This window comes from Pantoea sp. X-Soil-ISGK-421 (assembly GCF_059730785.1).
The window spans coordinates 3,560,315-3,615,205 of record NZ_AP035979.1 but is presented as its reverse complement, the minus strand read 5'-3'; the positions used below and the strand labels follow the sequence as shown (position 1 = coordinate 3,615,205).

60 protein-coding genes and 1 other RNA gene (2 of these 61 only partly in view) are annotated in these 54,891 nt (G+C 55.0%); 33 read left to right on the top strand and 28 right to left on the bottom strand.

Features of this window, described 5'->3' with window-relative positions; genetic code table 11:
- On the top strand, positions 1-424 hold the 3' portion of the coding sequence (yjfP, locus tag AC6I8K_RS16640; RefSeq protein WP_497827102.1) for an esterase. It extends 326 nt beyond the left edge of the window; the window shows 424 of its 750 coding nt (coding positions 327-750); its start codon lies off the left edge, out of view; the stop codon is at positions 422-424.
- 48 nt (positions 425-472) lie between these two features.
- Here yjfP and AC6I8K_RS16635 read toward each other — a convergent pair whose 3' ends face one another.
- A complete protein-coding gene (locus AC6I8K_RS16635) occupies positions 473-682 on the bottom strand; it encodes a hypothetical protein (RefSeq protein ID WP_064738387.1) in 210 nt (69 codons plus the stop codon).
- 386 nt (positions 683-1,068) lie between these two features.
- Here AC6I8K_RS16635 and rpsF point away from each other — a divergent pair, with 386 nt between their 5' ends.
- Genes rpsF through rplI form a run of 4 tightly spaced genes read left to right on the top strand, consistent with a single transcriptional unit; the run spans position 1,069 to position 2,509 of the window.
- The gene (gene rpsF, locus AC6I8K_RS16630; protein WP_007892026.1) at positions 1,069-1,464 is read left to right on the top strand and encodes a 30S ribosomal protein S6; all 396 of its coding nucleotides are present in this window, start codon (positions 1,069-1,071) and stop codon (positions 1,462-1,464) included.
- Between the two features lie 6 nt (positions 1,465-1,470).
- The gene (gene priB, locus AC6I8K_RS16625) at positions 1,471-1,788 is read left to right on the top strand and encodes a primosomal replication protein N (protein WP_007892027.1); all 318 of its coding nucleotides are present in this window, start codon (positions 1,471-1,473) and stop codon (positions 1,786-1,788) included.
- Positions 1,789-1,792: 4 nt separating this feature from the next.
- Positions 1,793-2,020 (top strand): 30S ribosomal protein S18, encoded by a 228-nt coding sequence (rpsR, locus tag AC6I8K_RS16620; protein ID WP_002210155.1) that lies wholly within the window; start codon positions 1,793-1,795, stop codon positions 2,018-2,020.
- 39 nt (positions 2,021-2,059) lie between these two features.
- Positions 2,060-2,509: a 50S ribosomal protein L9 gene (gene rplI / locus AC6I8K_RS16615; RefSeq protein ID WP_008103594.1), complete on the top strand. Its 450-nt coding sequence runs from the start codon at positions 2,060-2,062 to the stop codon at positions 2,507-2,509.
- 56 nt (positions 2,510-2,565) lie between these two features.
- Here rplI and AC6I8K_RS16610 read toward each other — a convergent pair whose 3' ends face one another.
- On the bottom strand, positions 2,566-3,228 hold the full coding sequence (locus tag AC6I8K_RS16610) for a LysM-like peptidoglycan-binding domain-containing protein (protein WP_497827101.1): 663 nt from the start codon (positions 3,226-3,228) through the stop codon (positions 2,566-2,568).
- Positions 3,229-3,444: 216 nt separating this feature from the next.
- Between AC6I8K_RS16610 and bamJ the strand changes: the two genes are divergently transcribed.
- Positions 3,445-4,065 carry a BamJ family beta-barrel-assembly machinery protein gene (gene bamJ, locus AC6I8K_RS16605; protein ID WP_064738388.1) on the top strand — a complete coding sequence of 207 codons (621 nt, stop codon included), beginning with the start codon at positions 3,445-3,447 and terminating at the stop codon, positions 4,063-4,065.
- A gap of 33 nt (positions 4,066-4,098) precedes the next feature.
- On the opposite strand, the gene AC6I8K_RS16600 is transcribed toward bamJ, so the two are convergent.
- On the bottom strand, positions 4,099-6,045 hold the full coding sequence (locus tag AC6I8K_RS16600; RefSeq protein WP_497827100.1) for a bifunctional 2',3'-cyclic-nucleotide 2'-phosphodiesterase/3'-nucleotidase: 1,947 nt from the start codon (positions 6,043-6,045) through the stop codon (positions 4,099-4,101).
- Between the two features lie 293 nt (positions 6,046-6,338).
- On the opposite strand from AC6I8K_RS16600, the gene cysQ reads away from it, so the two are divergent.
- Complete coding sequence (cysQ, locus tag AC6I8K_RS16595; RefSeq protein ID WP_483816301.1) at positions 6,339-7,085, top strand: 3'(2'),5'-bisphosphate nucleotidase CysQ; 747 nt, start codon at positions 6,339-6,341, stop codon at positions 7,083-7,085.
- An 83-nt stretch (positions 7,086-7,168) separates the two neighbouring features.
- Here cysQ and AC6I8K_RS16590 read toward each other — a convergent pair whose 3' ends face one another.
- Complete coding sequence (locus tag AC6I8K_RS16590; protein WP_483816300.1) at positions 7,169-7,732, bottom strand: YtfJ family protein; 564 nt, start codon at positions 7,730-7,732, stop codon at positions 7,169-7,171.
- 313 nt (positions 7,733-8,045) lie between these two features.
- Between AC6I8K_RS16590 and AC6I8K_RS16585 the strand changes: the two genes are divergently transcribed.
- The gene (locus AC6I8K_RS16585) at positions 8,046-8,252 is read left to right on the top strand and encodes a DUF1107 domain-containing protein (protein ID WP_007892150.1); all 207 of its coding nucleotides are present in this window, start codon (positions 8,046-8,048) and stop codon (positions 8,250-8,252) included.
- A gap of 84 nt (positions 8,253-8,336) precedes the next feature.
- On the opposite strand, the gene paeA is transcribed toward AC6I8K_RS16585, so the two are convergent.
- Positions 8,337-9,668, bottom strand: coding sequence for a polyamine export protein PaeA (gene paeA / locus AC6I8K_RS16580; RefSeq protein ID WP_064738392.1), 1,332 nt, complete (start codon positions 9,666-9,668; stop codon positions 8,337-8,339).
- A 453-nt stretch (positions 9,669-10,121) separates the two neighbouring features.
- Here paeA and tamA point away from each other — a divergent pair, with 453 nt between their 5' ends.
- Genes tamA through AC6I8K_RS16565 form a run of 3 tightly spaced genes read left to right on the top strand, consistent with a single transcriptional unit; the run spans position 10,122 to position 15,978 of the window.
- Positions 10,122-11,861 (top strand): autotransporter assembly complex protein TamA, encoded by a 1,740-nt coding sequence (gene tamA / locus AC6I8K_RS16575; RefSeq protein WP_497827099.1) that lies wholly within the window; start codon positions 10,122-10,124, stop codon positions 11,859-11,861.
- The gene (tamB, locus tag AC6I8K_RS16570; RefSeq protein WP_497827098.1) at positions 11,858-15,628 is read left to right on the top strand and encodes an autotransporter assembly complex protein TamB; all 3,771 of its coding nucleotides are present in this window, start codon (positions 11,858-11,860) and stop codon (positions 15,626-15,628) included. The genes tamA and tamB overlap by 4 nt, the downstream gene beginning before the upstream one ends.
- 2 nt (positions 15,629-15,630) lie before the next feature.
- Positions 15,631-15,978 carry a gamma-glutamylcyclotransferase family protein gene (locus AC6I8K_RS16565; RefSeq protein ID WP_064738396.1) on the top strand — a complete coding sequence of 116 codons (348 nt, stop codon included), beginning with the start codon at positions 15,631-15,633 and terminating at the stop codon, positions 15,976-15,978.
- Positions 15,979-16,034: 56 nt separating this feature from the next.
- Here the strand turns inward: AC6I8K_RS16565 and ppa are convergent, their stop codons facing one another.
- The 3 genes from ppa to AC6I8K_RS16550 all read right to left on the bottom strand — a co-directional run bounded on the left by ppa (position 16,035) and on the right by AC6I8K_RS16550 (position 17,602).
- Complete coding sequence (ppa, locus tag AC6I8K_RS16560) at positions 16,035-16,565, bottom strand: inorganic diphosphatase (protein ID WP_007892166.1); 531 nt, start codon at positions 16,563-16,565, stop codon at positions 16,035-16,037.
- A 100-nt stretch (positions 16,566-16,665) separates the two neighbouring features.
- Positions 16,666-17,115: a DUF441 domain-containing protein gene (locus AC6I8K_RS16555; protein WP_064738397.1), complete on the bottom strand. Its 450-nt coding sequence runs from the start codon at positions 17,113-17,115 to the stop codon at positions 16,666-16,668.
- Positions 17,116-17,185: 70 nt separating this feature from the next.
- Positions 17,186-17,602: a lysozyme inhibitor LprI family protein gene (locus AC6I8K_RS16550; protein ID WP_064738398.1), complete on the bottom strand. Its 417-nt coding sequence runs from the start codon at positions 17,600-17,602 to the stop codon at positions 17,186-17,188.
- Between the two features lie 168 nt (positions 17,603-17,770).
- Between AC6I8K_RS16550 and AC6I8K_RS16545 the strand changes: the two genes are divergently transcribed.
- Positions 17,771-19,333 carry a methyl-accepting chemotaxis protein gene (locus tag AC6I8K_RS16545; RefSeq protein WP_497827097.1) on the top strand — a complete coding sequence of 521 codons (1,563 nt, stop codon included), beginning with the start codon at positions 17,771-17,773 and terminating at the stop codon, positions 19,331-19,333.
- A gap of 103 nt (positions 19,334-19,436) precedes the next feature.
- On the opposite strand, the gene AC6I8K_RS16540 is transcribed toward AC6I8K_RS16545, so the two are convergent.
- A complete protein-coding gene (locus AC6I8K_RS16540; RefSeq protein WP_483816296.1) occupies positions 19,437-19,709 on the bottom strand; it encodes a helix-turn-helix domain-containing protein in 273 nt (90 codons plus the stop codon).
- A 91-nt stretch (positions 19,710-19,800) separates the two neighbouring features.
- On the opposite strand from AC6I8K_RS16540, the gene AC6I8K_RS16535 reads away from it, so the two are divergent.
- Positions 19,801-20,079, top strand: a complete 279-nt coding sequence (locus tag AC6I8K_RS16535; protein WP_497827096.1) for a helix-turn-helix domain-containing protein — start codon at positions 19,801-19,803, stop codon at positions 20,077-20,079.
- A gap of 27 nt (positions 20,080-20,106) precedes the next feature.
- On the opposite strand, the gene fbp is transcribed toward AC6I8K_RS16535, so the two are convergent.
- Positions 20,107-21,114, bottom strand: coding sequence for a class 1 fructose-bisphosphatase (fbp, locus tag AC6I8K_RS16530; RefSeq protein WP_064738401.1), 1,008 nt, complete (start codon positions 21,112-21,114; stop codon positions 20,107-20,109).
- A gap of 166 nt (positions 21,115-21,280) precedes the next feature.
- On the opposite strand from fbp, the gene mpl reads away from it, so the two are divergent.
- Positions 21,281-22,636 (top strand): UDP-N-acetylmuramate:L-alanyl-gamma-D-glutamyl-meso-diaminopimelate ligase, encoded by a 1,356-nt coding sequence (mpl, locus tag AC6I8K_RS16525; RefSeq protein WP_064738402.1) that lies wholly within the window; start codon positions 21,281-21,283, stop codon positions 22,634-22,636.
- Between the two features lie 86 nt (positions 22,637-22,722).
- On the opposite strand, the gene yjgA is transcribed toward mpl, so the two are convergent.
- The gene (gene yjgA / locus AC6I8K_RS16520) at positions 22,723-23,265 is read right to left on the bottom strand and encodes a ribosome biogenesis factor YjgA (protein ID WP_064738403.1); all 543 of its coding nucleotides are present in this window, start codon (positions 23,263-23,265) and stop codon (positions 22,723-22,725) included.
- Positions 23,266-23,380: 115 nt separating this feature from the next.
- Between yjgA and pmbA the strand changes: the two genes are divergently transcribed.
- The 11 genes from pmbA to AC6I8K_RS16465 all read left to right on the top strand — a co-directional run bounded on the left by pmbA (position 23,381) and on the right by AC6I8K_RS16465 (position 32,965).
- On the top strand, positions 23,381-24,721 hold the full coding sequence (gene pmbA / locus AC6I8K_RS16515) for a metalloprotease PmbA (RefSeq protein ID WP_497827095.1): 1,341 nt from the start codon (positions 23,381-23,383) through the stop codon (positions 24,719-24,721).
- A gap of 72 nt (positions 24,722-24,793) precedes the next feature.
- A complete protein-coding gene (cybC, locus tag AC6I8K_RS16510; protein ID WP_483816294.1) occupies positions 24,794-25,183 on the top strand; it encodes a cytochrome b562 in 390 nt (129 codons plus the stop codon).
- A gap of 253 nt (positions 25,184-25,436) precedes the next feature.
- The gene (locus AC6I8K_RS16505) at positions 25,437-25,775 is read left to right on the top strand and encodes a glycine dehydrogenase (protein WP_064738406.1); all 339 of its coding nucleotides are present in this window, start codon (positions 25,437-25,439) and stop codon (positions 25,773-25,775) included.
- A gap of 17 nt (positions 25,776-25,792) precedes the next feature.
- Complete coding sequence (locus AC6I8K_RS16500; RefSeq protein ID WP_008103553.1) at positions 25,793-26,149, top strand: SFCGS family glycine-rich protein; 357 nt, start codon at positions 25,793-25,795, stop codon at positions 26,147-26,149.
- A 2-nt stretch (positions 26,150-26,151) separates the two neighbouring features.
- Positions 26,152-26,451 (top strand): DUF4312 family protein, encoded by a 300-nt coding sequence (locus tag AC6I8K_RS16495; RefSeq protein WP_483816292.1) that lies wholly within the window; start codon positions 26,152-26,154, stop codon positions 26,449-26,451.
- Positions 26,452-26,504: 53 nt separating this feature from the next.
- Positions 26,505-27,281 (top strand): DUF4311 domain-containing protein, encoded by a 777-nt coding sequence (locus AC6I8K_RS16490; protein ID WP_007892190.1) that lies wholly within the window; start codon positions 26,505-26,507, stop codon positions 27,279-27,281.
- A 12-nt stretch (positions 27,282-27,293) separates the two neighbouring features.
- Positions 27,294-27,941: a DUF4310 family protein gene (locus AC6I8K_RS16485; protein WP_064738408.1), complete on the top strand. Its 648-nt coding sequence runs from the start codon at positions 27,294-27,296 to the stop codon at positions 27,939-27,941.
- Positions 27,942-28,057: 116 nt separating this feature from the next.
- On the top strand, positions 28,058-29,191 hold the full coding sequence (locus AC6I8K_RS16480) for an amidohydrolase/deacetylase family metallohydrolase (RefSeq protein WP_497827094.1): 1,134 nt from the start codon (positions 28,058-28,060) through the stop codon (positions 29,189-29,191).
- On the top strand, positions 29,175-30,296 hold the full coding sequence (locus tag AC6I8K_RS16475; protein WP_497827093.1) for a DgaE family pyridoxal phosphate-dependent ammonia lyase: 1,122 nt from the start codon (positions 29,175-29,177) through the stop codon (positions 30,294-30,296). The genes AC6I8K_RS16480 and AC6I8K_RS16475 overlap by 17 nt, the downstream gene beginning before the upstream one ends.
- The gene (gene dagF / locus AC6I8K_RS16470) at positions 30,293-31,030 is read left to right on the top strand and encodes a 2-dehydro-3-deoxy-phosphogluconate aldolase (RefSeq protein ID WP_497827092.1); all 738 of its coding nucleotides are present in this window, start codon (positions 30,293-30,295) and stop codon (positions 31,028-31,030) included. Before AC6I8K_RS16475 ends, dagF begins: the two co-directional genes overlap by 4 nt.
- Positions 31,031-31,054: 24 nt before the next feature.
- The gene (locus AC6I8K_RS16465) at positions 31,055-32,965 is read left to right on the top strand and encodes a BglG family transcription antiterminator (RefSeq protein ID WP_064738412.1); all 1,911 of its coding nucleotides are present in this window, start codon (positions 31,055-31,057) and stop codon (positions 32,963-32,965) included.
- 93 nt (positions 32,966-33,058) lie between these two features.
- Here the strand turns inward: AC6I8K_RS16465 and AC6I8K_RS16460 are convergent, their stop codons facing one another.
- Positions 33,059-33,958: a LysR family transcriptional regulator gene (locus AC6I8K_RS16460; protein WP_064738413.1), complete on the bottom strand. Its 900-nt coding sequence runs from the start codon at positions 33,956-33,958 to the stop codon at positions 33,059-33,061.
- Between the two features lie 129 nt (positions 33,959-34,087).
- Here AC6I8K_RS16460 and AC6I8K_RS16455 point away from each other — a divergent pair, with 129 nt between their 5' ends.
- On the top strand, positions 34,088-34,789 hold the full coding sequence (locus AC6I8K_RS16455; protein WP_497827091.1) for a pirin family protein: 702 nt from the start codon (positions 34,088-34,090) through the stop codon (positions 34,787-34,789).
- 90 nt (positions 34,790-34,879) lie between these two features.
- Here AC6I8K_RS16455 and dolP read toward each other — a convergent pair whose 3' ends face one another.
- From dolP to AC6I8K_RS16435, 4 genes are read right to left on the bottom strand one after another with little or no spacing between them, the layout of a single operon-like run.
- On the bottom strand, positions 34,880-35,452 hold the full coding sequence (dolP, locus tag AC6I8K_RS16450; protein ID WP_064738415.1) for a division/outer membrane stress-associated lipid-binding lipoprotein: 573 nt from the start codon (positions 35,450-35,452) through the stop codon (positions 34,880-34,882).
- A 14-nt stretch (positions 35,453-35,466) separates the two neighbouring features.
- Complete coding sequence (gene diaA / locus AC6I8K_RS16445) at positions 35,467-36,054, bottom strand: DnaA initiator-associating protein DiaA (RefSeq protein ID WP_007890352.1); 588 nt, start codon at positions 36,052-36,054, stop codon at positions 35,467-35,469.
- A 14-nt stretch (positions 36,055-36,068) separates the two neighbouring features.
- A complete protein-coding gene (locus AC6I8K_RS16440) occupies positions 36,069-36,464 on the bottom strand; it encodes a YraN family protein (RefSeq protein ID WP_064738416.1) in 396 nt (131 codons plus the stop codon).
- Complete coding sequence (locus tag AC6I8K_RS16435; protein WP_497827090.1) at positions 36,422-38,443, bottom strand: penicillin-binding protein activator; 2,022 nt, start codon at positions 38,441-38,443, stop codon at positions 36,422-36,424. Before AC6I8K_RS16435 ends, AC6I8K_RS16440 begins: the two co-directional genes overlap by 43 nt.
- A 62-nt stretch (positions 38,444-38,505) precedes the next feature.
- On the opposite strand from AC6I8K_RS16435, the gene rsmI reads away from it, so the two are divergent.
- The 4 genes from rsmI to mdtI all read left to right on the top strand — a co-directional run bounded on the left by rsmI (position 38,506) and on the right by mdtI (position 40,845).
- Positions 38,506-39,369 (top strand): 16S rRNA (cytidine(1402)-2'-O)-methyltransferase, encoded by an 864-nt coding sequence (gene rsmI, locus AC6I8K_RS16430; protein WP_064738418.1) that lies wholly within the window; start codon positions 38,506-38,508, stop codon positions 39,367-39,369.
- A 33-nt stretch (positions 39,370-39,402) separates the two neighbouring features.
- An RNA gene (rnpB, locus tag AC6I8K_RS16425) (RNase P RNA component class A) lies at positions 39,403-39,781 on the top strand.
- 397 nt (positions 39,782-40,178) lie between these two features.
- A complete protein-coding gene (gene mdtJ / locus AC6I8K_RS16420; protein WP_064738419.1) occupies positions 40,179-40,529 on the top strand; it encodes a multidrug/spermidine efflux SMR transporter subunit MdtJ in 351 nt (116 codons plus the stop codon).
- Complete coding sequence (gene mdtI, locus AC6I8K_RS16415) at positions 40,516-40,845, top strand: multidrug/spermidine efflux SMR transporter subunit MdtI (protein ID WP_483816288.1); 330 nt, start codon at positions 40,516-40,518, stop codon at positions 40,843-40,845. The genes mdtJ and mdtI overlap by 14 nt, the downstream gene beginning before the upstream one ends.
- A 39-nt stretch (positions 40,846-40,884) precedes the next feature.
- Here the strand turns inward: mdtI and AC6I8K_RS16410 are convergent, their stop codons facing one another.
- The 10 genes from AC6I8K_RS16410 to AC6I8K_RS16365 all read right to left on the bottom strand — a co-directional run bounded on the left by AC6I8K_RS16410 (position 40,885) and on the right by AC6I8K_RS16365 (position 47,666).
- Positions 40,885-41,859, bottom strand: coding sequence for a glutathione S-transferase family protein (locus tag AC6I8K_RS16410; protein ID WP_483816287.1), 975 nt, complete (start codon positions 41,857-41,859; stop codon positions 40,885-40,887).
- 80 nt (positions 41,860-41,939) lie between these two features.
- Positions 41,940-42,350, bottom strand: a complete 411-nt coding sequence (locus AC6I8K_RS16405; RefSeq protein WP_064738422.1) for a DoxX family protein — start codon at positions 42,348-42,350, stop codon at positions 41,940-41,942.
- A gap of 206 nt (positions 42,351-42,556) precedes the next feature.
- Positions 42,557-42,841: a YqjK-like family protein gene (locus tag AC6I8K_RS16400; protein WP_064738423.1), complete on the bottom strand. Its 285-nt coding sequence runs from the start codon at positions 42,839-42,841 to the stop codon at positions 42,557-42,559.
- Positions 42,838-43,236, bottom strand: coding sequence for a phage holin family protein (locus AC6I8K_RS16395; RefSeq protein WP_497827261.1), 399 nt, complete (start codon positions 43,234-43,236; stop codon positions 42,838-42,840). Before AC6I8K_RS16395 ends, AC6I8K_RS16400 begins: the two co-directional genes overlap by 4 nt.
- Before the next feature lie 2 nt (positions 43,237-43,238).
- On the bottom strand, positions 43,239-43,544 hold the full coding sequence (locus AC6I8K_RS16390) for an ElaB/YgaM/YqjD family protein (protein WP_007890363.1): 306 nt from the start codon (positions 43,542-43,544) through the stop codon (positions 43,239-43,241).
- Between the two features lie 35 nt (positions 43,545-43,579).
- Positions 43,580-43,951: a DUF1090 domain-containing protein gene (locus AC6I8K_RS16385; RefSeq protein ID WP_497827089.1), complete on the bottom strand. Its 372-nt coding sequence runs from the start codon at positions 43,949-43,951 to the stop codon at positions 43,580-43,582.
- Between the two features lie 174 nt (positions 43,952-44,125).
- On the bottom strand, positions 44,126-44,494 hold the full coding sequence (gene mzrA, locus AC6I8K_RS16380) for an EnvZ/OmpR regulon moderator MzrA (RefSeq protein ID WP_483816286.1): 369 nt from the start codon (positions 44,492-44,494) through the stop codon (positions 44,126-44,128).
- Entirely contained in the window at positions 44,491-45,168 is a 678-nt protein-coding gene (locus tag AC6I8K_RS16375; RefSeq protein WP_064738427.1) for a DedA family protein, read from the bottom strand. The genes mzrA and AC6I8K_RS16375 overlap by 4 nt, the downstream gene beginning before the upstream one ends.
- A 334-nt stretch (positions 45,169-45,502) precedes the next feature.
- Positions 45,503-46,276, bottom strand: coding sequence for a transcriptional regulator ExuR (exuR, locus tag AC6I8K_RS16370; RefSeq protein WP_483816285.1), 774 nt, complete (start codon positions 46,274-46,276; stop codon positions 45,503-45,505).
- An 88-nt stretch (positions 46,277-46,364) separates the two neighbouring features.
- Positions 46,365-47,666 carry an MFS transporter gene (locus AC6I8K_RS16365; RefSeq protein WP_064738429.1) on the bottom strand — a complete coding sequence of 434 codons (1,302 nt, stop codon included), beginning with the start codon at positions 47,664-47,666 and terminating at the stop codon, positions 46,365-46,367.
- A 372-nt stretch (positions 47,667-48,038) separates the two neighbouring features.
- Here AC6I8K_RS16365 and uxaC point away from each other — a divergent pair, with 372 nt between their 5' ends.
- From uxaC to AC6I8K_RS16350, 3 genes are read left to right on the top strand one after another with little or no spacing between them, the layout of a single operon-like run.
- On the top strand, positions 48,039-49,454 hold the full coding sequence (uxaC, locus tag AC6I8K_RS16360) for a glucuronate isomerase (protein WP_064738430.1): 1,416 nt from the start codon (positions 48,039-48,041) through the stop codon (positions 49,452-49,454).
- Between the two features lie 2 nt (positions 49,455-49,456).
- Positions 49,457-50,905: a tagaturonate reductase gene (locus AC6I8K_RS16355; protein ID WP_497827260.1), complete on the top strand. Its 1,449-nt coding sequence runs from the start codon at positions 49,457-49,459 to the stop codon at positions 50,903-50,905.
- Positions 50,906-50,909: 4 nt separating this feature from the next.
- Entirely contained in the window at positions 50,910-52,400 is a 1,491-nt protein-coding gene (locus AC6I8K_RS16350) for a UxaA family hydrolase (RefSeq protein WP_497827088.1), read from the top strand.
- Positions 52,401-52,472: 72 nt separating this feature from the next.
- Here the strand turns inward: AC6I8K_RS16350 and sstT are convergent, their stop codons facing one another.
- Together sstT and AC6I8K_RS16340 are read right to left on the bottom strand one after the other, a co-directional pair.
- Positions 52,473-53,714 carry a serine/threonine transporter SstT gene (gene sstT / locus AC6I8K_RS16345; RefSeq protein ID WP_497827087.1) on the bottom strand — a complete coding sequence of 414 codons (1,242 nt, stop codon included), beginning with the start codon at positions 53,712-53,714 and terminating at the stop codon, positions 52,473-52,475.
- A gap of 230 nt (positions 53,715-53,944) precedes the next feature.
- Positions 53,945-54,891, bottom strand: the 3' portion of a protein-coding gene (locus AC6I8K_RS16340; protein WP_497827086.1) for a TerC family protein. 25 nt of this gene lie beyond the right edge of the window; the window shows 947 of its 972 coding nt (coding positions 26-972); the start codon falls outside the window, past its right edge; it ends in the stop codon at positions 53,945-53,947.

Sequence of the window (54,891 nt, the reverse complement as noted above, 5' to 3'; positions counted from 1 at the left end):
TGCCGTGGCGGGAGCCTCGATGGGCGGCATGACCGCACTGGGCGCGATGGCGCGCTATCCGCAGATCCATAGCGTGGCGTGCTTAATGGGTTCCGGCTATTTTATGCAACTGAGTCATACGCTTTTTCCGCCGCTGGTGGCGCGTACGCCAGAACAGAAAGCGGCTTTTGCCGCACGTTTAGCGCCGCTGGCACCGTACGATCCCAGTGAACAACTGAAGAAGCTGGCGAATCGGCCTTTGCTGCTATGGCACGGCGAAGCGGATGAAGTGGTACCGTTTGCCGAAACGGTACGGCTGGAGAAAGCCTTACGCGAAGCTGGATTAGATCAGCAGATGACTTCGCTTTCTGAGACGAATATCGGCCATAAAATCACGCCTTCGGCGCTAACCGCGTTGGTCAGTTTCTTTAAACATCACTTATAAACAACGCGGGTTGGCGTGATTGGCGCCAGCCCGTTTCGGTAGGCCGTTTTAAAGTTGTGATGACAACCGTTCGGCGGCGCTGGTATTGGCACTGACTGGGTTACTGCTGGCAGGCGCATCCAGCCGATTGACGTAGACATAGCCTGATGCCGCGTTGCTGCTGTGACTTCTCATCTGCTGCGCGAAGTCAGCGGTGCTGGCAAGAGCGGGTGTAGACAGGAAGAGACCCAGTAAAGTGGCGAAAATGATCGTTTTCATTATCGACTCCTCACTCCAGGGATTGCACTCTCAGACGTTTCGAAAAGGGTAAATCGTGGCGTCTGTAAATAGTGTAGTTCTTAACCAGTTTGCCGCCAGATCGTCCCGTTGAACGCCTTCTTCAGCGATTTTGACAAAGTGTCATCTAACTCCCTGAAGCACCTCACTTAGCACAAAAAGCCGCATCAGCTGGCACGATAGTCGCCATTTGATGAATTGTGCGCTTGAGTTTCCGCAAGGACGCCAGTATGATTACGCGTCAATTTTTCAGCTGCATTCAGAGGTGTGTTTCATTTTTTAAATGATTCACAACCTATAACGTTCCTTGCTTCCGTGGGCCGCAGCTGACCCTGACAGGAGGCTGAATAATCCGTAAGGAGCTATCGATGCGTCATTACGAAATCGTATTTATGGTCCACCCTGACCAGAGCGAACAGGTTCCAGGTATGATCGAGCGTTACACTGGTGCTATCACCGGTGCACAGGGCACGATTCACCGTCTGGAAGACTGGGGCCGCCGTCAGCTGGCTTACCCAATCAACAAACTGCACAAAGCTCACTATGTTCTGCTGAACGTAGAAGCGCCGCAGGAAGTGATTGACGAGCTGGAAACTAACTTCCGCTTCAACGACGCCGTTATCCGCAGCATGGTTATGCGCGTTAAGCACGCGGTAACTGAAGCATCTCCGATGGTTAAAGCCAAAGACGAGCGTCGTGATCGCCGCGAAGACTTTGCTAACGAATCGGCTGATGACTCAGATGCTGGGGATTCTGAAGAGTAATCCGACATGACGGCAAATCGACTGCGCCTGTCTGGCACTGTGTGCAAGACGCCGGTTCGAAAAGTCAGTCCGTCAGGGATTCCTCATTGCCAGTTCGTGCTTGAGCATCGTTCTGTGCAAGAGGAAGCCGGTTTTCACCGGCAAGCCTGGTGTCAAATGCCGGTGATTATCAGCGGCAGCACCCATCAGGTGATTACTCAACATATAACGGTCGGCACGCAACTCACTCTCGAAGGCTTTATTAGCTGCCATCAGGCACGCAATGGTCAGAGTAGAATGGTGTTACATGCCGAGCAGATTGATTTGATAGATTCTGGAGACTAGCCAAATGGCACGTTATTTCCGTCGTCGCAAGTTCTGCCGTTTCACCGCGGAAGGCGTTGTAGAGATTGATTACAAAGATATCGCTACACTGAAAAACTACATTACCGAAAGCGGTAAAATTGTCCCGAGCCGTATCACCGGTACTCGTGCAAAATACCAGCGCCAGCTCGCTCGTTGCATCAAGCGCGCTCGCTACCTGTCCCTGCTTCCGTACACTGATCGTCATCAGTAATCGGTAGTTGTCCATTAACGACTTTAAGAGGATAAGGTAATGCAAGTTATTCTGCTTGATAAAGTAGCAAACCTGGGCAGCCTGGGTGATCAGGTTAACGTTAAAGCGGGCTACGCTCGTAACTTCCTGGTTCCACAGGGTAAAGCTGTTCCTGCTACCAAGAAAAACGTTGAGTTCTTCGAAACACGTCGCGCTGAACTGGAAGCCAAACTGGCTGACGTTCTGGCTGCTGCTAACGCACGTGCAGAGAAAATCAACGCACTGGGCAACGTAACCATCGCGTCTAAATCAGGCGACGCTGGTAAACTGTTCGGTTCCATCGGTACCCGTGACATCGCTGATGCAGTAACTGCAGCTGGCGTTGAAGTGGCTAAAAGCGAAGTTCGTCTTCCAGAAGGCGTACTGCGCACCACCGGTGAGCACGAAGTTGACTTCCAGATCCATAGCGAAGTCTTCGCTAAACTGGTTGTGAATGTAGTTGCTGAGTAATTTTACTCGGTAATGTAAAAACGCCGGCCTTGTGCCGGCGTTTTTGTTTCTGCGTACTACTGGGCGCGGATAAAGCTGCCATCTGGTTGGCGCGTAAACAGCACCGGGCCGTTGCTGCCATCCACTGTTAACCCCGTCACCATGCCTTGCGCATTCTGACGAATCTTCACCTGCTGACCATTCTGCAACGCGCTTAATGGCTGCCCATCACCTTCGACACGCGCCATGGCAAATACATCATTGACCGGCAAATTGTTATCACGGAACAGCTGCGCTAGCGTCTGACCCGACGCCACGTTGTAAGTGCGCCATTCGCCCTGCGAATCGGTTTTCGGCGGCGTATTCTGCTGTTGCTGCTGTTGCTTGTTATCGTAAATCTCCGCCTGCATTGGCACTTCTTTAGCGGGATTGTCAGCCGGACGCTCAACCGGGTACTGCGGCGTAGTGCTCGGCCACAGAAACGCCAGCAGCAGCACCAGCAATGCAATGACAATGCCACGACGATGAAAAGCGGGCAGCGGATCCATCCAGCGCACATTATCCAGCAGATGCCAGACGCGCTGCAGTGCGACGGGAACGCGGGAAGGGTGATCGGAAGCCATTCGTGAATCCTCCTCGCTGGCGGCTTGGCGCGAAATGCGCGGCAGCCAACGTTGCAACCAAGGTAATAAAGTACGCGGTGCGCGCGTCCTGCGACGTCGTGGGGCAATCTGGCCCATGTATTCTCTCTTGTGCCGACGGTGGCAGGTGAAAACCTTGCCACAGCTATAGTATGAGCAATGCTGACAGGAAGTGCCTGGCAGCATTGAAAAATTTGACCGGGGTATTGTTTCCGTTTCGCCGGGAAATGTCATCTGCGGCGCGTGAGATTTTACGCCAGCCGCCCGCGCTGGTATGCTGCCGGTTCTATTTTTCTCCGGGATTAAGGAAACAAAATGACGACCCCTTCATTCGACAGCGTCGAATCACAAGCAAGTTACGGTATCGGTTTACAGGTAGGCCAGCAGTTGCAAGAGTCTGGACTGCAGGGTCTGCAGCCAGAAGCACTGCTCGCCGGCCTGCGCGACGCGCTGGAAGGGAACTCGCCGGCCGTCCCGGTTGACGTGGTACATCGCGCACTGCGTGAAGTGCACGAGCGCGCAGAAGGCGTGCGTCGTGAGCGTGTAGAAGCGATGGCGGCAGAAGGTCAGACTTTCCTTGAGCAAAACGCGCAGCGCGAAGGCGTAAGCAGCACCGAAACCGGTCTGCAGTTCAGCGTAATCACTCAGGGCGAGGGTCCAATCCCTTCACGTCAGGATCGTGTCCGCGTGCATTACACCGGTAAACTGATCGATGGCACCGTATTCGATAGCTCAGTGGCGCGTGGCGAACCGGCAGAATTCCCGGTCAGCGGCGTTATCGCGGGTTGGATCGAAGCGCTGACCCTGATGCCAGTTGGTTCCAAGTGGGAACTGGCGATTCCACACAACCTCGCTTACGGCGAGCGCGGTGCTGGTGCCTCTATCCCGCCATTCAGCACTCTGGTCTTCGAAGTCGAGCTGCTGGAAATTCTGTAAGCTCTGAAGGGCGGCTATCGCCGCCCTTGATCGTCACTTCTTCTGCAAATCCACCTGCCACAACGCAAAACCTATCTCATCGCTGCCCACCGCTTTCATCGGATAATCAGCATGCTGCTCGATAAATGTCGTCGCTTTCGCGCCAGGCGCGGTTTCAAAACGGATATCCAACGGCGTGGTGCTGCTAATGGGGGCTAAGCGCCAGTTGTGATCCGCCTGCGGTTTCACTTCGCCATGCGTTTTGGTTTCGCTGCTGATGTAGGCGGCAACCACCGAGCGGTTCTCATCCGGTGACGCGAACGCGACATACTTATCGCCGGTACCGGCAAACTTGCCGCCGTAAGCGCGGTAGTTATTGGTAGCGACCAGGAACGTTGCATGAGGGTCGATAGGCTTGCCTTGCCAGCTAAGACCTTTAATGCGCGAAGCCTCTTTGTTGATTATCGTGCATTCCGCATCGTAACGCGGCGGTTGCGTGACGTCGATTTGGTACTGCACGCCATCAATCACATCGAAGTTATAGGTGCGGAAATCCCAGTTAATCAGTGATTGCGGTTTGCTGCTGTGCGGATCGATTTGATTAAACTGCGCGGCTGAGCACTCCAGCCACTCCTTCACCTGCGCACCGCTGACCTTCATCACCACCAACGTGTTGGGATAGAGGTAGAGATCGGCGGCATTGCGGAAGGTGAGATTGCCTTTTTCCACTTCAACATAACTTGCAGGATCGTTTTTACGACCGCCGGCTTTGAAAGGCGCAGCGGCTGAAAGCACCGGCAAGCGGCCCAGATCGGGATCGCCCTGAATAAAGTGCTCAACATAAGCGCGCTGCGCGTTGTTGACGATTTGTACCGTGGGATCGTCCTGCACCAGCGACAGATAGCTGTACATCACGTCGGCAGATTTGCCGATCGGTTTGGCAACAAACTCACGCGTGGCGCGATGATCCTGCTCCAGCACTCGCACCAGGTTGGCATCTTCGGCGGCCAGCGATTTTTTCGCCGCGCTGTCATAAATCGGTCGCGCTTCAGCTTTGCCCTGCGCCACCCGCCATTGGCCGCCGTCGTTATTCAGCACCAAATCGACCACGCCAAGATGATCTCCCCACATGCCGGGCATCACGGCCGGCACACCATTGAGCGTGCCCTGAGCAATATCAGCACCTTTAATGGCGGCGAACTCTTTGCTCGGGAATACCGCATGTGCATGGCCGAACATAATGGCATTGATACCGGGAACCTGGCTGAGGTAGTAAACCGAATTTTCTGCCATGGCGTGATAGGGTTCACTGCTTAAACCGGAGTGCGGAATAGCGACGATTATTTCAGCACCTTTTGCGCGCATTTCCGGCACATAGCGCTTCGCTGTTTCAGTGATGTCATCAACCCGTACTTTTCCCTGCAGATTGTTGCGATCCCAAACCATAATCTGCGGGGGAACGAAGCCGATGTAACCAATTTTCAGCGTATGCGGCTTACCTTCGCGGTCTGCGACCGTGGTTTCCTTGATGAGGTAGGGTGTAAACAGCGGTTTTCCGCTTTTTTCATCGATAATATTGGCGTTGACGTAGGGAAAACGCGCACCGGCCAGCGCTTTTTGCAGGTACGGCAAGCCATAATTGAATTCATGATTACCAAGGTTACCAACGGCGTAATCCAGCGTGTTCATCGCTTTGTAGACGGGATGCACCTCACCCTGTTTTAGTCCTTTCGCCGCCATGTAATCGCCCAGCGGGCTGCCCTGAATGATATCGCCGTTATCGACCAGCACGCTGTTCTTCGCTTCAGCGCGCGCTTGCTGAATTAAGGTGGCAGTGCGCACCAGGCCAAATTTCTCGGTCGGCGTATCTTTGTAATAATCGAAATCCATCATATTGCTGTGCAGATCGGTGGTTTCCAGAATGCGCAGATCCACCGTTGCAGCCTGTACCGTGGCGGCAGTAATACAGAGTGCCAATAACGACATGCTCGCTTTCAACATCGCTTGCTCCTTGTTCGGTCCAATGGGCCTCTCAAAATAATGTAAAACCATGACGAATTATCATTTCAATTTGTGATGGAGCTCGGACTTTCATCCAATATCTGCCGCCGCGTCAGGGCAAAAGCGCATTCAGCATCCCGCCATAGCCGCCATCGATTAACTATGGTATTGATAATCATATAGATTGCCGCAGCAGTCCGTGCAGCCGCAGGCTGTTGAAGGACAACTGCTAAAATGAATACAGATTGGCGGTTAGTGTCTGACAGGCAGAATCAGCGGAAAAGAGGTAAATAATGTTAGATAAAATTTGTCAGCTGGCACGTGAAGCGGGCGATGCCATCATGCAGGTGTATAACGGCGCAGAGCCAGTAGACGTAACCCGCAAGTCGGATGATTCGCCGGTGACGGCGGCCGATCTCGCTGCGCACCGTATCATTGTTCAGGGACTAACGGCGCTTTCGCCAGATGTACCGGTGCTGTCTGAAGAGGATCCACCGAGCTGGGACGTGCGTCAGCACTGGCAAAAATATTGGCTGGTCGATCCGCTGGATGGCACCAAGGAGTTCATCAAGCGCAACGGCGAGTTCACGGTGAACATTGCGCTAATCGAAAACGGCAAACCGGTGTTGGGCGTGGTGTATGCGCCGGTGCTGGGCGTAATGTACTCAGCTGCTGAAGGTAAAGCCTGGAAAGAAGAGAAGGGTCAGCAGACGCAAATTCACGCGCGTGAGGCGCGTCCACCGTTAGTGGTCGTTAGCCGTTCGCATTTTGATAGCGATACCGAGTTGCAGGAGTATCTGCATCAGCTTGGTGAGCATCAAACCACGGCGATTGGTTCATCGCTGAAGTTCTGTCTGGTGGCCGAAGGCAGCGCGCAACTTTATCCGCGTTTCGGACCAACGAACATCTGGGATACCGGCGCAGGACATGCGGTGGCCATTGCAGCCGGCGCGCATGTCCACGACTGGCAGGGCAAAACGCTCGATTACGCACCGCGCGAATCATTCCTTAATCCCGGCTTCCGCGTTTCGCTGTTTTAAGATTGGTCACGGCGCGATAAATCGCGCCGTGACGGAATGTGCAATGATGTGGTGCGGTGCTCATCTGAACGACTTTACGCCGCTCACTTCTGCAACAACTCATGAATCAACTTCATCGCTTGCTGCACTTCATCCTGCGTCAGCGGGCCATCTTTGACGTAACGCACGTGTGCGGTGTTATCCAGCACCACAATCGCGGCTCCACCCTTCTCCAGCTGCCAGGCCTGACGCGCGCTGCCGTTGCTATCGATGATGAACTGCGACCACGGAAATTGCTGCTTATTGCTCTCAATGCTGCTGCGTACGAACATGCCGGTGCCCGGAATCGCGTCATCGGTATTTACGATGGTGGTGGTTTGATAACGATCGTGCGGCAGATGCGCGGCTTTAATGGCTTCAATTAACGCCGCGTTCTGCTCTTTAGCGGAAGAGCGACCGGCAATGTGCAGAATGACGCGAACTTTTCCACTCAGCTGCGCGCTATTCCAGGATTTGTAGCTAAACTTGTCTTTATCTTGTTGATAAACCAGCTCTCCTCTGTCGCTAATGCCAACGGCGGGCACGCGTTCACCCAGTTTGAATGCATGTGCCGAAGCAAGGTTAGGCAGCAGAAGTGCCAGTGCTATCACAGTGTGTCTCAAACGCATTTATCAAACTCCTTGGTGATCCGACCAGTTGTTCATGTTCCTGCAATATTAGGCATGGATGATGCGTCTGTCGCAATGAGTTAACAGGTTTGCAACCTATGCCACAATTCCTTAATGAGTGAAGGTTTATACTGGGTTTAGTGAAGCTGATAACAGAGTATTCTGTAATGATGTGTCAATTCAGTAAATAATTCACTTTTTCGGAACATGGGTAAGAAAGGATGCTCTATAGTTATGCCTCATTTGCGCTTCATGGGTTCGTACCAAATTTGGTTACGACGGAGCGTATTAAACATTTTAGGAGTTAAACAGCATGAAGATCTTCCAGCGCTATAATCCGCTGCAAATTGCGAAATATGTAAAAACGCTATTTAGAGGAAGGTTGTACATCAAGGATGTGGGCGCGTTCGAGTTTGATAAAGGCAAAGTGATGTTGCCGCGCGTCAAAGATAAACAGCATCTCAGCGTGATGTCAGAAATCAATCGCCAGGTGCTGCGACTGCAAGCCGAGTACAACTAAGCAAGTATAAAAAAGGGCGCCAATGGCGCCCCGTAGCGGCGCGATTAATCGCGCCTTGTTTTTTAGTCAGGATCAAACTGAAGTTTATTCCGATTCTTCCACGGCATTCTTCGTCACATTCAGCACGGGCGGGCGCTCATCAATACGCGTGACCAGCAACTGATCGATGCGATAGCTATCAATATCCACCACTTCAAACTTATAGCCGGAAAACTTCACAAAGTCGGTACGCTTCGGAATCTTGCGCAGCATATACATCATGAAGCCACCAATCGTTTCGTAGTTGCCAGACTGCGGGAAATCATCGATATCCAGCACGCGCATCACGTCATCAATTGGCGTACCGCCTTCCACCAGCCATGAGTTCTCATCACGCGCGACAATCTGCTCTTCCTGACCTTGTCCGACCAAATCGCCCATCAGCGTGGTCATCACGTCATTCAGCGTAATGATGCCCACCACCAGCGCATATTCGTTCATGATCACCGCGAAATCTTCGCCCGCGGTTTTGAAGCTTTCCAGCGCTTCGGAGAGCGTCAGCGTGTCCGGCACAATCAGCGCCGAGCGAATCTGCACGCCGCTGTTCAGCGTCAGGCTTTGGTTGCCCAGCACACGCAGCAGCAGCTCTTTGGAATCAACATAGCCAACGATATGGTCGATATCGCCATCGCAGACAATAAATTTGGAGTGCGGATGCTGTGCGATTTTGGTTTTAAGCGTGGTTTCATCTTCGTGTAGATCAAACCACACCACATTCTCGCGCGAGGTCATCGAAGACGGCACGGTACGCGATTCCAGCTCAAACACGTTCTCAATCAGCTCATGCTCCTGCTTACGCAGCACACCCGCCAGCGCGCCGGCTTCTACCACCGCATAAATATCGTCAGAAGTGATGTCGTCTTTTCGCACCATCGGCAGTTTGAACATGCGGAAGAAGACGTTAGCCAGGCCGTTAAACAGCCACACCAGCGGACGCAATACCACCAGGCAGAAGCGCATCGGGTTGATGATACGCAGCGCCACGGCTTCCGGTGCGATCATGCCGACGCGTTTTGGCGTCAGGTCAGCAAACAGAATGAACAGGCTGGTAACAATGGTGAAGGAGCAGATAAAGCTGAGCTGTTCAGCCAGTTCCGGTGCCACGATGTGGCTGAACAGGCTATTAAAGGCAGGTGAGAAGGCCGCATCACCAACGATACCGCCAAGGATGGCAACGGCATTCAGGCCAATCTGCACCACGGTGAAGAACATGCCAGGTTGTTCCTGCATTTTCAACACGCGCTGGGCGTTGATATTGCCTTCGTCAGCCAGCAGCTTCAGCTTGATCTTGCGGGCAGCCGCCAGCGAGATCTCCGAAAGAGAAAAAAATGAACTGATGACTATCAGTAAAAGAATGACAAGCAAGCTATCGAGCATAAAAGATCCGTTGGGTTAATAACTTGTCATTTTTGGCCTGGGCAGCGCGGGAGTGGGCGTACATCCGGTACTTGCCAGTCAAACAGGCTATCCGTGCCAAAAATGTCTGCGCCATATCGACAAGATAAGGGTAACGTCGGGGCAGATAATGAACGCAGGCGAGGCCTGCAGGTCGCTGATTATAGCAGCAGCGCTTATCATGCCGCCAGAGGCGTGCGTTATGCGTTCGGATTAATCCGAGTGAGCAATGGCCACGCACAGAAGAATCGCTTGGCGGTTGTATCGTTTCCCCCATTTACCGACAATAGGTCACAATTTGGCTTAGTCGCTGGGTTTACGCCGATGGGCAGAAAAAAGGCGGCTATGCTGATGGGTATACGAGCGGTGGTGATACCCTTCTACAGAATAAATGCCCCTGCGGAATAGGGGCCGGCATTATTAACAGGAGTACGTGTGCCACGATTTCATGTTTATTGTTTGGCCAGCCTGTTGCTTGCTGCACCTGCCGTTGAGGCAGCAAAAGTGCGCTTGCAGCTGGATGGTCTGACCGGGGATTTGCAGAAGAACGTCAGAGCACGCTTGTCCACTATTGGCAGTGACGAGGTGTCGAATGACGGCCGTTTCCAGGCGCGCGTCGCGGAAGCGATCAAGGAAGGCTTGCGCGCGCTGGGCTATTACGAGCCCCAGATCGATTTCGAATCGCGCCCGGCTCCGCCGCAAGGTGGTCGTCCGGTATTGATCGCCCACGTCACGCCCGGCGAACCGGTAAAGATTGGCGGCAGCACCATCGTGATTGAAGGTGAAGCCCGAACTGACGCGGATTATCAAGCTTGGGTCAAACAGGGCAGGCCAAAAGTGGGTACGCAGCTGAATCACGGCGCCTACGACAAATTCAAAAACGGTTTCTCCAGCCTGGCATTGCGTAATGGTTACTTCGACGGTGACTTTAAGCAAAGCCAGCTTGGCGTTTCGGTCGAACGACGCGAAGCCTTCTGGGACATCAACTACGATAGCGGCCCGCGTTACCGTTTTGGCGATGTCAGTTTCCAGGGTTCGCAAATCGACGAAGCCTATCTGCAAAATCTGGTGCCGTTCAAAAAGGGCGATCACTACAGCTCGCGCGATCTGGCGGAACTCAACCGCCGCCTGTCGGCGACCGGCTGGTTCAACTCGGTGGTAGTGGCGCCTGAATTTGATAAAGGCCGCCAAACCGAAGTGTTGCCGCTGAATGCTGTGGTCTCACCACGCGTAGAAAACACCATTGAAACCGGCGTCGGATACTCCACCGATGTGGGGCCGCGTATTAAAGGTACGTGGAAAAAACCGTGGATCAACAGCAGCGGCCACAGTCTGGCCGCCAGCGCCTACGTCTCTGCGCCGGAGCAGCAGCTCGATCTCAGTTACAAAGTCCCGCTGCTGAAAAGTCCGCTGGAGCAGTATTACACCTTCTCCGGCGGCGTGAAGCGCACCGATCTCAACGATACCAAAGCCGATACCACCACGCTGGCGATGTCACGTAACTGGGACAGCAGCAGCGGATGGCAGAAGGCGATTAACCTGCGCTGGAGTCTCGATCACTTTACCCAAGCCAGCGTCACCAACACCACCATGTTGCTCTATCCGGGCGTCAGCCTGAACCGCACCCGTTCGCGCGGCGGTTTAATGCCGACGTGGGGCGATTCGCAGCGTTACTCGGTGGACGTGTCGGATACCACTTGGGGTTCGGACGTTGATTTCGTCATCATGCAGGCGCAAAACGTCTGGATTCGTACCCTTGCCGACAAACATCGCTTTGTGGCGCGTGGCAATCTCGGCTGGATCGAAACCAACGATTTCGACAAAGTGCCGCCGGATCTGCGCTTCTTCGCCGGTGGCGATCGCAGTATTCGCGGTTACAAATACAAAGACGTTTCGCCACGCGATGACGACGGCAAGCTGACCGGCGCCTCGAAAATGGTCACCGGCTCGCTCGAATATCAATACAACGTGACCGGAAAATGGTGGGGCGCGGTGTTCGTCGATTCCGGTGAAGCGGTTAACGACATCAAACAGAGCAACGTTAAAACCGGCGCCGGCTTCGGCGTGCGCTGGTCTTCTCCGGTAGGGCCGATCAAGTTTGATATCGCGCGGCCGATTGGCGACGACAAGGAGCATGGATTGCAATTTTATGTAGGATTGGGGCCTGAACTATGAAGCTGTGGAAAAAGGTCCTGATTGGTATCGGTATTTTTCTGGTGCTGCTGGTTGGCAGCATCGCGTTTCTGGTTGGCACCACGCCAGGTTTGCATCTGCTGCTGAAAGGCGCCGATCGTTGGGTGCCAGGGTTGTCGATCAAGCAGGTTGAAGGGGGCTGGCGTGACCTGACGCTAAGCGGCGTGAAGTATGAAATGCCAGGCGTCAACGTGGATGCGGGACGTTTCCATCTGGCGCTGAATCTCAACTGTCTGTTGCATTCATCGGTGTGTGTGAATGACATCGCGCTGCAGGATGTCAGCGTGGTGGTAGACAGCAAAAAAATGGCGCCTGCCAGCGCGCCGCCGCCAGAAGAGGAGAGCGGCAGCACCAATCTCAGCACGCCGTATCCGATCACGCTGAGCAAAGTCGGCCTGCATAACATCAACGTTAAAGTTGACGATACGGCGATTTCACTGCTCGATTTCACCACTGGCCTGCAGTGGCAGGATCGCGCACTGACGCTGACGCCAACCCATATCCAAAGCCTGCTGATCGCGCTGCCAAAAGCCGCCAACGTGGTGGATGAACAAGTGGTGCAGCCAAAAGTGCAGCAGCCGCAGCCGGATGAAAAACCGCTGGGTGAAACGCTGCAGGCAATGTTTGCTAAGCCGCTGTTACCGGAAATGCCGGACTTCCAGCTGCCGCTGGATATCACCGTGCAGGAACTGCTGGGTGAACAGCTGCGCATTACCGGCGATACCGATGTATCGATTACGCGCCTGTTATTGAAAGCCAAAACCGCCGATCGCCATCTGCAGCTGGAAACCTTTGATGTCGATTCGCCGCAAGGGCAAGTCAACGCCAGTGGGGAAGCGACGCTGGCCGACAACTGGCCGGTGAAATTCGCGTTAAACGGCACGCTTAATCTCGACCCGATCAAGGGCGAGAAGATCAAAATGAACCTCGCGGGTGCAATGCGCGATGAACTGAAACTGGGACTGAATCTCTCCGGACCAGTACGCGCACAGTTGGATGCAACGGCACAACCTGCCGTAGCCGGTTTGCCGCTGGCGTTGAAACTTACCAGCCCGCAACTGCGCTGGCCGCTGACCGGTGCGGTGCAGTATCAGGCGGATAACCTCGATTATCAGTTCAAAGGCAAAGCCACCGATTACGTCATGTCACTGCGCACCGCAGTGAAGGGCGAAGGTGTGCCACCCGCCACGATTGCGCTGGACGGCAAAGGCAACGTACAGCAGTTCAATCTCGATAAGCTGCGGGTTGCGGCGCTGCAGGGCAATATCGATCTGACGGCGCTGGTGGACTGGAGCAAAGCCATCAGCTGGCGCAGTGAATTGACGCTCTCGGGCATCAACACCGCCAAACAGTATCCGGATTGGCCAGCGAAGCTGGAAGGAAAAATCGCCACGCGCGGCAGCCTGTACGGCGGCAGTTGGCAGCTCAGCGTGCCGCAGCTGGAGCTGAAAGGTAACGTCAAGCAGAACGCAGTAAGCGCCAAAGGTACGTTGACCGGCAACAGCTACAACCAGTGGAAGGTGCCCGGCCTGAATATTGCGCTGGGCCGCAACCATCTGGACGTGAAGGGCGAGCTGGGGGATACGCTCAATCTCGACGCTAACATTGATGCGCCGAATCTGGATAACGCGCTGCCGGGATTGGGCGGCGTGGCCAAAGGTACCATCAAAGCGCGCGGCACCTTGCAGGCACCGCAGCTGCTGGCCGATCTTACGGCAACCGGTTTGCGCTGGCAGCAACTGCAAATTCGTCGCGTGGCGTTGCAGGGCGATGTGAAATCCAGCGATCAAATCGCCGGGAAGTTGCAACTGCGCGTGGAACAGCTGCAGCAGGATGCGCTAAAAGTGAACCTGCTGACGCTGAACGCCGATGGCAACGAAAAGCAGCATCAGCTGAAGCTCGAGGTGCAGGGCGAACCGGTTTCCGGTCAGTTGGCGCTTAACGGCAGCTTTGATCGCAAAACTGAGCGCTGGCAGGGCAATCTCAACAATACGCATTTCGACACGCCGGTAGGCGAATGGCGCCTGACGCGCGCGATGGCGATCGATTACCTCAACAGCAAGCAAACCGCGACCATCGGGCCGCACTGCTGGCAGAACCCGAACGCTCAGCTGTGCGTACCGGAACCGATTGAAGCGGGTGCCAGCGGACATGCGCATGTGGTGCTCAATCGTTTTGATCTGGCGATGATCAAACCGTTTCTCACCGATGCGACCAAACTGAACGGCGTGTTCAGCGGTGATGCGCGCGTCAACTGGACCGCTGACGGCGCGCTGCCGACCGGCACGCTAGCGCTGAAAGGCAACGGTGTGAAAGTGGAACAGGACGTGCAGGGCAACACCTTACCGATCGCCTTCGACACGCTGAATCTGAATGCAGCGCTGAAAAACGGTCGGGCCCAGTTGGATTGGCTGATTCATATCGTCAATAACGGCCAACTGAGCGGCAATGTGCAGATCGCCGATCCTGAAAATCGTCGTCAGCTGTCAGGCAACATCGGCATCAGTAACATTTCGCTGGCGATGTTGAATCCGGCGCTGATGCAGGGCGAGAAGATCAAAGGCAACCTGAACAGCAATCTGCGCCTTGGCGGCACGCTGCAACAGCCGCAGGTATTTGGTCAGTTGGGGCTGAGCGACGTGGATGTGGACGGCAGCTTTATGCCGGTCGATCTCACCGCTGCCAATCTCAACATGGTGTTCAACGGCATGAGCTCAACGCTCAACGGTATGATTCAGACAGCGCAGGGCAATCTTAACCTGAGCGGTAATGCCGACTGGAGCCAGCTGGACAACTGGCGCGCACGCGTCGCCGCTCAGGGCAGCCGCATCCGCGTCACGGTGCCACCCATGGTGCGCATGGATGTCTCGCCGGATCTGGTATTTGAAGCCACACCAGCGGCGTTCAGTCTAGATGGCAAAGTGGATATTCCGTGGGCGCGCATTACCGTGCAGGAAGTGCCGGAAAGCGCCACCGGCGTCTCGTCGGATGAAGTGATGCTGGATCAAAACCTCAAGCCGATTGCGCCGAAAACCGCCGCCATTCCGATCAACAGTAATCTGGTGATCCACGTTGGTAATGATGTGCGTCTCTCGGCATTTGGACTGAAAGCCAAGCTGAATGGCGATCTCAAACTGGTGCAGGATAAAAATGGCCTTGGCTTAAACGGTCAGATCAATATCCCGTCCGGTCGCTTCCATGCGTATGGTCAGGATCTGGTGGTGCGCAAAGGTGAGTTGCAGTTTGCCGGTCCGCCGGATCAACCTTACGTCAACCTTGAGGCGATCCGTAATCCAGAGGCCACTGAAGACGATGTCACCGCCGGATTGCGTGTAACCGGGCTGGCGGATGAGCCGAAAGTGGAAGTGTTCTCCGATCCGGCGATGTCGCAGCAGGAAGCGCTTTCTTACCTGTTACGCGGTCAGGGACTCAACAGCGATGGCGACAGTAACGCATTAACTTCCGCCCTTGTTGGATTGGGGGTTGCGCAAAGTGGTCAGGTTGTGGGTAAAATCGGCGAGACCTTCGGCGTCAGTAATCTGGCAGTTGATACCGCTGGCGTAGGTGATAGCCAGCAGGTGCAGGTGAGTGGTTACGTGTTGCCGGGTCTACAAGTAAAATACGGTGTTGGCATATTTGATTCACTGGCGACGTTAACCTTGCGTTATCGCCTGATGCCCAAACTCTATTTAGAAGCCGTGTCAGGTCTCGATCAGGCACTGGATTTGCTCTATCAGTTTGAGTTTTAGCAATGCGAATAATTGTCTACGGCAGTTTACGGCGCAAACAGGGAAACAGTCATTGGATGACGAATGCGCAGTGGCTCGGCGACCATCAGATTGTGGGGTTTGATCTCTACAATCTGGGTCACTATCCGGGCGTGGTGGAAGGAGAAGGTAGCGTCTATTGCGAGGTGTATCGCATTGACGCCAGCACGCTCGGCGAACTTGATGCCTTGCGCACCAAAAATGGCGAATACAAGCGCCAGCTTATTCAGACGCCTTACGGCAGTGCCTGGCTGTATGTCTATCAACGCTCCATTGCAGGTCGCACGCACATTGCGAGCGGCGACTGGCTAAGGCGCGATGGCGATAGCTAACAAATAAAAACACCGTCCATTGGACGGTGTTTTTTTATGGCTGGCAGAAAAGAAACTTATTTCTTCTGCGCGCGCTCGTAAGAGGCGATGATTTCAGCTTTAGCCGCTTCTGCGTTATCCCAGCCGTCAACCTTGACCCATTTGCCTTTTTCCAGATCTTTGTAGTGCTCGAAGAAGTGGGTGATCTGCGCTTTCAGCAGTTCTGGCAGGTCGTTCACATCTTTGATGTGATCGTACTCTTTGCTCAGCTTGGTGTGTGGAACCGCAACCAGTTTGGCATCTTCGCCAGACTCATCGGTCATTTTCAGCACGCCAACGGGACGGCAGCGGATAACGGAGCCCGGCACCAGCGGATACGGGGTTGGCACCAGTACGTCAACCGGGTCACCATCCAGAGACAGCGTGTGGTTGATATAACCGTAGTTGCACGGATAGAACATGGCGGTAGACATGAAACGGTCTACAAACAGGGCGCCAGACTCTTTGTCGACTTCATATTTGATCGGATCGGCATTCGCCGGGATCTCGATGACAACATAGATATCTTCTGGCAACTCTTTACCTGCAGGCACCTGGTTCAAACTCATCTGGCTTTCCTTCATTAGTCATATGTTGAGTGACGGCTATTATAGCCAACTGACTCTGAAAGTATGCCCCCTTTTTGGCGTTTCGGAATGCTCCAACCCGCTACTTCGCGGTGACAAACAGCGAGACGATACCCGCAGCAATCAGTGGTCCAACCGGTACACCGCGAAAGAAGGCTACACCAATCACCGTACCAATCAGCAGCCCACCAATTACCGACGGCTGCACGCTCATAAAGTTCACGCCGCGTCCGCCAAGCCAGGCAACAAAAATGCCCACCACAATCGCGATAATTGATTGCCAGTTAGCGAACGATTTCAGCAGCGAAGATGCCGGCAGCGTACCGCTGGCCAGCGGCGCCATTACCGCAACGGTCAAAATAATGATGCCGATTTGAATGCCCTGTTTTTCCACATAGGGAAAGAACTGCGACAGCGGGGTGAGCTTAATCGCCAGCAGGATTAGAATCGAAATGGTAACGGCGCTGTTATGAACGAAATAGCTGAGGACGGCGAGGCAAACAAGAATGATGGTGGAGGCATAAGCAGCCATGATTTCTCCCTGCAGATTGATGGGCGCGCTGGCTGTTACCAGCGCTAAGCGTATTAAACGCTTACATTAATCAACAATCGTCGGGGTTGGCGCAACTGCCTTTGTTAATTGATTGCAACATCAGGGCCTGATTACGCACCAGACTGACACCCTGCGCACCGACCGAGAGCGCGGCCATCGTGCCCTGGCTGCTCATGAAATAGCTGCGGCTGGCATCCAGCCAGTTATCGCGATACGTCAGCCATGCACGTTGGGCGTTGCGCAATTTGTCTTTAGGCTCGCCGGTTAATTTTTTCATCGCTTGCGTGTACTGCGCATTCATCTCTTTATCCCACGCCTTACTGGCTGTGCCATAGCATTGCGACATACCAAGGGTGGTGGATTCCTTATTCATACACTGGTCGAGCTGCTGATCGATAGGATTCTGCTGCTGTGCCGTGGCGAAACCACTTGCCAGTAAAAACGCCATTGGGAGCCATTTTTTCATTGTTTCATTCCTTAAATTTTGCGGGGGCAGAGTTCAGTAAAACTGAAGCGTATGTGATCGTCAGCAGATTGACCATCAATGCCGGATAAAGTTTCTGCGATCAACTGCCGATAATCTCTCCGTTTTAGGGCCAGCGGATTTTGCCTTTTCTTGCAAACGGGGATGATCATGATCAAACAGCTATCTATTCGTACTGCATTACTCACGCTCTTGGCTTTTATGACGCTGCTGCTACTGGCGGTGAGCGCGATGGGGATTTCTGCTATCAACGCAGGTAATCAATCGTTGGATGCGCTCAACCGCATTCAGGGGGTTGAGCTCAACAGCTTGTATCAAAGTCGTTCTGAATTGATGCGGGCTCGCGCCAACGCTGCGCTGGCGGTGCGTAAAATTGAAATTGGTTTACTGGATGACGGGGATGTGATCACCAAACAAACCCAGGCTGCGGTAGAGAGTTCGCATAAGTATTTGCAAGCCTTTGTGGATGCCGGAACGGTCACCGCGCACGGTAAAACGCTGGCTGATGCCGTTGTCGCGACCTATAACGCGTACGAGAAAGAGGGCATCACACCGATGATTGATGCTCTGAAAAAACAGTACACCGACGAATATTATCAGGTGCTGGAAGGCAAACAATCGGCGCTGGCGGCCAGTTATTCGAAAGCGGTCAATGATTTTAGCGTGTACGCCAATGATGTTTCCGCGACGCGCCTTGCGCAGGCAGCACATGATGAGCTGAAGCTGCAGATTCTGATTGGTGTTTCAGTGGCCCTGACCTTGCTGCTGATTGCGCTGGCGTGGCTGCTGCTGCGTCGTCTGTTGCTGCGTCCACTCGACGGCGCGATTGTGCATCTGGAGCAAATTGCCGCGGGCGATTTGTCACAGCCGCTGCCAGCGGCCGGGAAAAATGAGTTAGGCCGCCTCAATCAGGCGTTAGCGAATATGCAGCTGGCGCTGAGCAGTTCGGTAAGCCAGGTGCGCGAAGCCAGCTTGCAGATTGATGTGGGCAGTCGCGAGTTAGCCGCTGGCACGGTGCATCTTTCCCAGCGTACCGAAGAGTCAGCCGCCTCGCTGGAGCAAACCGCTGCCAGCATGGAGCAGCTCACCGCCACCGTGCGTCTCAATGCCAGCAATGCCAAAGAGGCCAATCAGCTCGCCAGCAATGTCTCTGACAGCGCCGACCGCGGTGCCGAAGTGGTGGGCTACGTGATGGAGAAGATGCAGGAGATCACCCAGAGCTCCAATCGTATCGGCGACATCCTCAGCGTAATTGATGGCATCGCCTTCCAGACCAACATCCTGGCGCTGAATGCCTCGGTCGAAGCGGCGCGTGCAGGTGAACAAGGTCGCGGCTTCGCCGTGGTCGCCAATGAAGTGCGCACGCTGGCGGGCCGTAGCGCTACCGCCGCCAAAGAGATTCGTGAGCTGATTGCGGAATCGCAAACGCGGGTGAAAGAGGGCAGCGACATGGCTACGCGTGCAGGCGAAACCATGGATGAAATCTCCAGCGAAGTAATGCGTGTCACCACGCTGATGAAAGAGATTTCCATCGCCTCGGAAGAGCAAAGTCGCGGTATTGAACAGGTGAATCAGGCGGTGACGCAGATGGATGAAGCCGCGCAGCAAAACGCTGCATTGGTTGAAGAAGCCAGTGCCGCAACGCAGTCGCTGGAAGCGCAGTCGCAGCAGTTGCAGGATTCGATGGCGCAATTTCGGGTTGCTGCGGCGTAATAAAGTAAATACGTGAGAAATAAAGTGGGTCGCTATAAATAGCGACCCAACAATCAAATAATCGCAAAGCGTATTTAAATGCAGTGAATCAATAGGCCGTTATTTAATTATTATTGTGCGTGCGAATTTTTTCCGCTAATGCATCATCTTCCGCGTAAAAATAGGCGGCAGGTATTCCTAATACATCCGCCAATCTCTGAGCGGTATCTAAATCAACCTGATGAATTCCATTCTCGTAACGATTAATTCGCGTACTGGCAACAAACTCATCAATTCCCGCGGCCATCCCCAATCCTTTCTGCGACAAGCCTTTAGCCAGACGCGCTTGTTTCAAGCGTCGTTGGAAGGTTAGCTGGAGAGAGGAGGTCGATTTCATGGCTACGAGAATCGTAGATTTACTGCTTGTCAGATACTACGAGTAACGTAGTATCGTAAATAGAACGGATAAGCGGACTAAGGAGAGTTGCGTGAATAATTCGAAACCAGACTGGCATCCTGCCGATATTATTGCTGCTCTGCGAAAGAAAGGAACGTCAATGGCGGCGGTATCGCGACAATCTGGATTATGCTCAACCACCCTCGCCAATGCATTAGTGCGGCCATGGCCAAAAGGGGAATTATTAATTGCCGAAGCGATTGGTATTTCGCCCGCCGAAATTTGGCCAAGTCGCTATTATGCGGAAGATGGCGCGCTCATTGATCGTCAGGCCAGGATCAGGAATATGAAAACAAAAAACCCGCTCTAAGGCGGGCTTGGCAATGCGGGATGTCACTTACGCTGAATGATTGTCCGGATACTCACGGATAAAGCGCTCAACGTCACCCACCATCGAGTCGTTGCCACAGAAGAACGGGCAGCGCTGATGCAGCGTTTCTGGCTGGATATCAAGGATGCGATTCGCGCCATCGCTGGCTTTACCGCCCGCTTGCTCTGCCAGGAAGGCCATCGGGTTGCATTCGTACAGCAGACGCAGCTTACCTTGCGGATGGCTTGCGGTGCTTGGATAAAGATAGATGCCGCCTTTCAGCAGGTTGCGGTGGAAATCCGCCACCAGTGAACCAATATAGCGCGAGGTGTACGGGCGCTTGGTGGCGATATCTTCTTCCTGACAGAACTTCAGGTATTTCTTCACGCCCTGTGGGAAGCGAATGTAGTTACCTTCGTTGATGGAGTAAGTGTAACCCTGCTCCGGGAAGGTCATGCGCTCGTGGCTCAGGCAGAAGACACCGAGCGACGGATCGTAGGTAAACGCATGCACGCCCACACCGGTGGTGTAAACCATCATGGTGGAAGAACCGTAAACCACATAACCGGCAGCAACCTGCTTGTTGCCTGGCTGCATGAAATCGGCTTCGGTGATTGGCGTACCCGGCTCGCTGATACGATGGTAGATAGAGAAAATGGTGCCGACGGAAACGTTAACGTCGATATTCGAAGAACCATCCAGTGGATCCATTAACACGACGTATTTGCCATTTTCTGAACCTTCGAAGATGACGAATTCATCTTCTTCTTCAGACGCGATACCGGCAACCACGCCGCGCGCTTTCAGGGCGGCTTTCAGCTTTTCATTTGCGAACAGATCAAGCTTCATCTGCTGCTCACCCTGCACGTTTTCCACGCCGCTGGCACCCAGAATATCCACCAGACCCGCTTTGTTGATATCGCGGTGGATAATTTTAGCGCCAAGCTTAATGGAAGAAATCAGCGCCGTCAGTTCACCTGTGGCGTGTGGAAAGTCGTGTTGCTTCTCGACGATGAATTCGCCTAACGTTTTCATAACACATTCCCTGCATCTACGATGGAGTGGCAGCAGCTGTAACAAGCTACCAACGTATGAGCGCAGTTTAGCCGATTGAACTTTAAAAACCATAGTCCTAATCCGTTTCTTCCCTCGCAACTCGGCGTTACACTGTGCGCCGAACTTTTGAGTAATGGATCTCTTTATGCGTATTCACATCCTCGGGATTTGTGGCACTTTCATGGGCGGACTGGCAATGCTGGCGCGCTCGCTGGGACACGACGTTACCGGTTCAGACGCCAATGTCTATCCGCCGATGAGCACGTTGCTGGAACAGCAAGGCATTGAATTAACGGAAGGTTATGATGCCAGTCAGCTCGATCCGCAACCCGATCTGGTGATCATTGGCAACGCGATGACGCGCGGCAATCCTTGTGTGGAAGCGGTACTGGAACGCAACATTCCTTACCTCTCCGGCCCGCAATGGCTGCACGATTTCGTGCTGCGCGATCGTTGGGTGCTGGCGGTGGCGGGAACCCACGGTAAAACCACTACAGCCGGCATGGCAGCGTGGATTCTCGAGGCTTGCGGCCTTGAACCGGGCTTTATCATCGGTGGTGTGCCAGGAAACTTCGAGGTTTCAGCAAAATTAGGAAAAAGTCCATTCTTCGTCATCGAGGCGGATGAGTACGACAGCGCGTTCTTCGACAAGCGTTCCAAGTTTGTGCATTACTGCCCGCGCACGCTGATTCTCAATAATCTCGAATTCGATCATGCGGATATTTTTGACGATCTGCGCGCTATCCAGAAGCAGTTCCATCACTTGATCCGCATCGTGCCGGGCCAGGGCAAGATCCTGCTGCCGGAGCACGACAACAACATCAAGCAAGTGATGGCGATGGGCTGCTGGAGCGAGCAGGAAACCGTGGGCGACAACGGTCACTGGCAGGCGAAAAAGCTCACGCCGGACTCCTCACACTGGGAAGTATGGCTCGACGGCGAGAAAGTCGGCGAAGTGAACTGGGCGCTGGTGGGTGAGCACAACATGCACAATGGCCTGATGGCGATTGCGGCGGCACGTCACGTTGGGGTGAAGCCGGTGGATGCCGGTGAAGCGTTGAGCAGTTTCATTAATGCCCGCCGTCGTCTTGAACTGCGCGGTGAAGTGAATGCCATCAAGGTGTATGACGATTTTGCTCATCATCCTACCGCGATTCTGGCCACGTTGGCGGCGCTGCGCAGCAAAGTGGGTGGCACGGCGCGCATTTTGGCGGTGCTTGAGCCGCGCTCAAATACCATGAAGATGGGCGTGAGCAAGAACGAGCTGGCGCCGTCGCTGGGACGCGCAGATGAAGTGTTCCTGTTCCAGCCCCATCACATTCCATGGCAGGTGTCCGACGTGGCCGAGGCGTGCATCCAGCCGGCGCAGTGGAGCGCGGATATCGATACGCTGGTAGAAATGGTGGCGAAGAAAGCTCAGCCAGGCGATTCGATTCTGGTGATGAGTAACGGCGGGTTTGGTGGGATTCACCAGAAACTGCTGGAGCGGTTAGGGCGGTAATTGTGCGGTGGCCATTAATGGCCACCCTACGATGTACCGTTCGAGGGTCGGCATTCGTGCCGACCTTTTTCATGTCCGCAGCAGACTTAAGCTTCTGCCAGCTCGCGCAGATACTGGAAAATCAGGCGGGCGGATTTAGGCGGCTTATTGGTGGCTTTCTCTTTCTGCGCATTACGGATCATGCTGCGCAGTTGCTGACGATCGGCGTGCGGATAGAGGTTAAACACTTCTGCTACCGCGTCATCACCTTGCTCGATCAAACGATCGCGCAATATCTCGAGCTTATGGAACAGCGCAACCTGCTGGTTGTGACGGTTCTTCAGCTTATCCAGCGCCTGGCGAATCGGATCTTCATCGCGGGAGCGCAGCATCTTACCGATCAGCTGTAACTGACGGCGACGGCCTTCTTTCTTGATGCGCTGCGCCAGTTCAATCGCGTCGCGCAGTTGTTCGTCGAGGGGGATTTTGTCGAGGGAGTTTTTCCCCAGGTCAACGAGCTCGGCACCAAGGCGTTTCAGCTCTTCGGCATCGCGTTTAATTTCGCTTTTGCTGACCCAGATAATCTCTTCATCTTCTTCGTCATTATTATCCGGCACATCGTCGAGCCAGTCTTCGGGCTGCTTGGTCATCTCTTGGCTCCCTAAAAAAAGAGGCTAATCCTACCAGTTTATCGGGCGACTGCGAAATTGTTCTCTGAGTCTGATAGACTCAATTCATTCATACTTAAGATTAGACGGCAGGTCGATGAACGTATCTACTCAGGTTGCAGAACAACGTAAAGTGTTGGAACAGGCTGTCGCGCAGGCGTTGGAATTGGCAAAAGCCAGCACCGATGGCGCTGAAGTGGCGGTCACCAAAACCACCGGCATCGGCGTCAGTACCCGTTATGGCGAAGTGGAAAACGTCGAATTCAACAGCGATGGTGCGCTCGGCATCACCGTCTACCATCAAAACCGTAAAGGCAGCGCCTCATCAACCGATCTCAGCCCGGATGCGATCAAACGCACCGTGCAGGCGGCGATCGACATTGCGCGCTACACCTCAGTGGATCCTTTTGGCGCACCAGCCGATCCCGATCTGCTGGCGTTTGACGCACCGGATCTCGATCTCTACCATCCGTGGGAGATCGATGCCGATCGCGCTATCGAGCTGGCTGCTCAGGCGGAACAAGCGTCGCTGCAGGCCGACAAGCGCATCACCAATACCGAAGGCGGCAGTTTCAACAGCCACGTGGGAATCAAAGTTTTTGGTAACAGCCACGGCATGTTGCAGAGCTACTGCTCCAGCCGCCATTCGCTCTCCAGCTGCGTGATTGCTGAGCAGGATGGCAACATGGAGCGTGATTACGCCTACACCATTGGCCGCTCCTTTGACGATTTGAAAAGCGCCGATTGGGTGGGTGCAGAGTGCGCGCGTCGCGTGCTGGCACGTCTGGCGCCACGCAAGCTCTCGACCATGAAAGCGCCGGTGATCTTCGCGCCGGAAGTGGCGACCGGTTTGTTTGGTCATCTGGTTGGCATGATCAGCGGCAGCAGCGTGTACCGCAAATCCACCTTCCTGCTCGATTCACTCGGTAAGCAGATTCTGCCGGAATGGCTCACCGTTGAAGAGCATCCGCACCTGCTGAAAGGATTGGCGTCCACGCCGTTCGACAGCGAAGGCGTGCGCACGCAATCGCGTGACATCATTAAAGATGGCGTGCTGCAAAACTGGCTGTTGACCAGCTACTCGGCGCGCAAGCTGGGCTTGCAAAGCACCGGCCACGCGGGCGGTATTCATAACTGGCGTATTGCCGGCCAGGGCCACAGCTTCGACGATATGCTGAAGCAGATGGGGACCGGTTTGGTGGTCACCGAGATGATGGGTTCCAGCATCAACGGTATGACCGGCGACTATTCACGTGGTGCATCCGGTTTCTGGGTGGAAAACGGTGAGATTCAATACCCTGTGAGCGAGATCACAATCGCCGGAAACCTTAAGGATATGTGGCTCAATATGGTAACCGTCGGTAACGACATTGAAACCCGCAGCAATATACAATGCGGTTCGGTGCTGCTGCCGGAGATGAAAATCGCCGGACAATAAGAGTCATCGCTTTCTGAAAGCAGCCCAAGAGGCTGCTTTTTTTTCGCCCGACAATAATAAAAGGAAATACCAATGCGTAATAAGCATTTGATCGCAATGTTGTCTTTGTCGCTGTTGTTCTCCTCGGCTAACGTGTTTGCGGCCGATCTGGAAAAAGATATGGATGCGCTCAAGGAGGGGCTGAGCGTGGTGAAAAAAACCTCTGACGCGCAGGAAATGCACACCGCGTTAGGCAAAATGCGCCAGGCGGCAACGGATGCTAAGCAATCTACGCCGGAAAAACTGGAAGGTCAGGCGGCCGATAGCGCGCAGATCAAGGATTACCATGCCGGTCTGGATTCGCTGATTGCGCAAATCGACGTGGTCGATAAGTTAGCGCAGGCCAACAAGCTGGATGAAGCCAAAACCGAAGCGAAGAAACTGGAAGAGATTCGCAACGCCAACCATAAGAAATTCCGCTGATAACCCGGCCAGCCCAACGGCTGGTCTTATCCCTTCTTGCCTTTTCACCGTTTGAATCCACATAAACCCATCATTTTTCGCATTTTGTGACCGATTTCGCACACTTCGTGCGTCCTGAGATCTGGCGCACACCCGCCCGTGGGATTTCCACTTTGAGGTGGAAAAGATGCGTCTCAACAGCCTGTAGCGGAAAGCGTAATTTCTTTTCAACGCGAATTATCTGTAATTGTCCGCTGTAAACAGGAGTAACAAGGTGAGGAGTGAAGCTGTCCCGCTGAAACCGAGCACGCCGGAAGCGATTCAGGCGCTGGCGGATAATGTGTTAAGCCAAATTGCCGCGATCTACACCGCACACCACATCGAAGCCAATGCCGTACAGCAGCAGATGCTGGCTTCGCATGTCCGTGCGATGGCAGCGCGCTCCCTGACGGGTGAAGCGCTGCCAGAGGTCGAGGCTGAACTGTTTGAAGATATCTCGCCGCAAACCATGGCGCTGGCGCAGCAGGTGGTGGATCTGTTTGGCAATCTGCCAAAAGAAGAAGCCTGGCTGTTATCGGTCCATATCGAAGTGGCGAAAGCGAACGAAGCATAAATTGCGAGGAATTGAACATGGTAACTGTAGTGATTGGCGATCGTCTGGGTAAAGGTCAGAAAGTAGCCGCGGGTATTGAGAAAGCGGGTGGTCGTGCGGTGGTGGTGCCGGGCGTGGCAGCCGACATGAAGTTGGGTGACGTGATGAAAGCGGAAAACGCTGACTTCGGCATCTCCTTCTGCGGCAGCGGCGGTGCGGGCGCTATTACCGCGCAGAACAAATATGGCTACAAAGCCAAACACGGCATGCGCTCAATTGACGAAGGGGTTACCGCCATCAATGAAGGTGCCACCGTGCTGGGCTTTGGCTTTATGGATAAAGAAGAGCTGGGTGAGCGTCTGGTGCAGGCCTGGACTAAAAAACACGGCAGCTAAGCATGAAACAGCAATATGAGACGCAGGTAACGGTGCAGGGCAAAGGCGACAGTAAAGCAAAAGCCTTTGCCGATGCGCTGAGCAAGGTGCAGCAGCAAGTGCTGCGCACCAGCCAAAAGATTCTGTTGCGCATTGAACCCATGGATGTGCGGGTGCTGCGCGCGCAGGAGAGCGTGCGAAAGGAGAAGTTTCTCTTCTTCTTCCTCGCGCGTGAGCGACGGAGTTACAGCGTTGAGCTGGACATTACCGTTAGCGTCACCGTGATCGACACCGAGAACATCACGTTCACGGCGACACCCTAATCATCCCAGCATCTAAATATGTAGGGTAAAAACGACAACAAAGGGTCAACATCATGTTTTTAATCATTTTGTTTAAGTCGTTAATCATTGGCGGATTGGTTGGCGTTGGGGTGGGAGCAGGCGCAGCGCGCATGTTCCACGCCCCGACCACGCAAGGTATGGGCGCGTTCCGTACCTTGGGTGAACTCAATTCCTGTGAAGGCGATCCGGCATCGCACTTCTCCTTTGGTCTCGGCTTCTTCTTTAACGCCTGGGCATCATCCGTTGCGGCAGGCTCCTTCACGCAGGACGTTGACCACCGCATCCTGCCGAACTGGGGCGCGGCAGCATTGATGGTGAAGAATCGTAACGTGGCCGAAACGCTGCATAACCCGAAACGCATGGCGATTGCCTGCGGCATCATCGGCATGATTGTGGTGGCCTTCCTTAACAGCACCGCATCAGCGGTGCCGGCGGCGCTGCAAGTCACCGCCGTCAAAGTGCTGGTGCCGGCGGCTAACCTGCTGGTGAACACCGTGATGCCGGTGATTTTCTGGCTGGCCGCGATTGATGCCGGTAAGAAATCAGGTTTCTGGGCCACCATCTTTGGCGGTCTGGCGCAGCTGATCATGGGCAACGCCGTACCGGGTTTGGTGCTGGGCATCCTGATCGGTAAAGGCGTGGAAGAGAGCGGCTGGAACAAAGTCACCAAGGTGATGATGTTTGCCATCGTATTGCTGTTTGCCCTGAGTGGCTTCTTCCGCGGTTTCGATATGAAACTGCTGCAATCCTTCCAACTGGGTATTCCGGGTTGGTTGGATATGATCCACAACAGCGTCAGCGGCAAATAAGGAGCCATCAGCATGAACGAGAACGAAAACAAAGGGTTCTGGTACGCCGACTGGTCTTTCCCGATTTTTGTTGGCCTGCTCTCCTCCGGCGTGTTTGCCGGTACCCACATGTATTACCTGTACGGCATTGGTGCGTTTAACGAAGTGGCGTTTGTCTCCATGCTGCGTTCCGGTATGGAAACCGGCGTGTATGGCGCGGTCGCGGCATTCGGTGCCAGCTTCCTTTTCGCACGCATTATCGAAGGTTCGCTGGTAGGGATTCTCGATATCGGCGGTGCGATCCAGACTGGCGTCGGCCTCGGCGTGCCCGCGCTGCTGCTCGGTGCGGGCATCGTGTTCCCGGTCGCCAACTTCGCCGCCTCGCTGGCCACCGGTTTGGTGGTGGGGTTAGCGATTGGTTATCTGATCATCCTGGCGCGTAAGTTCACCATCAACCAGAGCGACTCGACGTACGGTGCAGACGTGATGATGGGCGCGGGTAACGCATCAGGCCGCTTCCTTGGGCCGTTGATTATCCTGTCTGCCATGGCCGCGTCGATTCCCATTGGTCTCGGTTCGCTGGTCGGCGCGCTGCTGTTCTACCTGTGGAATAAGCCGATTACCGGTGGCGCGATTCTGGGCGCGATGGTGTTAGGTGCGATGTTCCCGATTTCGCTGTAATGCGGCTGATTGGACGGTCGCCATAAATGGCGACCCTACATGTTGGGTGCGCATTTTCAGTCATGTAGGGTGCGCATTCATGCGCACCTGGCAACAATCGCAGTATAGGAGTAAACATGTTTGATCAGATTCTGCGCCGCGCCCGTCTGTGCGATGAACAGCTGGTAGATATTGCGATCCAGCACGGCAAAATTGCCGCCGTCGGCGAGGTGAGCGGCGCGGCACAGCAGGAGCGCGATCTCGCGGGACGTTACTACGTCAGCGCTGGCTGGATTGATAGCCACGTGCACTGTTATCCCAAATCTCCGATTTATCACGACGAAGCCGACACCATTGGCATGGCGCAAGGCGTCACCACCGTGGTGGATGCAGGCAGCACCGGCGCAGATGATATCGACGACTTTTACCAGCTCACGCGTTCGGCCACCACCGAAGTACGTGCGCTGATTAACATCTCGCGCACCGGCATTGTGACGCAAAACGAGCTGGCCGATATGGCACAGATCGATGGCGAGGCGGTGGTACAGGCGGTGAAACGCCGCCCCGATTTTATCGTCGGCCTGAAAGCCCGTATGAGCAGCAGCGTGGTGGGCGAAAACGGCATTCAGCCGTTGGTGCGTGCCAAGGCCATTCAGCAGGCGGCGGGCAATTTGCCGCTGATGGTACACATCGGCAATAACCCGCCGGTGCTGGAAGAGATCGCCGATCTGCTGACCTCTGGCGACATCATTACCCACTGCTTCAACGGCAAACCAAACCGCATCTTATCGCCGCAGGGCGAGCTGAAAGCGGCAGTAAAAAATGCCATTGCGCGTGGCGTGAAGCTGGATATCGGTCACGGCGGCGCCAGCTTTAGCTTCGAGGTGGCGCGTCAGGCGATCGCGCAGGGCATTCTGCCCGACACCATCAGCTCCGATATTTACTGTCGTAACCGCATCAACGGCCCGGTACATAGCCTGGCGCACGTGATGTCGAAATTCTTCAGCATTGGCATGACGCTGCCGCAAATCATCGCGTGCGTCACCGTTAATGCCGCTGCTGGTCTGCGTCTGGCGGGCAAAGGGCGCTTAACCGCAGGTTATGACGCCGACCTGACCATTTTTACCGTCAAAGAGGAAGCCCGCCCGTTCGTCGATGCTGAAGGCGAGCGGGTGATGGGTGAACAACATGTGCTGCCGTTGGCCGTGGTTATCGCGGGTCACTGGCATCTGACTGATGAAGGGAAAGCGAATCATGTCTTCGATTTATGAAAAATATGACCTGAAGCAGGTCATCAATGCCTCGGGCCGCATGACCATTCTGGGCGTTTCCACGCCGTCTGCGGATGTGGTGGATACCGTCAGCTACGGTCTGAATCATTACTTCGAGATGAAAGATCTGGTCAACAAGACTGGCGCTTACATCGCCAAACTGCTGGACGTAGAAAACGCAGTGGTGGTGTCGTGCGCCTCGGCGGGCATTGCGCAGAGCGTGGCGGCGGTAATCGTTAAAGATAACGACTGGCTGCTGGAGAATCTGCACGCCGCGCCGCTCAGCGTGCCGCACGATATCGTGGTGCCAAAAGGGCACAACGTGAACTTCGGCGCGCCGGTTGGCAGCATGGTGGCACTGGGCGGCGGTCGCTTGATCGAAGCCGGTTACAGCAACGAATGTTCGCCAGAGCAGCTGGCGGCGGCGATCACGCCGACCACGGCGGCGCTGATGTATATCAAATCGCACCACTGCGTGCAGAAAAGCCATCTCAGCGTTGAGCAGGCGGCGGTTGTGGCGCGTAAACACGGCATTCCACTGATCGTTGATGCGGCAGCTGAAGAAGATTTGCAGTGTTACTACCAAATGGGCGCTGATTTAGTGATTTACAGCGGTGCCAAGGCAATTGAAGGGCCGACCAGCGGCTTGGTGATTGGTCGCACACAGTACGTTGAATGGGTGAAACGCCAGAGCAATGGCATTGGTCGCGCGATGAAAGTCGGCAAAGAGGGCATTCTCGGCCTGACGCAGGCGATTGAAAACTATCTGGTGCAGCCGAAAACCAGCGGTGCCGAGATGGTGGCCAACATGACGCCTTTCATCGACAACCTCAACACCCTGAACGGTGTCACCGCGCGCGTGGTGTGGGATGCGGCGGGACGCGATATCGCGCGTGCTGAAATCAAGTTCGATGAAGCGGTCACCGGCTGGCCGACCGGCGAGCTGGTGCAGGCATTGAAAACCGGCGACATCGCCATCTATTTCCGTGGCTACAAAGCCAACGAAGGCATCATCGAAGCCGATGTGCGCAGCGTCAGCGCCGATCAGCTGCACATCATCTTTAGCGCTATTCAGGCGTTGATCAGCGGAGGAACACGCGCATGAGTCTCAACCCGAATTTCTATCAGGGCCGCCTGTGCCTGAATGTGCTGGCCGGTTCGAAGCAGAATGCCAAAGAAATCTGGCAGGCGGCGGAAGGCCATGTGCTGGTGGGCGTGCTGTCAAAAAACTATGCCAGCAATGACGAAGCGATTGCCGATATGCGCGAGTATGCTGCGCTGATCGACAATGCGCTCTCAGTAGGTTTGGGCGCGGGCGATCCGAACCAGTCGGCGATGGTGAGTGAAATCTCGGCGGTGCTGCAACCGCAACATGTCAATCAGGTATTCACTGGCGTGGCGACCAGTCGTGCGCTGCTCGGCCAGAACCACACCGTGGTGAACGGTTTGATTTCGCCAACCGGTACGCCGGGCAGGGTGAAAATCTCTACCGGGCCGCGCAGTTCAAAGGGTGCCGACGCGATTGTGCCGATCGACAGCGCTATCGCCATGTTGCAGGACATGGGTGGCAGCTCGGTAAAGTACTTCCCGATGGGCGGGCTGAAGGCGGTGAATGAGTATCGTGCGGTGGCGGAAGCCTGTGCGCGTCACGACTTCTGGCTGGAGCCAACCGGCGGTATCGATCTCAACAACTTCGAAGAGATTGTGCGCATTGCGCTCGACGCCGGTGTCAGCAAAGTGATCCCGCACGTCTACAGTTCGATTATCGATAGCGCAACCGGCGACACGCGCATTGACGATGTGCGTCAGCTTCTGGCAACGTGCAAGAAACTGCTGTAACAAATGAGTAACAGGTGAGGCTCCGTGAGATTTCCCAATCAGCGTCTGACCCAGCTTTTCGCTGCGCTGCAAAATGAAACCCTGCCGCAGGATGAGCTGGCACGCCGCTTTTCCGTTTCGACGCGCACGGTGCGCACCGATATCACCGCGCTGAACGCGCTGCTGGAACAGCACGGCGCGCAGTTTGTGCTGGCGCGCGGCGCGGGATATCAACTCAAAATTGACGATGCGGCGCGCTTTGGTCGCTTACAGCAAGAGAGCGCCACGCCGCTGCGGGTGCCGCGCACGTCTCAGGAGCGCGTGCGTTATCTGCTGACGCGCTTTCTCACCGCCGCCTATTCCATCAAGCTGGAAGATCTGTCGGAAGAGTGGTTCGTTAGCCGCGCCACGCTGCAAAGCGATATGGCGATCGTTCGCGAATGGCTCGGCCGTTATCACCTTAATATCGAAACCAAACCGCATTACGGTATGAAGCTGTTTGGCAGCGAGGCGGCGATCCGCACCTGCTTAACTGACTTGCTGTGGCAGATCGACCAGGAAACGCCGGAGAGCCCGCTGCTGACGGTGGAAGCACTACACAGCGGCATGCTGGCGCAGCTCGAACCTTTGCTGCAACAGTGCTTTGCCCAGCACGCGATTCGCCTTAGCGATGAAGGCGATCGTTATTTACAAATCTATTGCGCGGTGGCGGTGCGGCGTATTAGCGAAGGTTTCCCGCTTAACGATCCCGGGGCAGAAGATGTGGGTGAGGAAGTGCGCGAAGCGGCACACGACCTGATTAACCTGATGCGTCCGCTGGTCGGCAAGCCGATTTCACAGGCGGAAGAGAACTGGCTGCGGGTCAACATTGCCGCGCGGCAGATTCAGGCGCTGGCACCCAGCACCATTAATGCCGATGATGCCGATGCGCTGGTCGATTACCTGCTGAATTACATCAACACCCATTACAACTATCGACTGCAGCACGATGAACAGCTGCGCGCCGACCTGCGCACCCATATCAAAACCATGATCACGCGGGTACGCTATCAGATCCATATCCCCAATCCGCTGCTGAGCAACATTAAGCAGCACTATCCAATGGCCTACGATGTGACGCTGGCGGCGGTAACCAGCTGGGGCAAATACACGCCTTACACCATCAGCGAAAACGAGATCGGTTTTCTGGTACTGCATATCGGCGTGGGGCTGGAGAGGCATTACGAAGTTGGCTATCAGCGCCATCCGCAGGTATTGCTGGTGTGCGACAGCGGCAACTCAACGCTGCGCATGATTGAGGCGCTGCTGCTGCGCAAATATCCACAGTTAGTGGTTACGGCGCGGCTGTCGCAGCGCGACTACGAGTTACGCGAGCATATTGATGAAGACTTCGTCGTTTCCACTGCGCGGCTGAGCGAGAAGAACAAGCCGATTGTGGTGATGTCGCCGTTCCCGACCGAATTCCAGCTGGAGCAGCTCGGTAAGCTGGTGCTGGTGGATCGCACGCGTCCTTACATGCTGGAGAAGTACTTCGACGCGCAGCACTTTATGGTGCTGGATAAGCCGATGGCGCAGTCGGATCTGTTCCGCCTGCTGTGCAATCAGCTGGAAAGCGAAGGTTTTGTCGATGCGGATTTCTATCCGTCGGTGGAGGAGCGCGAAGCGATCGTCAGCACCCTGCTCGGCGAAGGCATCGCGCTGCCGCATTCACTTGGTTTGCTGGCGCAGAAAACCGTGGTCTACACGGTGCTGGCGCCGCACGGCGTCAGCTGGGGTGAGGAGACAGCTTCAGTGATTTTCCTGCTGGCGATCAGCAAAAGCGAATATGAAGAGGCGATGGCGATTTATGATCTGTTCGTCACCTTCCTGCGCGAAAGGGCGACGACGCGGCTGCGCGATTGCGCGGATTTTGTCAGCTTTAAAGCGGTGGCGATCGATTGTTTGAGCCGGTTGTGAACGGTGCGGTTTGCAACGAGGTCACCATGAATGGCGACCCTACAAAACGCGCAATCCGTAGGGTCGCCATTCATGGCGACCTGCTCAATCAGATTAACCGCGCTTCGCCAGCAACCTCGGAATCTCACGCAAACACCAGGCTTTCGCTTCGCCCATGCTGTCGCGGCGCCACGCCATAATAATATCCACTTCGCGCGTATACTCTGCGCTCACCACGCGTAAACGCCCCTCGGCGATATCTTGCTCCACCATCGGATAGGGCATCGTCGCCACGCCCAAACCCGCCAGCAGTGCGCGACGTTTATCATCCATGCTGCTTACCGTCAGACGCTGCTGCTTATCCAGTAACTGCACCGTCAGCACCGGTCGCTCGCGCGCCGTATCCGCTACCGCAATGCCGCGGTATTTTACGCGCGTCACTTCTGACAGCGGCTCAGCTTCCTGATGAATCGGATGATCCGGGCTGGCAACGTAGACGCTCATAATGCTGTAAAGCTTGCGGGTGTTGATTTCGGTTGAGGCGCGAAAGTGCAGATCCGGGGCAATAACGATATCGGCGCGTCCCTGTTCCAGCCGCTCCCAGGCACCGGCTAACACTTCGGTGATCAGCGAAATCTGCGTATTGGCTTTTTCTGACAGCTTTTCTACCAGTGGAAACAGACGTTCGGTAGGAACCAGCGCTTCGGCCACGATGGTGAGATGCGTTTCCCAACCGCGCGCTAGCGCTTCAGCATCGGTGGTGAGTTTATCGGCGGCTTCGAGCAGTACGCGGCCACGTTCCAGCAGCATGCGACCCACATTGGTGAACTTGGTGCGGTGGCCGGAACGGTCAAACAGCACCACATCCAGCTCCTCTTCCAGCTTCTGCATGGTGTAACTCAGCGCGGAAGGGACGCGACCCAGTTCATCGGCCGCAGCGGCAAAGCTGCCACGGCGGTCAATAGCATCCATCACACGTAAAGCTTCAAGGGTTAACGCGCGGTCTTTTGCCATGCCGATTCTCTGTCAGTAAATTTGAACATGCCGGGCAGATTAACTGGCTTACAATCCGGCGTCCAGACTTTTACCATAATCCCATCAAGCCTGCGGTCGAATCTCACCGCAGCGTGTCGGAGGATTATCATGATGACAACCCGCTGCGCGTCCGCATGTGGCCAGGCCGATTTCGGTTGGTTGCAGGCGCGCTACAGCTTCTCATTTGGCCACTATTTCGATCCAAAATTAATGGGCTACGCGTCACTGCGCGTGCTTAACCAGGAAATTCTGGCGCCGGGCGCCGCATTCCAGCCGCGCAGTTATCCGCAGGTCGATGTGCTGAATCTGGTGCTGCAAGGTGAAGCCGAGTACCGCGACAGTGAAGGCAATCACCTGATTGCGCGTGAAGGCGAGGCGATGCTGCTCTCTGCGCGTCAGGGGGTGAATTACAGCGAAATCAACATCAGCAAAGATCGCCCGCTAACGCGTATGCAGCTGTGGCTGGCTGCCTGCCCGGAGCGTGAAAATCCGCTGTTGCAGAAGCTCGAACTGCCGCAGCAAACCAGCGTGTTGATCGCCTCACCCGATGGTGCGGAGGGCAGCCTGCAGTTGCGCCAGCAGGTTTGGGTGCATCAGGTGACGTTATCGCCAGGCGAGCAGTACACCGTAAAATTACACGGGCCGCGCGCTTATCTGCAATCGATTCATGGTTCGCTGGATGTGCAGGCGAGCAGCGCCAATCAGCAGCCGCTGAGCTGCGGCGACGGCGCGTTTCTTAGCGATGAGAACCAGATTAGCCTGCAGGCCAGAACGCCGCTGCGCGCGCTGGTGATTGATCTGCCTGCATAACATCTTTTGTCGCGGCGCAATCTATTGCGCATCAAACCGTGCAGCATAAAAAAGGGCGACCGAAGTCGCCCTGATAATGTGCAGTAACGTTTATTTGAGAATGGTGAAGGCCGTGGTCACGTGCTTTACACCGCTCACACGGCTGGCAACATCGGCCGCCGCTTTCGCTTCTTCTGCTGTGACCAGACCCAGCAAGAACACTTCACCGTTTTCGGTGGTCACTTTGACGTTCGAAGATTTCACCTGATCGCTGCCCAGCAGCTGCGAGCGGATTTTGGTGGTAATCCAGGTATCGGATGACGAGGTGCCGAGGCTGACTTTCTGTCCGCTACGGATTTCGTTATACACCTCGGTTGCACCGTCTACGCCCATGGCGATCTGTTTGGCGCGGCTCGCCAGATCTGGCGTTGGCGATTGACCGGTCAGCAGCACTTTGCCCTGATAGGCGGTGACAACAACGCGTGCCTGGTTTTTAATCTGCTCATCTTTTGCCAGTGCGTTAGAGACGCGTAGCTCCAGCGTACCGTCATCTACCTGCGTACCCACGGTGCGCGGGTCAGTGGCGGTTTTGGTGGCGACGGCAGCGCCGCCTGCAACCACGGCAACACAGCCTTGCAGCAGCAGGGCCGTGAAGAGAATGGCGACAGCGTTCAATGCTTTCATTTGAGCTCCTTCAGTCATTCCTGGTGTGGGAACAAAGTGTTATCAATCAAATCGCACAGGCAGTTCAGCGTCAGCATATGCATTTCCTGAATGCGCGCACTACGATGTGATGGAATGCGAATTTCCACATCATGCGGACCGAGCAGGCCCGCCAGTTCACCGCCATCGTGGCCGGTTAACGCAACGATGGTCATATCGCGGGTAACCGCAGCTTCAACCGCTTTGACGATATCGCGGGTGTTGCCACGGGTGGAAATGGCCAGCAGCACATCACCAGCCTGACCAAGCGCGCGAACCTGCTTGGCGTAAATTTCATCGTGCAGACGATCGTTGCCAATCGCCGTCAGCATCACATTATCGGCGCTCAGCGCCAGCGCAGGCAGGCTAGGGCGCTCCGTCTCGAAACGGTTAATCATGCTGGCGGCAAAATGCTGGGCATTGGCCGACGAAGCACCGTTCCCGCAGCTAAGGATTTTGTTACCGTTCAGCAGCGATTGCACCAGCGTCATCGCGGCGCGGGAAATCGCATCGGGCAGCGCTTCGGCTGCGGCGATTTGTGTCTGAATACTTTCGGTAAAACACGCTTTAATTCTGTCCTGCACAAGACCACCTGGTTCTATCCATCGGCATTAAAGGCATCGGGCAGCCACTCCAGCTCACGCCCGGTAATGGCAATGATGTCAAAACGGCAATTCACCGTATCAAAACTGCCGCCACGCGCCAGCAACCAGAGCGCGGCAGCACGCAGCAGCTTTTGTTGTTTCTGGCGCGTTACGCTGGCGGCGGCACCGCCGTAGCGCGCATCGCGACGATAGCGCACTTCAACAAAAACCCAGCAATCGGCGTCGCGCATAATCAGGTCAATTTCCCCGCTGCGACAGCGGACATTGCTGGCGAACCACTGCAGTCCGGCGCGCTCCAGAAAACGGCGCGCCAGTTGTTCCTGCTCAGCGCCAATGCGCTGGCGGTTTACTGCACCGGAACGATCTGTCCCTGACGATACTGGTTCCATGCCAACTTCCTGTTGATCACGCAATCCGTGTCGGCGTTCAGCTTGCCGGTGTTGCCATCAATGGCAAAGCCTGGCACCTGACGCATCTGGTTAAAGTGATTCGCCAGCGTCCAGGCATCAATGCCCATCGCATAAAGGCGAACCAGCGAATAATCGTTGTTGAACGACTTCGCCGCTTGCTGCATCAGGCCGGGATTGTTACCGGACAGCAGCGGAATATCGCTGAATTGCAGTCCATCCATCTCCAGACGGAAGTCCGGACCTGCGCCCGCCTGCGCACTACGTGAACTGGCGTACAGCGCAGTATTGTTACGGCTGCTGGTACGCATCGCAATCATTGGTTTGATCAGCTGCAGCTCATCCTGGCTGGCAACAATGTACACCGCATCAACGCTGCCGCTGCTGGCATCTGCCGTTGGCGCCGGTGCGCTGGATTGCGGCGCTGGGATCGTCAGGCCAGCAATCGCTACACTCTGCGATGGTGCAGGCTCGACGCTGAGCGGTGTACCGCTTAACGCGATACCGGCGCCGCTGTTGATCCCTTGCTTCAGTTCGCCGACGCCGCCGAAACGCTGCTGCAGTACGGTTGAACCACCCAGCGTTTGCCACTCTTGCGCAAACGCTTTGCTGATGCGATCGCCATAGCTGCTGCGCGGCACCAGCAGCAACGGCTGGCGTTTGCCCTGCTCGTAGATATGGTGCGCGGCATCGCGTGCTTCGTCTTCAGGAGAAAGCGCAAAGTAACAAATATTCGGATGGTTCTGGATCTGTTCTGGCTCGTTAAGCGCCAACACGTTAAGTGGGGTTTGGCTGTTGACCACTTGTTCTACGTCGTTTTTCAGCAGCGGGCCGACCACCAGCGTGGCGCCATCTTGCTGTGCTTGCTGCATCACCTGCGCAATGGGCTGGCTGCTGGTGTCATACACTTTCACCTGCGCATTGCTGTCGCCTTGCGCGGCAGCCGGTGGTGCGGCTGGCTGCGGCTGCTCGGTTTGCGGTGGTGTATTCCCTGCAACGGCTGGGCTGACAACGCTGTTAGTGTCGGCTGGCGTCTGCGCGCTGGCATCGTCGGCGGCAGGTGCTGCTGGCGCGGCTTGCGGCGCGGGCGCGTTGAGCACGCCATTGCGTGCATCGGTGAAGCCTTTCTGAATCGCGTTGGCAAACACCTGCGCCTGGCCATTGAGCGGCAGCAGCAACGCGATGGTATTCGTCGACGCTTTAGTGAAGTTTTGCACCTGGCTGAGCTGAGTGGGCAGCGTTTTCGCGCCTGGGTTCTGCGGATAGCGCGTCTGCCAGTCTTTAATCGCCGCTTTCAACATCTGCGGATCCTGGCTGTTCGTGCGCCAGGTATTCAGCAGATCGAGCCAGCCTTGCAGCGTATTTTCGTCAGCATTAATCACCAGGCTATTGATCTGATCCTGCGTCATTTGCGTCAGCGCTTGCCAGGTTGCATCGATATTACTTTGGTGATCAACGCCTTTCAGCAGCGGTTCCTGAGCAATATAGGCACGCAGCAGCGGCAGTGAAGGACGATTCTGGGCCGCCGCGATTTGCAGCGCGTAGTAGCGCACCTGCTGATCCTGCGACAGATCGCCGCTTTTTACCTTACCGAGCAACTGTTGTGCGCCGCTATAGTCCTGCTGACCAATCTGCATTTGCGCACGCAGCAGCAGCAGTTCTTGCTGTTGCACATCGCTCAGCTGTTGCGGCAGTTGAGTAAGCTGATTAGCCGCCTGCGGATACTTTCCTTCCTTCAACAGGGCACGGATGGCAAGTAATTGCCAGTCGGTCTTGCTATCATCGCTGCTTTGCTGCACCTGTTGCAGATAATAGTCAGACCGGCCAGTCGCAGGACCCTGAATATTGACGTTAGAGGTTTGTTGCGGTCCCTGACCACTACATGCGGCTAAAATCAGCCCAGCGAGAAGAACAGGTACTAAGCGTCCTGCTTTATGACGTACGACTTTTGAAGGAAGCATACTGTATCCAGTGATGTTTTTTTCAAGATGCTCAATATTAAATCGGCAATTCGGATGAAACAATGAAACAACTCGATCGGGCAGAGATTTCTGCCAGCACGCTCTATATCGTTCCTACCCCGATCGGTAACCTGGGTGATATCACTCAACGAGCGTTGACGGTGCTCTCGAGCGTCGATCTAGTCGCAGCGGAAGATACACGTCATACCGGGCTGTTGCTACAACATTTCGCCATCAATGCGCGACTCTTCGCACTTCACGACCACAACGAACAGCAGAAAGCTGAGGTACTGTTAGCCAAGCTGCAAGAGGGCCAGAGCATTGCGCTGGTCTCTGATGCGGGTACGCCGTTAATCAACGATCCCGGCTACCATTTAGTGCGTCGTTGTCGTGAAGCTGGCGTGCGCGTAGTGCCATTGCCAGGCGCCTGCGCAGCGATTACAGCATTAAGCGCGGCGGGGTTACCGTCCGATCGTTTCTGTTACGAAGGGTTTCTACCGGCTAAAAGTAAAGGACGCTGCGATGTGCTGCGTGCGCTGGGCGAGGAGCCGCGTACGCTGATTTTCTATGAATCGACTCATCGCCTGATCGATAGCCTGCAAGATATGGTCAGTGTGTGGGGCGGCGAGCGCTATGTGGTGCTGGCGCGTGAATTAACCAAAACCTGGGAATCGCTGCAGGGCGCGCCGGTGGGCGAACTGCTGGCGTGGGTGCTGGAAGATGAAAACCGTCGTAAAGGTGAGATGGTGCTGATTGTTGAAGGCCACAAAGCCGATGAAGAAGCGCTGCCGGCTGAGGCGTTGCGTACGCTGGCGCTGCTGCAAAAAGAGCTGCCCCTGAAGAAAGCCGCCGCGCTGACGGCGGAAATTCATGGCGTGAAGAAGAACGCACTATATAAGTACGCGCTGGAGCAGCAAGAGGCGTGACAAATGGCGGCGGATCGCCTATTATCCCGCGCCGAAGCTGACTAGACAGTCGCCGCTTTGTCGTCGTCCTCTTTCGGGGGGAGACGGGCAAAGGGGAGGAAAGTCCGGGCTCCATAGGGCAGGGTGCCAGGTAACGCCTGGGGGGCGCAAGCCTACGACCAGTGCAACAGAGAGCAAACCGCCGATGGCCCAGTAATGGGATCAGGTAAGGGTGAAAGGGTGCGGTAAGAGCGCACCGCGCGGCTGGCAACAGTTCGTGGCACGGTAAACTCCACCCGGAGCAAGGCCAAATAGGGGTTCACAAGGTACGGCCCGTACTGAACCCGGGTAGGCTGCTTGAGCCAGTGAGCGATTGCTGGCCTAGATGAATGACTGTCCACGACAGAACCCGGCTTATCGGTCAGTTTCGACTTTTTTAAACACAAAACCCGCTTCGGCGGGTTTTGTGTTTTCTGGGGTGGGATGAGCAAGTAAATTAATTAATCGCGCCCACGTAAAGAAATGAAAATCCCGGAAAACATTATTGCGGCTATGCCAGAATAAGCGCGTGTTTAACCACCGAGGACAAATTTAATCCACACTGATGAGAAGCAACAACGTGGATAAGTTGTAATTTTATGGACAAAATTTTCGCGCCAAATAAGGCTTTATTCTCTTCTTCTTTCCCTGCTTTAAACTGCCCAATCTGCGATCAGCACTGGCGTTTCGCGCTTTAGTTCCGTTCTCTCCTTTCTGACTTTTTACATTAATTCGGCTCACACGCCTATTTTCGCGTGGGTGGCGTTTATTTCTCGTTCAGGAGAGAAATTATGCTGTATTGGATTTTATTAGCGCTGGCGATTGCCGCGGAAATTATTGGTACCGTCTCGATGAAATGGGCCAGCGTTAACGGCGGCAACGCCGGTTATATTTTTATGCTGGTAATGATCGCACTTTCTTATATTTGTTTATCCTTTGCCATTAAGCGTATTGCCCTTGGGGTGGCGTATGCCATGTGGGAGGGCGTGGGTATTCTGTTTATTACGCTGTTCAGCGTGCTGTTGTTTGATGAGACCTTATCTGTCGTCAAAGTCGCCGGACTGCTAACGCTGATCCTCGGCATTGTCCTAATCAAATTAGGTACGTTGAGTCGCAAGGAGCTGCGCCATGGCAACGTTTAACTGGATACACATCGCGTGGCTGTTGCTGGCTATTGGTCTGGAAATCGTCGCCAATATCTTCCTGAAATATTCTAATGGTTTTCGCCGTCCGCTATTTGGCGTGTTATCGCTGGTTGCTGTGCTGGCGGCGTTCAGTGCGCTGGCGCAGGCGGTGAAAGGCATCGATCTCACCGTCGCGTATGCATTATGGGGCGGGCTGGGATTAGTGGCCACGGTGGCGGCCGGCTGGATTTTATTCGGCCAGCGACTGAGCCGCACCGGTTGGCTGGGTGTGGGATTGCTGTTAATCGGTATGGTGCTGATTAAGTTCGCTTGAAAAAGCTTCACCTCTCCACCGGAGAGGTGAAGATTACCCTCAATCCCGGCCGTGTGGCTCATCCCAGTCAAAGGCTGGGCCCAGCGAGATCACACCGCTTGGGTTAATGGTTTTGTGGCTGCAATAATAGTGATGGCGGATGTGCGGCAGGTTAACCGTGTCAGCGATGCCGGGCATCTGATAGATGTCGCGCAGGAAGCCACTGAGGTTACGGTAATCACTGATGCGATGGCGGTCGCACTTAAAGTGGGTGACGTAGACCGGATCAAAGCGCACTAACGTAGTCCACAAGCGCAAATCGGCTTCGGTGAGTTGATCGCCAGTGAGATAGCGATGCTGACCGAGAATCTGCTCAAGACGCGCTAAGGAGTGAAACAGCGATGTAACGGATTCATCGTAGGCTGCTTGCGAAGTAGCAAAACCGCTTTTATAAACACCGTTGTTTACCGTGTCGTAAACCCAGCTGTTCACCTCATCGATCTTTTCACGCAGGTCGGCGGGATAATAGTCACCCGCGCGGGCACCTTGCGCATCGAACGCACTGTTGAGCATACGCATGATGTCGGCGGATTCATTGCTGACGATGGTTTGCTGAGTTTTATCCCACAGCACCGGCACGGTGACGCGACCGGTGTAGTGCGCATCGGCGTGCAGATAGAGCTGATAGAGAAATTCTTTTTGATACAACGCGTCGCCAGTGGCGTCAGGGAAACTGGTGTCGAAGGTCCAGCCGTTTTCCAGCATCAGCGGATGTACCACTGACACCGAAATCATCTCTTCCAGTCCCTTGAGCTGGCGCATTAACAGCGTGCGATGCGCCCACGGGCAAGCAAGAGAGACATAAAGATGGTAACGACCGCGTTCAGCAGCGAAGCCCGCTTGGCCGGTTGGGCCGGCGCTGCCATCGGCGGTAACCCAGTTACGCCAGACGGCGTCAGAGCGTTTGAAGCGGCCACCGGTTGACTTCGTATCGTACCAGGTGTCATGCCAGACACCGTCAATCAGCTGTCCCATAAGCCCTCCATAATAAAAAAGGGCGAGGAAAATCCCCGCCCCTGTCATTCAGTATATGTGTTCTCGGACGCTTATGCTGCTTAGCGTGCGGCCGCTGGCTGGACGCGCTGACGAATCAGACGGTCAATGCTGTAAGCGCCTGGACCTACCAGACCCAACACCAGGAAACCACCGGCGATGGAGAGGTTTTTCATGAACATCAGCTGGTTAACACCTTCCGCAAAGTTGCTGTGGAACAGGAACGCTGTCAGCAGGGTGAAACCCGCGGTGAACAGTGCGGTAAAGCGCGTCAGGAAACCGAACAGAATAGCCAAGCCGCCGCCGAACTCCAGCAGGATAACCAGTGGCAGCAGGAAGCCAGGGACGCCCATCGCCTGCATGTACTGTGCGGTACCCGCATAACCGGTGATTTTGCCCCAGCCTGCGGTGATAAACAGAATGGTCATCAATACGCGTGCTACCAGCAGGCCTGAGTCTTCGAATTTTTTCATCATCTACTCCAACAAGGTTTTTGTTGCAGGTTGTTGGCCTGCGGGTTTTGAATCCCCTTGAACCGGCTGTTTTAGTTCAGTGGGCTGATGGAGGGAGATAATAATCGCAGGTTGGAATAGTTGTAAGCGAGATATACTGTCAATGTTGTTCAGTAAATTTGAGGGGGCGAAACCGAACCTTTACGATCCGGTTTTAAATAGAGGGATTAGCGTGTATTTAAGGTGGATTTGATCATGCGCCAGGTGCTCCAGGCGCCGAAGCCGCGCTTGGCCCAGCGCAGCAGGCGATTGGGGCTGCGAATCGACCAGATGGCCAATGCGCTGCTCCCGATTGCCAGGTAGCGGCGCATGCCAATGAAGGTCAGCCAGCCACGATCGTATTGCGCGGTGCTGGCTAGCCAATCGCGTCCATCGGCGCTGAGATCGAGTCGCTGTTGCTGCACCTGATTAAGCAGTTCGTGAATGCGTGCTTCACGTTCGCGGCGGCTCATGAGCGATCTTCCTCCAGCAATGTGCGATCGGTATCCAGCTCTTTACGCGTGTGGCGTAACAACGTTGACTGGCGTGACTTGTACAACGTCCACAAACCAAAGATCAGCGCCAACGCAAACAGTACCGCGGTGGTGATAGCAATAGCCATCAGGCGATATTGCGCATCTACCGCCCAGATGATCAGTACCATCAGGCTCATAAGACCGAAAGCGGTAAACAGCATGGTGAGGCCAACCATCATCAGCATCTGAATCAGGTTTGCCTTCTCCTCTTCCAGTTCCACAATGGCCAGTCGGACACGCGTCTCGACCATGCTGACCAGCGTGGTAACTATCCGTTGACCGATGTTAAAGACCCCTTTGCCGGGGCCGTGGCTTTGCTGACTATCACTCATCATTAACGCCGTGAGATTAGAATGCCGATGAGAATACCTACCGCTGCACCAATACCCACGCCGTGCCACGGATTATCACGCACGTATTCGTCCGCTTTTTCCGCCGCTTCACGCGTAGTTTGTGCAATACGTTCGCCGGAATCGCCGAGGCGTTCACGGGAGCTTTCAATAGCACCGCGCGCTTTATGACGCAGTTTATCCAGCTCACCTTTGGATTTATCTGCTGAGCTACTCAGCACTTCTTCCAGGGTATCAGCCAGATTTTTCAATTCAGCGCGCAGATGTTCAGATGTTGTTTCTTTAGCCATGGAAATCTCCTTTTACAGCATTTAGTTAAGTCCGATTAATAAGGCTCAGCTTCAAGCTTTTTCAGTTCGTGCCGCGCCTCTTCTAGCTTACGTTCGCGCTTCTCGATTTTGTCCTTGTCACCGTCCTGACGCTCTTCTTTCAGCTCACGCTCACGCTCGGCGATTTTGTGCTTCTGCTCAGCGATGCGTTCGCTGTGTGCAGATTTCAATTTCTCATCGGTGCAGCCTGCACGGACTTCGGTCAATGCGCGCTCCAGCCCGGTTACGCGGCGCTGGTTGTTATGCTGCTTCGCCATATCGATCTCACGTTGAATGTCCTGCTCTTTTTGTTGGCAGAGCGATTCAGCCGCCAGCAGCGAACCCGAGAGTGAGAAAAGAATAGCACCTAGCAGTAATTGACGTTTCATCAGGTTGTGACCTTCCATTGTTAATAACCTGCCAGAGATCAGACAGGAGGGGCTTCCCAGCATGTCTTAGGCTTACGCTACCTCTAAGAATAGACAGCAGATGAAAAAATTCAAAGAAGACGCGGGGATAGCGAGGATTAGCTCACCGCCTGGCTTAACGTCAGGCGGTGAAATTTAGCTGTAAGTGGGGCGATTGGCGTCTGGATATTGCTGTGACGCCTGCGGACCCGCCGCCACGACAAAGCCTTGTGGCAACAGGCGTCGCAACACTTTTTGTGCCGCCAGGCTCTGCTCTTCATTCTCAAAATGAATCACCAGCGCATCGCCAGAAGGCGTAATACTTTTGATACGCACGCCTTGCGCGGAAAGTTGCTGATAGAGGTAAAAACCATCGGGCAAATTGGTGCCGCTATTCGCGACACGGATTTGCACCACGGTTTCGTGCTGCATCAAATTCGGCACGAAACAGACCGCCAGCAGCGCCAACGCGCCGCCTAGCACCCAAGGCAGGAAACGCCTTGGGAATCCACGGAGGTTAATCATGACTGTGAATTCCCGTTACGCGTTGATTGACGTTTACGCCATAGCACCACTAAAGAGCCCACCAGGCCAATCACCAGCAGCACCAGCGGCAGCAGCATCAGGCACAACATCAACTCATCTTCGTAACGACGGAAAATCGGGGTTTTGCCCAGTGCGAAGCCCAACACGGTCAGGATTAGCACCCACAGGAAGCCACTTACCCAGTTGAAGAACTGGAAGCGCGCATTACTCAGGCCAGAAAGGCCGGCGATGGTGGGAAGCAAGGTGCGGACAAAGGCAATAAAACGACCAATCAACAAGGCCGATAAGCCGTGGCGATGAAACAAGGCGTGCGCGCGCTGGTGATATTGCGCCGGCAAATGCGATAACCAATTTTGTACCGTGGGCGTATTACCGAGCCAGCGGCCCTGAATGTAGCTCACCCAGCAGCCAAGGCTGGCGCCGGTGGTCAGAATCAGCAGAGTCAGCGGGAAACCCATCGTGCCTTTCGCAATCAGCACACCGACCAGAATCAGCAAACTGTCGCCCGGTAGAAAGGCGGCGGGCAGCAGTCCATTTTCCAGAAACAGAATCATGAACAGCACGCCATAAATAGCCCAAACCAATGTTGGGTCGGAGAGCATTTCGTAATCCTGCTGCCATAAGGCATGCAGCAATGCTTGCAAAATATCCATCAATCATTCCTGAACATCATTGTTAAACGTGCCCGTGAGGGGCTTAGGCGCAGACTGGCGTTGGTTATACATTTTAGATAAGCAGCCTGAGCAGGAGTTTCCGGATCCTTCCAGAATTGATTGTTAAATCAGCGACTTTTTAAAGCCCTGTCGCAAAGGGTAATAAAAGGGCGATAACTGTAACAAAAATAACGTTATCCAGACAGGGGAAAGTGCCTGCCGCACAGGAGTTTTACCTTTAGACGCAGGTGGTCAAAAGGAGCTTTACATGAGCTGACACTATTGCAGACTAACTGACTTTTTCGTCAGCAAAACGCCTGAAAAATAAGCAGGATCAGCGTGCGTTGTCGCTACCTTCTGGAAGGATGACTGGATTTTCCGCAAACATGTAACGGTCGACGTTGAATTCGAAATCGTCAGTGGTGGCGTTAAACAGCATCTGTTTAGTATTTTCCAGATGTTGCCACATTGCCAGCTTACTGGCGGCGGGATCTTTGCGGATCAGGGCTTTGAGGATCTGGTCGTGATCGTCACACCAGCTGGTGATATTTTTGGCATCAATGTGTTCATGCAGCTTCAGCCAGTAAGGATTATGCAGGCGATGCAGCCACATCTTTTCGACAATCGCCGCTAAGGCGCTGTTTTGCGTTGATTGCGCGATGCGCACATGAAACTCCATATCCCACGCAGAATCGCGAGAATGGTCTTCCTGACGCGCTTTCTCCTGAATCGCCATCAGTGCCACGATATCCTGACGCGTCACCTGCGTGGCGGCAAACTCGGCCACGTTGCTTTCAATCAGCTGACGCGCCTGCAATAACTCGAAGGGGCCAAAATTGGCGAACTCCAGTTGGCTCGACGTCACCACGCGATTCTGCTGCTGGCTGCTGATCACGTGAATGCCGGAGCCTTTACGCACCTCCACATAACCTTCCACTTCCAGCATGATAATCGCTTCACGTACCACGGTTCGGCTCACCTGCATCTCTTCCGCGATCAGACGCTCGGCAGGCAGTTTGTCGCCGACGCGGTAGTCGCCTGCTTCAATGCGGCGTTTAAGCTCGCTAGCAAGCTGTTGATAGAGGCGTCGTGATTCGGTCAGGTCCATTGCGCGGTCCGCTGTGAAAAAAAGTTGAGTTGTTATACCACTTCAGTCGCACAGAGGAAATGGGCTGGCTGATGCCAGCCCGATGAGCTTATGTGCCTACCGCGGCGGATGGCACGGCAGGCTGATCGTCGAGTTCAGAAACCGGTTGGTTTTTAAGAACAGTCCAAATGACAACTGCGCCTAACAGATCAAACACCGCCAGCGCCGCAAACAGCGGGCTGAAACCCAGCGTATCGGCCAGCGCACCCACCACCAATGCAAACATGGTGCTCGCCGTCCAGGCCGCCATGCCGGTTAAGCCATTCGCGGTAGCCACTTCGTTACGGCCAAACACATCTGAAGAGAGGGTGATCAGCGCGCCAGAAAGCGCCTGATGGGCAAATCCGCCGACGCACAGCAGCGCAATGGCGACATAGGGACTGGTGAACAAACCGATGGTGCCCGGAGCAATCATCAACACCGCGCCCATGGTGACCACCAACTTGCGCGAAACGATGAGATTGACGCCAAACCAGCGCTGGAACAGGGGGGGCAGGTAGCCGCCTACGATGCAGCCGAGATCGGCGAACAACATTGGCATCCAGGCAAACATAGCGATCTCTTTCAGATTGAAGCCGTACACCTTGAACATAAAGAGGGGAATCCACGCGTTAAAGGTTCCCCATGCCGGTTCTGCGAGGAAACGCGGCAGCGCAATGCCCCAAAATTGACGATTGCGCAGGATCTGGCGCGCCGACATCTTCTTATTGTTGCCAGTTTGATGCTGTAGCTCCTGGCCGGCAATGATGTAGTGACGCTCCTCATCGCTCAGCTTGGTTTGCTGTTTGGGATGCTTGTAAAACACCAGCCAGCAGATTGCCCACACCATGCTCAGCACGCCGGTGATAATAAACGCCATTTGCCAGCTATGCGCCATGATTGCCCACACGACTAACGGCGGTGCCAGCATTGCGCCAATCGACGATCCCACGTTGAAATAACCCACCGCGACAGAACGCTCTTTGGCCGGGAACCATTCGCTACTGGCTTTTAAACCGGCAGGAATCATGGCTGCTTCTGCTGCGCCCACCGCGCCGCGCGCCAGCGCAAAGCCGCCCCAACTGCCCGCCATCGCAGTGGCCGCACAGAAGATTGCCCACATCACGGCAAATACCGCATAGCCGATTTTGGTGCCGAGCATATCCAGCACGTAACCGGCCACCGGTTGCATGATGGTGTAGCAAGCCGAGTAAGCGGCGACGATATAAGAATATTGTTGTGTAGTGATACCCAGCTGCGTTTCCAGCGTGGGGGCGGCGACGGCAATGGTATTGCGCGTCAGGTAACCGAGCACGGTGCCCAGCGTCACCAGCCCAATCATATACCAGCGTAGCCCTTTGATCTTACGCATTATTAACCTCATCCAGTCTGTCGTTGCGGATTTACCGCTGTAGTTATCTGGAGCGGGAAAGCGTGAACAATGCCGTTCACTCCCGCAGTTCCTTGCCTGTGCCATAAAGTCCGGTAGCAACGGGGCGAGAGGTTAACTTGTTATACAGCCTCAAAAGTTGAATGCCATCACATAAACCTTGCAGCTCGTGTGTGTAAGGACTAAAGATCGCTAAAACAGCCATTTAACGCCATAATCACAACAGGGATGTCCATATACCCACAGTGAAACTGTCATTATTGTGAGTCGCATCGCAAACAATTTTGCCGTTTGCTTGAATTGGTATGATAACTTTTAGGTAAAGCCATCTGGCTATAAAATGAGGAAGCAGGTATGTCGCGTTTTATGAGTGAGGATTTTCTACTCGATACCGAGTTCGCCCGTCGTCTGTACCACAACTACGCTAAAGACCAGCCGATTTTCGACTATCACTGTCACTTACCGCCGCAGCAGATTGCCGATAATTACCGCTTTACCAACCTCTATGACATCTGGCTGAAAGGCGATCATTACAAATGGCGTGCGATGCGAGCGAACGGCGTGCCGGAAGCGTTATGCACCGGCGATGCCAGCGATCGTGAGAAATTTAACGCCTGGGCGCGTACCGTGCCGCATACCATCGGAAATCCGCTCTATCACTGGACACACCTCGAACTGCGTCGTCCTTTCGGCATTACCGATGTGCTGCTGAACGAACAGAGCGCTGAGCGTATTTGGCAGCAGTGCAATGAATTGCTGGCGCAGGACGCCTTCAGCGCGCGCGGCATCATGCAGCAGATGAAAGTGAAAATGGTCGGCACGACGGACGATCCGCTTGATGACTTACAGCATCATCGCAAGCTGGCGCAGGACAGCAGCTTTGACGTTAAAGTGCTGCCGAGCTGGCGTCCGGACAAAGCTTTCAACATTGAACTGGCGAGTTTCCTGCCGTGGATTCAGCGCTTAGAGCAAGTGGCGGATGTCAGCGTGCTGCGCTTTGACGATCTGCGCCGCGCCTTAAGTCTGCGACTTGATCACTTCGCTGCACATGGCTGCAAAATCTCCGATCACGCGTTAGATGTGGTGGTGTTTGCTGAAGCGGATGAAGCCACGCTGGATGGCATTCTGGCGCGCCGTCTGCAAGGTGCTGCGCCTTCCGCTGAAGAGACGGCCCAATTTAAAACCGCGGTGTTGGTATGGCTCGGCAGCGAATATGCACGCCGCGGCTGGGCGCAGCAGTACCACATTGGGGCGCTGCGTAATGCCAATCGTCGTCAGTTCGATCTGCTTGGCCCAGATGTTGGCTTCGATTCGATTAACGATGCGCCGCTGGCGATTCCGCTGGCGCGCTTGCTGGATGCGCAAAACCGCAATAATGCGCTGCCAAAAACCATCCTTTACTGCGTTAACCCGCGCGACAATGAAGTGCTGGCCACCATGGCGGGCAATTTCCAGGGCGAAGGCGAACCGGGCAAAATGCAGTTTGGTTCGGCGTGGTGGTTCAACGATCAGTTGGATGGCATGCAGCGGCAGATGACGCAGTTAGCGCAAATTGGCCTACTGAGCCGCTTTGTCGGCATGCTAACCGACAGCCGCAGCTTCCTCTCCTACACGCGCCACGAATATTTCCGTCGCCTGCTGTGCCAAATGATGGGCAATTGGGTAGCGCGCGGCGAAGCGCCGGCCGACGAGGCGTTGTTAGGGCAGATGGTACAGAACATCAGTTTCAACAATGCGCGCGATTACTTCGGCATTGAGCTGGGAGCCTAATGATGCAGCACCTCAACCGCCACAATTTCCCCGGCGCGCACTATAGCGAGCGCGTCATCCAGTTTGGTGAAGGTAACTTCCTGCGCGCCTTTATTGATTGGCAGCTCGACTGGCTCAATCAGCATCACAACACCGATGCGGGCGTGGTGGTGGTACGGCCGCGCAACCGCGTGGTGGAAGAGACGCTGAATCAGCAAGACGGCTTATACACCACGCTGATTCGCGGGCTCAATGCGGCGGGCGAGCAGGTAAGTGAAGCTAGCCTTATCCGCAGCGTGAATCGTGAAATTCAACCTTATCAACAATTTGACGAGTTCCTTGCGCTGGCGCGCGCGCCACAAATGCGCTTTGTCTTCTCCAATACTACGGAAGCGGGCATCGCCTTCGCTGAGCAGGATCGGCTGGACGATGCGCCCGCCTCATCTTTTCCCGGCAAACTCACGCAGCTGCTGTGGGCGCGCTTCAACCATTTTGCCGGCGCCAGCGATAAAGGTTGGCTGGTGGTGCCGTGTGAACTGATCGATTACAACGGCGATACGCTGCGTGAACTGGTGCTGCGCTACAGCAAACAGTGGCAGCTGCCGCCGGAGTTTGCCCGCTGGGTGCAGGATCATTGTGCGTTCTACAACACGCTGGTGGACCGTATTGTCACCGGTTATCCGGCGGATAGCGGGGCGATCGAAGCGCAGTTGGGCTACAAAGATCGCTATCTGGTGGCGGGCGAAGTCTATTACCAGTTTGTGATTCAGGGGCCAAACATGCTGGCGCAAGAGCTGAAGCTCGACACGCTGGCACCGGAAGTGAAGTTGGTGGATGACATCACGCCGTACAAAGCGCAGAAAGTGGCAATCCTCAACGGCGCGCACACCGCGCTGGTGCCGGTGGCGTTTCAGGCCGGGCTGGAGAGCGTCGGTGAAGCAATGGATGACGCGCAGATTGCTGGCTTCGTCGAGGCGCTGCTGCGCGAGGAAGTCATCCCGACGCTGGATCTGCCGCGCGATGAGCTGCACGCTTTTGCCGACGCAGTGCAGCGCCGTTTCCGTAATCCGTTTATTCGTCATGCGTTGCTCTCAATCGCCCTCAACAGCATGACCAAATTTCGCACCCGTTTGCTGCCGCAGCTTTTACTGTCGCAGCAGCAAACCGGGCAGTGGCCTGCGCGCCTGACCTTCGCCTTTGCCGCGCTGCTGGCTTTTTATCGTGGTGCAGAGGGCGAACGTCACTGGCCACTGCAGGATGACGAACACTGGCTGCAGCGTTTTGCTGAACTGTGGCCCGCAGTACAGAACGATAAACAGACTCCGGAGCAGTTGGTACGCGCGGTACTGAGCGATGCCAATCACTGGGGCGAAGATCTCACTCAGCGGCCCGGATTAGTGGCTGCGGTCAGCCAACACCTGCAAAACATCATCGTCCACGGGATGCGGACGGCGTTGATACAACTGAGATAACGCTATGCAAGATGCCATTAGAATACATTCACGCGACAACGTTGCTGTGGCGTTGCGCGATTTGCCAGCCAATACCCAGGTCGAAATCAATCAACAGGCGATCACCTTGCAGCAGGAGGTTGGGCGCGGCCATAAGTTTGCGCTGCAGCCTTTAGCCACCGACGCGCTGGTGATCAAATACGGTTTGCCCATTGCTCATGCCACCCAGCCGATTGCGGCGGGTGAGATTATCCACTCCACCAACGCGCGCACCAATCTGAGCGATGTAGACGAATACGATTATCAGCCCGATTTCCTTGAGCTGCCGCCGCAAGCAGGCGACCGTGACGTGCAGATCTATCGCCGCGCCAGCGGAGAAGTCGGCATCCGTAATGAGTTGTGGATCCTGCCCACCGTGGGTTGCGTAAATGGCATCGCGCGGCAAATCCTGACGCGCTTTATGAAAGAGACCAACGATGCCGAAGGCATTGATGGCGTGCACCTGTTCAGCCATCCGTTTGGCTGTTCGCAGCTTGGACAGGATCACGAGAACACCCGCACCATGTTGCAAAATATGGTGCGCCATCCCAATGCTGGCGCAGTGTTGGTGATTGGCCTTGGCTGCGAGAACAACCAGGTCGATGTGTTCCGCGAGACCCTCGGCGGCTTCGATAGCGATCGCGTGCAGTTTATGGAGTGCCAGAAGCAGGATGATGAAGTGGAAGCCGGGTTGGAACGCCTGCACGAACTTTACACTGCGATGCGCGCGGATCAACGTCAGCCGGGCAAACTCAGCGAGCTGAAGTTTGGTCTGGAGTGTGGCGGTTCGGATGGTTTTTCCGGTATCACCGCCAATCCCATGCTCGGCTGTTTCTCTGACCAGATGATTGCTAACGGTGGTACCACGGTGCTGACCGAAGTGCCGGAGATGTTTGGTGCCGAGCGTATTTTGATGAGCCGCTGCCGCGATGAAGCCACCTTTGAAAAGACCGTGGCGATGATCAACGACTTCAAACGCTACTTTATCGATCACCAGCAGCCAATCTACGAAAATCCGTCACCGGGAAACAAAGCGGGCGGCATCACCACGCTGGAAGAGAAGTCACTTGGCTGCACGCAGAAAGCTGGCCAAAGTCAGGTGGTGGATGTGCTGAAATACGGTGAGCGCTTGCATACGCCGGGACTGAATCTATTAAGTGCCCCGGGTAATGATGCTGTGGCAACCAGCGCGCTGGCGGGGGCGGGCTGTCATATGGTGCTGTTTACCACCGGCCGCGGCACGCCGTACGGCGGTTTTGTGCCGACGGTTAAAATCGCCACCAATACGCAGCTGGCTGAGAAGAAGCCGCACTGGATCGATTTCAATGCCGGGCGTTTGATCGAAGGCATGAGCATGACGGAGATGCTGGAGGATTTCGTCGATATGATTGTGGCGATTGCCAATGGCCAACCGGCGCGGAATGAAACGAATGATTTCCGCGAGTTAGCCATCTTTAAAAGTGGCGTGACGCTTTAAAACCCGGTGCGCATCAATGCGCACCCTACGGATTCGCGTCAGGTCGCCATTTATGGCGACCTGGGGCAATGATTATTCGGAGACCGTACGACGCGGCTCACGCTCGGCTTCGGCCTGGCATACGGCTGCGGTAAACAGAATATCCGTCGAGGAGTTCAATGCGGTCTCGGCGGAATCCTGCAGCACACCAATAATAAAGCCCACTGCAACCACCTGCATTGCCAGGTCATTCGGAATACCAAACATATTGCAGGCCACTGGAATCAGCAGCAGCGAACCGCCAGCCACGCCGGATGCGCCACAGGCACACAGCGAAGCCACCAAACTCAACAGAATCGCAGTCGGTACATCCACCGAAATGCCCAGCGTATGCACCGCTGCCAGCGTCAACACGGTGATGGTGATCGATGCACCCGCCATGCTGATGGTGGCACCAAGCGGAATCGATACCGAATAGGTGTCTTCATCCAGATTGAGACGCTTAGCCAGCGCCATATTCACCGGGATATTCGCCGCCGAGCTGCGGGTAAAGAACGCGGTGACGCCACTTTCTCGCAGGCAGGTAAACACCAGCGGATAGGGATTGCGGCGGATCTTCTGGAACACCAACATCGGGTTGATTACCAGCGCCATAATCAGCATGCAGCCGAGCAGCAGCGCCAGCAGATTGGCGTATTCCCAGATGGCATCAAAGCCGGTTGAGGCGAGGATAGATGCCACCAGGCCAAAAATCCCCAGCGGCGCACAGCGGATCACACAGCGTACCACCCAGGTTGCGGCATTGGACGCATCATTGAGAAACGCTTTGCTACTGGGGCTAGCATGACGAAACGCCAGACCTAAGCCTAGCGCCCACACCAGAATGCCGATGTAATTGGCGTTCATCAGTGCTTCAATCGGATTGGTAACCATGCTGATCAGCAAGCCGTGTAGCACTTCAGTAATGCCCGAAGGGGGCGTGATTTGCGTGGCTCCAACATTCATCGAGAGCGTCTGTGGGAACAGATGGCTGAAGATCACCGCCACCACGGCAGCAAAAAAGGTGCTGAGCAGATACAGCATGATGATCGGGCGGATATTGGTTTTCTGTCCCTGCTGATGGTTGGCGATCGAGGAGATCACCAGCACCAAAACCAGCAGCGGCGCGACGGCTTTCAGCGCCCGCACGAACAGCTCACCCAGCAAGCCAACGGCTAATGCGGCATCGCGCGAGAACCACGCCAGCGCTACGCCCGCCACCAGGCCAATCATGATTTGTTTTACCAGGCTGCCTGCGAACAGCGCGCCCAGACGTCCAATAAAGTTGTTTTGCATATCACAGTCTTTTTATTCGCGGTCATGAGTGTTGTGCGCGGTTCCACCACGCGCAACGGTTTGCCCGGCGGAGTATAAGGAAAAGAGCTTATGAAGAAAGAGATAATTCTGTGCATGCGCAGCAGATTGGTTTTTTGATCTGCTGATGATGGGAAGTGTGACAGATATATAAAAGGCGAAGGTTGCCACTGGCGAAACAAAGCAGGGGCGATTAGCGCCCCTGCAGAAGATTATGGTGAGATCTTCTTCTGGTCGTTTCTGTGGTTCACCCAGGCGTTGATCAGCAGCGTGCCGCCGAGAATCACGCCCACCACCGTCAGCGAGATGCCGACTGGAATGTGATAGAACTCGACGATCAGCATCTTGATACCGATAAACACCAACACAATCGCCAGGCCATATTTCAGCATTGAGAAGCGCTCAGCCACGTTGGCCAACAGGAAATACATGGCACGCAGGCCGAGAATCGCGAACAGGTTTGAGGTGAGTACAATGAACGGATCGGTGGTCACCGCGAAGATCGCGGGGATGCTATCCACGGCGAAAATCACGTCACTCAGTTCGACCATGATCAGCACCAGCAGCAGCGGCGTGGCGAACAGCACACCGTTTTTGCGGGTGAAGAACTTCTCACCGTCAAGGCTATCGGTCATACGAAGATGCTTGCGCAACCAGCGTACCACCGGCTTATCACCGACCGCGCTGTCATCTTCCTCTTTCGCCAGCGCCATTTTAAGGCCGGTGAACAGCAGGAAGGCGCCGAAGATATACAGAATCCAGCTGAACTGCACCACAAGCCAGCTACCGGCGAAGATCATAATGGTACGCAGCACAATCGCGCCTAATACGCCATAAATCAGTACACGACGCTGTAGGTTGGCTGGAACAGCGAAGTAGCTAAACAGCATCAGCCAGACAAAGACGTTATCAACCGCCAGCGCTTTCTCTAATACGTAGCCGGTAAGGAACGCAAGGGTTTGCGCGGTAGCGACTTCGCGCCCGGCGGTGCCATCGAGATACCACCAGAAAGCGGCGCTGAACAGCAGTGAAACGGAGACCCAAACCAGCGACCATACAGCCGCTTGCTTGAATGACATGGTTTGTGCGCCGCGTCGGCCCTGTAATAGCAGGTCGATCGCCAGCATGATGATCACTACGACAGCGAAGCTGCCCCAAA

What these genes read in the sequence shown, in the direction of transcription:
- AC6I8K_RS16610 (WP_497827101.1), bottom strand. Translation starts at nt 3,228, where the DNA reads ATGGGCCAGATTGCCCCACGACGTCGCAGGACGCGCGCACCGCGTACT.
- rpsF (WP_007892026.1), top strand. Translation starts at nt 1,069, where the DNA reads ATGCGTCATTACGAAATCGTATTTATGGTCCACCCTGACCAGAGCGAA.
- AC6I8K_RS16400 (WP_064738423.1), bottom strand. Translation starts at nt 42,841, where the DNA reads ATGAGCCGCCGCGAACGTGAAGCACGCATTCACGAACTGCTTAATCAG.
- sstT (WP_497827087.1), bottom strand. Translation starts at nt 53,714, where the DNA reads ATGCAAAACAACTTTATTGGACGTCTGGGCGCGCTGTTCGCAGGCAGC.
- AC6I8K_RS16600 (WP_497827100.1), bottom strand. Translation starts at nt 6,045, where the DNA reads ATGTTGAAAGCGAGCATGTCGTTATTGGCACTCTGTATTACTGCCGCC.
- mdtJ (WP_064738419.1), top strand. Translation starts at nt 40,179, where the DNA reads ATGCTGTATTGGATTTTATTAGCGCTGGCGATTGCCGCGGAAATTATT.
- cysQ (WP_483816301.1), top strand. Translation starts at nt 6,339, where the DNA reads ATGTTAGATAAAATTTGTCAGCTGGCACGTGAAGCGGGCGATGCCATC.
- uxaC (WP_064738430.1), top strand. Translation starts at nt 48,039, where the DNA reads ATGTCGCGTTTTATGAGTGAGGATTTTCTACTCGATACCGAGTTCGCC.
- mdtI (WP_483816288.1), top strand. Translation starts at nt 40,516, where the DNA reads ATGGCAACGTTTAACTGGATACACATCGCGTGGCTGTTGCTGGCTATT.
- AC6I8K_RS16490 (WP_007892190.1), top strand. Translation starts at nt 26,505, where the DNA reads ATGTTTTTAATCATTTTGTTTAAGTCGTTAATCATTGGCGGATTGGTT.
- rpsR (WP_002210155.1), top strand. Translation starts at nt 1,793, where the DNA reads ATGGCACGTTATTTCCGTCGTCGCAAGTTCTGCCGTTTCACCGCGGAA.
- dolP (WP_064738415.1), bottom strand. Translation starts at nt 35,452, where the DNA reads ATGAAAGCATTGAACGCTGTCGCCATTCTCTTCACGGCCCTGCTGCTG.
- mpl (WP_064738402.1), top strand. Translation starts at nt 21,281, where the DNA reads ATGCGTATTCACATCCTCGGGATTTGTGGCACTTTCATGGGCGGACTG.
- rplI (WP_008103594.1), top strand. Translation starts at nt 2,060, where the DNA reads ATGCAAGTTATTCTGCTTGATAAAGTAGCAAACCTGGGCAGCCTGGGT.
- exuR (WP_483816285.1), bottom strand. Translation starts at nt 46,276, where the DNA reads ATGGACCTGACCGAATCACGACGCCTCTATCAACAGCTTGCTAGCGAG.
- AC6I8K_RS16495 (WP_483816292.1), top strand. Translation starts at nt 26,152, where the DNA reads ATGAAACAGCAATATGAGACGCAGGTAACGGTGCAGGGCAAAGGCGAC.
- dagF (WP_497827092.1), top strand. Translation starts at nt 30,293, where the DNA reads ATGAGTCTCAACCCGAATTTCTATCAGGGCCGCCTGTGCCTGAATGTG.
- AC6I8K_RS16455 (WP_497827091.1), top strand. Translation starts at nt 34,088, where the DNA reads ATGATGACAACCCGCTGCGCGTCCGCATGTGGCCAGGCCGATTTCGGT.
- AC6I8K_RS16550 (WP_064738398.1), bottom strand. Translation starts at nt 17,602, where the DNA reads ATGAAAAAATGGCTCCCAATGGCGTTTTTACTGGCAAGTGGTTTCGCC.
- cybC (WP_483816294.1), top strand. Translation starts at nt 24,794, where the DNA reads ATGCGTAATAAGCATTTGATCGCAATGTTGTCTTTGTCGCTGTTGTTC.
- mzrA (WP_483816286.1), bottom strand. Translation starts at nt 44,494, where the DNA reads ATGATTAACCTCCGTGGATTCCCAAGGCGTTTCCTGCCTTGGGTGCTA.
- AC6I8K_RS16405 (WP_064738422.1), bottom strand. Translation starts at nt 42,350, where the DNA reads ATGAAAAAATTCGAAGACTCAGGCCTGCTGGTAGCACGCGTATTGATG.
- yjgA (WP_064738403.1), bottom strand. Translation starts at nt 23,265, where the DNA reads ATGACCAAGCAGCCCGAAGACTGGCTCGACGATGTGCCGGATAATAAT.
- AC6I8K_RS16475 (WP_497827093.1), top strand. Translation starts at nt 29,175, where the DNA reads ATGTCTTCGATTTATGAAAAATATGACCTGAAGCAGGTCATCAATGCC.
- AC6I8K_RS16485 (WP_064738408.1), top strand. Translation starts at nt 27,294, where the DNA reads ATGAACGAGAACGAAAACAAAGGGTTCTGGTACGCCGACTGGTCTTTC.
- rsmI (WP_064738418.1), top strand. Translation starts at nt 38,506, where the DNA reads ATGAAACAACTCGATCGGGCAGAGATTTCTGCCAGCACGCTCTATATC.
- AC6I8K_RS16350 (WP_497827088.1), top strand. Translation starts at nt 50,910, where the DNA reads ATGCAAGATGCCATTAGAATACATTCACGCGACAACGTTGCTGTGGCG.
- AC6I8K_RS16435 (WP_497827090.1), bottom strand. Translation starts at nt 38,443, where the DNA reads ATGCTTCCTTCAAAAGTCGTACGTCATAAAGCAGGACGCTTAGTACCT.
- AC6I8K_RS16440 (WP_064738416.1), bottom strand. Translation starts at nt 36,464, where the DNA reads ATGGAACCAGTATCGTCAGGGACAGATCGTTCCGGTGCAGTAAACCGC.
- tamB (WP_497827098.1), top strand. Translation starts at nt 11,858, where the DNA reads ATGAAGCTGTGGAAAAAGGTCCTGATTGGTATCGGTATTTTTCTGGTG.
- AC6I8K_RS16355 (WP_497827260.1), top strand. Translation starts at nt 49,457, where the DNA reads ATGCAGCACCTCAACCGCCACAATTTCCCCGGCGCGCACTATAGCGAG.
- fbp (WP_064738401.1), bottom strand. Translation starts at nt 21,114, where the DNA reads ATGAAAACGTTAGGCGAATTCATCGTCGAGAAGCAACACGACTTTCCA.
- AC6I8K_RS16375 (WP_064738427.1), bottom strand. Translation starts at nt 45,168, where the DNA reads ATGGATATTTTGCAAGCATTGCTGCATGCCTTATGGCAGCAGGATTAC.
- AC6I8K_RS16390 (WP_007890363.1), bottom strand. Translation starts at nt 43,544, where the DNA reads ATGGCTAAAGAAACAACATCTGAACATCTGCGCGCTGAATTGAAAAAT.
- AC6I8K_RS16565 (WP_064738396.1), top strand. Translation starts at nt 15,631, where the DNA reads ATGCGAATAATTGTCTACGGCAGTTTACGGCGCAAACAGGGAAACAGT.
- AC6I8K_RS16395 (WP_497827261.1), bottom strand. Translation starts at nt 43,236, where the DNA reads ATGAGTGATAGTCAGCAAAGCCACGGCCCCGGCAAAGGGGTCTTTAAC.
- paeA (WP_064738392.1), bottom strand. Translation starts at nt 9,668, where the DNA reads ATGCTCGATAGCTTGCTTGTCATTCTTTTACTGATAGTCATCAGTTCA.
- AC6I8K_RS16590 (WP_483816300.1), bottom strand. Translation starts at nt 7,732, where the DNA reads ATGCGTTTGAGACACACTGTGATAGCACTGGCACTTCTGCTGCCTAAC.
- priB (WP_007892027.1), top strand. Translation starts at nt 1,471, where the DNA reads ATGACGGCAAATCGACTGCGCCTGTCTGGCACTGTGTGCAAGACGCCG.
- AC6I8K_RS16545 (WP_497827097.1), top strand. Translation starts at nt 17,771, where the DNA reads ATGATCAAACAGCTATCTATTCGTACTGCATTACTCACGCTCTTGGCT.
- AC6I8K_RS16555 (WP_064738397.1), bottom strand. Translation starts at nt 17,115, where the DNA reads ATGGCTGCTTATGCCTCCACCATCATTCTTGTTTGCCTCGCCGTCCTC.
- AC6I8K_RS16410 (WP_483816287.1), bottom strand. Translation starts at nt 41,859, where the DNA reads ATGGGACAGCTGATTGACGGTGTCTGGCATGACACCTGGTACGATACG.
- AC6I8K_RS16540 (WP_483816296.1), bottom strand. Translation starts at nt 19,709, where the DNA reads ATGAAATCGACCTCCTCTCTCCAGCTAACCTTCCAACGACGCTTGAAA.
- AC6I8K_RS16385 (WP_497827089.1), bottom strand. Translation starts at nt 43,951, where the DNA reads ATGAAACGTCAATTACTGCTAGGTGCTATTCTTTTCTCACTCTCGGGT.
- AC6I8K_RS16365 (WP_064738429.1), bottom strand. Translation starts at nt 47,666, where the DNA reads ATGCGTAAGATCAAAGGGCTACGCTGGTATATGATTGGGCTGGTGACG.
- AC6I8K_RS16500 (WP_008103553.1), top strand. Translation starts at nt 25,793, where the DNA reads ATGGTAACTGTAGTGATTGGCGATCGTCTGGGTAAAGGTCAGAAAGTA.
- AC6I8K_RS16635 (WP_064738387.1), bottom strand. Translation starts at nt 682, where the DNA reads ATGAAAACGATCATTTTCGCCACTTTACTGGGTCTCTTCCTGTCTACA.
- bamJ (WP_064738388.1), top strand. Translation starts at nt 3,445, where the DNA reads ATGACGACCCCTTCATTCGACAGCGTCGAATCACAAGCAAGTTACGGT.
- pmbA (WP_497827095.1), top strand. Translation starts at nt 23,381, where the DNA reads ATGAACGTATCTACTCAGGTTGCAGAACAACGTAAAGTGTTGGAACAG.
- AC6I8K_RS16460 (WP_064738413.1), bottom strand. Translation starts at nt 33,958, where the DNA reads ATGGCAAAAGACCGCGCGTTAACCCTTGAAGCTTTACGTGTGATGGAT.
- AC6I8K_RS16480 (WP_497827094.1), top strand. Translation starts at nt 28,058, where the DNA reads ATGTTTGATCAGATTCTGCGCCGCGCCCGTCTGTGCGATGAACAGCTG.
- ppa (WP_007892166.1), bottom strand. Translation starts at nt 16,565, where the DNA reads ATGAGTTTGAACCAGGTGCCTGCAGGTAAAGAGTTGCCAGAAGATATC.
- AC6I8K_RS16585 (WP_007892150.1), top strand. Translation starts at nt 8,046, where the DNA reads ATGAAGATCTTCCAGCGCTATAATCCGCTGCAAATTGCGAAATATGTA.